At 34.7% G+C, this 57,166-nt stretch carries 67 protein-coding genes, 3 pseudogenes and 1 riboswitch (1 of these 71 cut by a window edge); of the genes and pseudogenes, 30 read left to right on the top strand and 40 right to left on the bottom strand.

What is annotated here, in order from left to right; translation table 11 throughout:
• A protein-coding gene (locus COL05_RS16200; RefSeq protein WP_098669366.1) for an alpha/beta fold hydrolase crosses the window boundary here: on the top strand, positions 1-518 show its 3' portion. Its footprint begins 292 nt before the window's first position; the window shows 518 of its 810 coding nt (coding positions 293-810); its start codon lies off the left edge, out of view; its stop codon occupies positions 516-518.
• 204 nt (positions 519-722) lie between these two features.
• Here COL05_RS16200 and COL05_RS16195 read toward each other — a convergent pair whose 3' ends face one another.
• A complete protein-coding gene (locus tag COL05_RS16195) occupies positions 723-2,792 on the bottom strand; it encodes an LTA synthase family protein (protein ID WP_098669365.1) in 2,070 nt (689 codons plus the stop codon).
• 288 nt (positions 2,793-3,080) lie between these two features.
• Here COL05_RS16195 and COL05_RS16190 point away from each other — a divergent pair, with 288 nt between their 5' ends.
• Positions 3,081-4,334, top strand: coding sequence for a glycosyltransferase family 39 protein (locus tag COL05_RS16190; RefSeq protein WP_000956217.1), 1,254 nt, complete (start codon positions 3,081-3,083; stop codon positions 4,332-4,334).
• Between the two features lie 37 nt (positions 4,335-4,371).
• Here COL05_RS16190 and COL05_RS30975 read toward each other — a convergent pair.
• The 3 genes and pseudogenes from COL05_RS30975 to COL05_RS16175 all read right to left on the bottom strand — a co-directional run.
• Positions 4,372-4,491: pseudogene (locus COL05_RS30975) on the bottom strand (DUF2196 domain-containing protein); the annotation flags it as partial.
• 106 nt (positions 4,492-4,597) lie between these two features.
• Positions 4,598-4,828: a hypothetical protein gene (locus COL05_RS16180; RefSeq protein ID WP_098669364.1), complete on the bottom strand. Its 231-nt coding sequence runs from the start codon at positions 4,826-4,828 to the stop codon at positions 4,598-4,600.
• Positions 4,829-4,838: 10 nt separating this feature from the next.
• Entirely contained in the window at positions 4,839-5,135 is a 297-nt protein-coding gene (locus tag COL05_RS16175) for a DUF3986 family protein (protein WP_098669363.1), read from the bottom strand.
• Positions 5,136-5,255: 120 nt separating this feature from the next.
• Here COL05_RS16175 and COL05_RS16170 point away from each other — a divergent pair, with 120 nt between their 5' ends.
• From COL05_RS16170 to COL05_RS16160, 3 genes are read left to right on the top strand one after another with little or no spacing between them, the layout of a single operon-like run.
• Entirely contained in the window at positions 5,256-6,263 is a 1,008-nt protein-coding gene (locus COL05_RS16170; protein ID WP_142337533.1) for an ABC transporter substrate-binding protein, read from the top strand.
• Between the two features lie 11 nt (positions 6,264-6,274).
• Entirely contained in the window at positions 6,275-7,039 is a 765-nt protein-coding gene (locus tag COL05_RS16165; protein WP_098669362.1) for an ABC transporter ATP-binding protein, read from the top strand.
• Positions 7,032-7,838, top strand: coding sequence for an ABC transporter permease (locus COL05_RS16160; protein WP_098669361.1), 807 nt, complete (start codon positions 7,032-7,034; stop codon positions 7,836-7,838). Before COL05_RS16165 ends, COL05_RS16160 begins: the two co-directional genes overlap by 8 nt.
• Positions 7,839-7,871: 33 nt before the next feature.
• Here COL05_RS16160 and COL05_RS16155 read toward each other — a convergent pair whose 3' ends face one another.
• Together COL05_RS16155 and COL05_RS16150 are read right to left on the bottom strand one after the other, a co-directional pair.
• Complete coding sequence (locus COL05_RS16155) at positions 7,872-8,099, bottom strand: hypothetical protein (RefSeq protein ID WP_000849119.1); 228 nt, start codon at positions 8,097-8,099, stop codon at positions 7,872-7,874.
• A gap of 213 nt (positions 8,100-8,312) precedes the next feature.
• Positions 8,313-9,428, bottom strand: a complete 1,116-nt coding sequence (locus COL05_RS16150; protein WP_098669360.1) for a hypothetical protein — start codon at positions 9,426-9,428, stop codon at positions 8,313-8,315.
• Between the two features lie 93 nt (positions 9,429-9,521).
• Here COL05_RS16150 and COL05_RS16145 point away from each other — a divergent pair, with 93 nt between their 5' ends.
• Positions 9,522-10,196, top strand: coding sequence for an HAD family hydrolase (locus tag COL05_RS16145; protein ID WP_098669359.1), 675 nt, complete (start codon positions 9,522-9,524; stop codon positions 10,194-10,196).
• A 38-nt stretch (positions 10,197-10,234) separates the two neighbouring features.
• Here the strand turns inward: COL05_RS16145 and COL05_RS16140 are convergent, their stop codons facing one another.
• The 3 genes from COL05_RS16140 to COL05_RS16130 all read right to left on the bottom strand — a co-directional run bounded on the left by COL05_RS16140 (position 10,235) and on the right by COL05_RS16130 (position 11,719).
• Positions 10,235-10,774 carry a DUF3267 domain-containing protein gene (locus COL05_RS16140; RefSeq protein ID WP_098669358.1) on the bottom strand — a complete coding sequence of 180 codons (540 nt, stop codon included), beginning with the start codon at positions 10,772-10,774 and terminating at the stop codon, positions 10,235-10,237.
• A 63-nt stretch (positions 10,775-10,837) separates the two neighbouring features.
• Positions 10,838-11,317: an antimutator 8-oxo-(dGTP/GTP)ase gene (gene mutTA / locus COL05_RS16135; RefSeq protein WP_000276389.1), complete on the bottom strand. Its 480-nt coding sequence runs from the start codon at positions 11,315-11,317 to the stop codon at positions 10,838-10,840.
• Positions 11,318-11,401: 84 nt separating this feature from the next.
• Positions 11,402-11,719: a hypothetical protein gene (locus COL05_RS16130; RefSeq protein WP_000435821.1), complete on the bottom strand. Its 318-nt coding sequence runs from the start codon at positions 11,717-11,719 to the stop codon at positions 11,402-11,404.
• 83 nt (positions 11,720-11,802) lie between these two features.
• On the opposite strand from COL05_RS16130, the gene ytzI reads away from it, so the two are divergent.
• The 4 genes and pseudogenes from ytzI to COL05_RS16110 all read left to right on the top strand — a co-directional run bounded on the left by ytzI (position 11,803) and on the right by COL05_RS16110 (position 12,677).
• A complete protein-coding gene (ytzI, locus tag COL05_RS16125) occupies positions 11,803-11,952 on the top strand; it encodes a YtzI protein (RefSeq protein WP_142337532.1) in 150 nt (49 codons plus the stop codon).
• Positions 11,945-12,168: pseudogene (locus tag COL05_RS16120) on the top strand (hypothetical protein); the annotation flags it as partial. The gene ytzI and the pseudogene COL05_RS16120, both read left to right, overlap by 8 nt.
• Before the next feature lie 16 nt (positions 12,169-12,184).
• Positions 12,185-12,415, top strand: coding sequence for a YczI family protein (locus tag COL05_RS16115; RefSeq protein ID WP_098669356.1), 231 nt, complete (start codon positions 12,185-12,187; stop codon positions 12,413-12,415).
• A gap of 28 nt (positions 12,416-12,443) precedes the next feature.
• Entirely contained in the window at positions 12,444-12,677 is a 234-nt protein-coding gene (locus COL05_RS16110; protein WP_098669427.1) for a DUF3953 domain-containing protein, read from the top strand.
• 304 nt (positions 12,678-12,981) lie between these two features.
• Here COL05_RS16110 and luxS read toward each other — a convergent pair whose 3' ends face one another.
• A complete protein-coding gene (gene luxS / locus COL05_RS16105; protein ID WP_001141369.1) occupies positions 12,982-13,455 on the bottom strand; it encodes an S-ribosylhomocysteine lyase LuxS in 474 nt (157 codons plus the stop codon).
• Between the two features lie 128 nt (positions 13,456-13,583).
• On the opposite strand from luxS, the gene yidD reads away from it, so the two are divergent.
• On the top strand, positions 13,584-13,820 hold the full coding sequence (gene yidD / locus COL05_RS16100; RefSeq protein ID WP_000809334.1) for a membrane protein insertion efficiency factor YidD: 237 nt from the start codon (positions 13,584-13,586) through the stop codon (positions 13,818-13,820).
• On the opposite strand, the gene COL05_RS16095 is transcribed toward yidD, so the two are convergent.
• A complete protein-coding gene (locus COL05_RS16095) occupies positions 13,817-14,380 on the bottom strand; it encodes a beta-class carbonic anhydrase (protein WP_098669355.1) in 564 nt (187 codons plus the stop codon). The two genes, yidD and COL05_RS16095, sit on opposite strands and share 4 nt — an antisense overlap.
• Positions 14,381-14,604: 224 nt before the next feature.
• On the opposite strand from COL05_RS16095, the gene cydA reads away from it, so the two are divergent.
• Both cydA and cydB read left to right on the top strand, forming a co-directional pair.
• On the top strand, positions 14,605-15,954 hold the full coding sequence (cydA, locus tag COL05_RS16090; RefSeq protein ID WP_098669354.1) for a cytochrome ubiquinol oxidase subunit I: 1,350 nt from the start codon (positions 14,605-14,607) through the stop codon (positions 15,952-15,954).
• Positions 15,944-16,972: a cytochrome d ubiquinol oxidase subunit II gene (gene cydB / locus COL05_RS16085; RefSeq protein WP_098669353.1), complete on the top strand. Its 1,029-nt coding sequence runs from the start codon at positions 15,944-15,946 to the stop codon at positions 16,970-16,972. The genes cydA and cydB overlap by 11 nt, the downstream gene beginning before the upstream one ends.
• A gap of 165 nt (positions 16,973-17,137) precedes the next feature.
• Here cydB and COL05_RS16080 read toward each other — a convergent pair whose 3' ends face one another.
• Together COL05_RS16080 and COL05_RS16070 are read right to left on the bottom strand one after the other, a co-directional pair.
• Entirely contained in the window at positions 17,138-17,371 is a 234-nt protein-coding gene (locus COL05_RS16080; RefSeq protein ID WP_142337531.1) for a spore germination protein, read from the bottom strand.
• 82 nt (positions 17,372-17,453) lie between these two features.
• Positions 17,454-18,302 (bottom strand): S-layer homology domain-containing protein, encoded by an 849-nt coding sequence (locus tag COL05_RS16070; protein WP_098669351.1) that lies wholly within the window; start codon positions 18,300-18,302, stop codon positions 17,454-17,456.
• A 709-nt stretch (positions 18,303-19,011) separates the two neighbouring features.
• Here COL05_RS16070 and COL05_RS16065 point away from each other — a divergent pair.
• Together COL05_RS16065 and COL05_RS16060 are read left to right on the top strand one after the other, a co-directional pair.
• Positions 19,012-20,046: a YdcF family protein gene (locus tag COL05_RS16065; protein ID WP_098669350.1), complete on the top strand. Its 1,035-nt coding sequence runs from the start codon at positions 19,012-19,014 to the stop codon at positions 20,044-20,046.
• A gap of 231 nt (positions 20,047-20,277) precedes the next feature.
• Complete coding sequence (locus COL05_RS16060) at positions 20,278-21,150, top strand: YitT family protein (RefSeq protein WP_000411239.1); 873 nt, start codon at positions 20,278-20,280, stop codon at positions 21,148-21,150.
• A 189-nt stretch (positions 21,151-21,339) separates the two neighbouring features.
• Here the strand turns inward: COL05_RS16060 and COL05_RS16055 are convergent, their stop codons facing one another.
• From COL05_RS16055 to COL05_RS16035, 5 genes are all read right to left on the bottom strand, one after another.
• Positions 21,340-21,558, bottom strand: a complete 219-nt coding sequence (locus tag COL05_RS16055) for a hypothetical protein (RefSeq protein WP_098669349.1) — start codon at positions 21,556-21,558, stop codon at positions 21,340-21,342.
• A 97-nt stretch (positions 21,559-21,655) separates the two neighbouring features.
• Positions 21,656-22,471 carry a DUF4247 domain-containing protein gene (locus COL05_RS16050; protein WP_098669348.1) on the bottom strand — a complete coding sequence of 272 codons (816 nt, stop codon included), beginning with the start codon at positions 22,469-22,471 and terminating at the stop codon, positions 21,656-21,658.
• A gap of 12 nt (positions 22,472-22,483) precedes the next feature.
• On the bottom strand, positions 22,484-22,990 hold the full coding sequence (locus COL05_RS16045; protein WP_000051750.1) for a DUF4178 domain-containing protein: 507 nt from the start codon (positions 22,988-22,990) through the stop codon (positions 22,484-22,486).
• Positions 22,991-23,011: 21 nt separating this feature from the next.
• Complete coding sequence (locus COL05_RS16040) at positions 23,012-23,416, bottom strand: DUF350 domain-containing protein (RefSeq protein WP_048529578.1); 405 nt, start codon at positions 23,414-23,416, stop codon at positions 23,012-23,014.
• 80 nt (positions 23,417-23,496) lie between these two features.
• Positions 23,497-24,162 (bottom strand): PspA/IM30 family protein, encoded by a 666-nt coding sequence (locus COL05_RS16035; protein WP_000110287.1) that lies wholly within the window; start codon positions 24,160-24,162, stop codon positions 23,497-23,499.
• A 402-nt stretch (positions 24,163-24,564) separates the two neighbouring features.
• On the opposite strand from COL05_RS16035, the gene COL05_RS16030 reads away from it, so the two are divergent.
• Together COL05_RS16030 and COL05_RS16025 are read left to right on the top strand one after the other, a co-directional pair.
• Positions 24,565-25,143 (top strand): lipoprotein BA_5634 family protein, encoded by a 579-nt coding sequence (locus COL05_RS16030; RefSeq protein ID WP_098669347.1) that lies wholly within the window; start codon positions 24,565-24,567, stop codon positions 25,141-25,143.
• A 115-nt stretch (positions 25,144-25,258) separates the two neighbouring features.
• A pseudogene (locus COL05_RS16025) lies at positions 25,259-25,372 on the top strand (IS3 family transposase); the annotation flags it as partial.
• Positions 25,373-25,421: 49 nt separating this feature from the next.
• On the opposite strand, the gene COL05_RS16020 reads toward COL05_RS16025, so the two are convergent.
• The 3 genes from COL05_RS16020 to COL05_RS16010 are packed head-to-tail and all read right to left on the bottom strand — an operon-like array spanning position 25,422 to position 27,818.
• A complete protein-coding gene (locus tag COL05_RS16020) occupies positions 25,422-25,589 on the bottom strand; it encodes a FeoB-associated Cys-rich membrane protein (protein WP_142313141.1) in 168 nt (55 codons plus the stop codon).
• Positions 25,590-25,605: 16 nt separating this feature from the next.
• Entirely contained in the window at positions 25,606-27,594 is a 1,989-nt protein-coding gene (feoB, locus tag COL05_RS16015) for a ferrous iron transport protein B (RefSeq protein ID WP_098669346.1), read from the bottom strand.
• Positions 27,591-27,818: a FeoA family protein gene (locus COL05_RS16010; RefSeq protein ID WP_000060521.1), complete on the bottom strand. Its 228-nt coding sequence runs from the start codon at positions 27,816-27,818 to the stop codon at positions 27,591-27,593. The genes feoB and COL05_RS16010 overlap by 4 nt, the downstream gene beginning before the upstream one ends.
• Positions 27,819-28,012: 194 nt before the next feature.
• Positions 28,013-28,114: riboswitch (TPP riboswitch) on the top strand.
• An 85-nt stretch (positions 28,115-28,199) separates the two neighbouring features.
• Here COL05_RS16010 and thiT point away from each other — a divergent pair.
• Positions 28,200-28,814 carry an energy-coupled thiamine transporter ThiT gene (gene thiT / locus COL05_RS16005; RefSeq protein WP_098669345.1) on the top strand — a complete coding sequence of 205 codons (615 nt, stop codon included), beginning with the start codon at positions 28,200-28,202 and terminating at the stop codon, positions 28,812-28,814.
• A gap of 208 nt (positions 28,815-29,022) precedes the next feature.
• Here thiT and COL05_RS16000 read toward each other — a convergent pair whose 3' ends face one another.
• From COL05_RS16000 to COL05_RS15975, 6 genes are all read right to left on the bottom strand, one after another.
• The gene (locus COL05_RS16000) at positions 29,023-30,873 is read right to left on the bottom strand and encodes a sensor histidine kinase (protein ID WP_098669344.1); all 1,851 of its coding nucleotides are present in this window, start codon (positions 30,871-30,873) and stop codon (positions 29,023-29,025) included.
• Complete coding sequence (locus COL05_RS15995; protein ID WP_000041855.1) at positions 30,870-31,559, bottom strand: response regulator transcription factor; 690 nt, start codon at positions 31,557-31,559, stop codon at positions 30,870-30,872. Before COL05_RS15995 ends, COL05_RS16000 begins: the two co-directional genes overlap by 4 nt.
• A 38-nt stretch (positions 31,560-31,597) precedes the next feature.
• Complete coding sequence (locus COL05_RS15990; protein WP_098669343.1) at positions 31,598-32,218, bottom strand: class D sortase; 621 nt, start codon at positions 32,216-32,218, stop codon at positions 31,598-31,600.
• A gap of 89 nt (positions 32,219-32,307) precedes the next feature.
• A complete protein-coding gene (locus tag COL05_RS15985; protein WP_098669342.1) occupies positions 32,308-32,736 on the bottom strand; it encodes an LPXTG cell wall anchor domain-containing protein in 429 nt (142 codons plus the stop codon).
• A gap of 179 nt (positions 32,737-32,915) precedes the next feature.
• A complete protein-coding gene (locus tag COL05_RS15980) occupies positions 32,916-33,248 on the bottom strand; it encodes a hypothetical protein (protein ID WP_098669341.1) in 333 nt (110 codons plus the stop codon).
• A gap of 183 nt (positions 33,249-33,431) precedes the next feature.
• Entirely contained in the window at positions 33,432-33,647 is a 216-nt protein-coding gene (locus tag COL05_RS15975; RefSeq protein WP_116892343.1) for a hypothetical protein, read from the bottom strand.
• 161 nt (positions 33,648-33,808) lie between these two features.
• On the opposite strand from COL05_RS15975, the gene hpt reads away from it, so the two are divergent.
• A complete protein-coding gene (gene hpt / locus COL05_RS15970) occupies positions 33,809-34,336 on the top strand; it encodes a hypoxanthine phosphoribosyltransferase (protein WP_001019305.1) in 528 nt (175 codons plus the stop codon).
• An 83-nt stretch (positions 34,337-34,419) separates the two neighbouring features.
• Positions 34,420-35,322 (top strand): diacylglycerol/lipid kinase family protein, encoded by a 903-nt coding sequence (locus tag COL05_RS15965; protein WP_098669340.1) that lies wholly within the window; start codon positions 34,420-34,422, stop codon positions 35,320-35,322.
• A 76-nt stretch (positions 35,323-35,398) separates the two neighbouring features.
• Here the strand turns inward: COL05_RS15965 and COL05_RS15960 are convergent, their stop codons facing one another.
• Complete coding sequence (locus tag COL05_RS15960; RefSeq protein WP_098669426.1) at positions 35,399-36,076, bottom strand: DUF7003 family protein; 678 nt, start codon at positions 36,074-36,076, stop codon at positions 35,399-35,401.
• Positions 36,077-36,259: 183 nt separating this feature from the next.
• On the opposite strand from COL05_RS15960, the gene COL05_RS15955 reads away from it, so the two are divergent.
• Positions 36,260-37,267, top strand: coding sequence for an Rpn family recombination-promoting nuclease/putative transposase (locus tag COL05_RS15955; RefSeq protein WP_098669339.1), 1,008 nt, complete (start codon positions 36,260-36,262; stop codon positions 37,265-37,267).
• A 38-nt stretch (positions 37,268-37,305) separates the two neighbouring features.
• On the opposite strand, the gene COL05_RS15950 is transcribed toward COL05_RS15955, so the two are convergent.
• From COL05_RS15950 to COL05_RS15940, 3 genes are all read right to left on the bottom strand, one after another.
• Entirely contained in the window at positions 37,306-37,524 is a 219-nt protein-coding gene (locus COL05_RS15950) for a hypothetical protein (protein WP_098669338.1), read from the bottom strand.
• Between the two features lie 43 nt (positions 37,525-37,567).
• Entirely contained in the window at positions 37,568-37,747 is a 180-nt protein-coding gene (locus COL05_RS15945; protein ID WP_098669337.1) for a hypothetical protein, read from the bottom strand.
• A 75-nt stretch (positions 37,748-37,822) separates the two neighbouring features.
• Positions 37,823-38,170 (bottom strand): YxeA family protein, encoded by a 348-nt coding sequence (locus COL05_RS15940; protein ID WP_098669336.1) that lies wholly within the window; start codon positions 38,168-38,170, stop codon positions 37,823-37,825.
• 217 nt (positions 38,171-38,387) lie between these two features.
• Between COL05_RS15940 and COL05_RS15935 the strand changes: the two genes are divergently transcribed.
• Together COL05_RS15935 and COL05_RS15930 are read left to right on the top strand one after the other, a co-directional pair.
• Positions 38,388-38,846 carry a helix-turn-helix transcriptional regulator gene (locus COL05_RS15935; protein WP_098669335.1) on the top strand — a complete coding sequence of 153 codons (459 nt, stop codon included), beginning with the start codon at positions 38,388-38,390 and terminating at the stop codon, positions 38,844-38,846.
• A gap of 30 nt (positions 38,847-38,876) precedes the next feature.
• Positions 38,877-39,260 (top strand): hypothetical protein, encoded by a 384-nt coding sequence (locus tag COL05_RS15930; protein WP_098669334.1) that lies wholly within the window; start codon positions 38,877-38,879, stop codon positions 39,258-39,260.
• 71 nt (positions 39,261-39,331) lie between these two features.
• Here the strand turns inward: COL05_RS15930 and COL05_RS15925 are convergent, their stop codons facing one another.
• The 4 genes from COL05_RS15925 to COL05_RS15910 all read right to left on the bottom strand — a co-directional run bounded on the left by COL05_RS15925 (position 39,332) and on the right by COL05_RS15910 (position 43,359).
• A complete protein-coding gene (locus COL05_RS15925; protein WP_098669333.1) occupies positions 39,332-39,931 on the bottom strand; it encodes a DedA family protein in 600 nt (199 codons plus the stop codon).
• Positions 39,931-40,509 (bottom strand): class I SAM-dependent methyltransferase, encoded by a 579-nt coding sequence (locus COL05_RS15920; RefSeq protein WP_098669332.1) that lies wholly within the window; start codon positions 40,507-40,509, stop codon positions 39,931-39,933. The genes COL05_RS15925 and COL05_RS15920 overlap by 1 nt, the downstream gene beginning before the upstream one ends.
• A 143-nt stretch (positions 40,510-40,652) precedes the next feature.
• Positions 40,653-42,602 (bottom strand): ABC transporter permease, encoded by a 1,950-nt coding sequence (locus COL05_RS15915; protein WP_098669331.1) that lies wholly within the window; start codon positions 42,600-42,602, stop codon positions 40,653-40,655.
• A complete protein-coding gene (locus COL05_RS15910; protein ID WP_000859654.1) occupies positions 42,589-43,359 on the bottom strand; it encodes an ABC transporter ATP-binding protein in 771 nt (256 codons plus the stop codon). The genes COL05_RS15915 and COL05_RS15910 overlap by 14 nt, the downstream gene beginning before the upstream one ends.
• A 306-nt stretch (positions 43,360-43,665) precedes the next feature.
• Between COL05_RS15910 and COL05_RS15905 the strand changes: the two genes are divergently transcribed.
• Positions 43,666-44,538 (top strand): AraC family transcriptional regulator, encoded by an 873-nt coding sequence (locus COL05_RS15905; protein ID WP_098669330.1) that lies wholly within the window; start codon positions 43,666-43,668, stop codon positions 44,536-44,538.
• A 95-nt stretch (positions 44,539-44,633) separates the two neighbouring features.
• Here the strand turns inward: COL05_RS15905 and COL05_RS15900 are convergent, their stop codons facing one another.
• Positions 44,634-45,272 (bottom strand): SdpI family protein, encoded by a 639-nt coding sequence (locus COL05_RS15900; protein WP_098669329.1) that lies wholly within the window; start codon positions 45,270-45,272, stop codon positions 44,634-44,636.
• The gene (locus tag COL05_RS15895) at positions 45,269-45,541 is read right to left on the bottom strand and encodes an autorepressor SdpR family transcription factor (RefSeq protein ID WP_001070523.1); all 273 of its coding nucleotides are present in this window, start codon (positions 45,539-45,541) and stop codon (positions 45,269-45,271) included. The genes COL05_RS15900 and COL05_RS15895 overlap by 4 nt, the downstream gene beginning before the upstream one ends.
• Before the next feature lie 207 nt (positions 45,542-45,748).
• On the opposite strand from COL05_RS15895, the gene COL05_RS15890 reads away from it, so the two are divergent.
• From COL05_RS15890 to COL05_RS15865, 6 genes are all read left to right on the top strand, one after another.
• On the top strand, positions 45,749-46,444 hold the full coding sequence (locus COL05_RS15890; protein WP_000276736.1) for a response regulator transcription factor: 696 nt from the start codon (positions 45,749-45,751) through the stop codon (positions 46,442-46,444).
• 2 nt (positions 46,445-46,446) lie between these two features.
• Positions 46,447-47,469, top strand: a complete 1,023-nt coding sequence (locus COL05_RS15885; RefSeq protein WP_098669328.1) for a sensor histidine kinase — start codon at positions 46,447-46,449, stop codon at positions 47,467-47,469.
• Between the two features lie 94 nt (positions 47,470-47,563).
• Positions 47,564-49,534, top strand: a complete 1,971-nt coding sequence (locus tag COL05_RS15880; protein ID WP_098669327.1) for an FtsX-like permease family protein — start codon at positions 47,564-47,566, stop codon at positions 49,532-49,534.
• Positions 49,535-49,613: 79 nt separating this feature from the next.
• Positions 49,614-51,569, top strand: coding sequence for an ABC transporter permease (locus COL05_RS15875; RefSeq protein WP_098669326.1), 1,956 nt, complete (start codon positions 49,614-49,616; stop codon positions 51,567-51,569).
• 20 nt (positions 51,570-51,589) lie between these two features.
• Entirely contained in the window at positions 51,590-52,342 is a 753-nt protein-coding gene (locus tag COL05_RS15870) for an ABC transporter ATP-binding protein (RefSeq protein WP_071757563.1), read from the top strand.
• A complete protein-coding gene (locus COL05_RS15865) occupies positions 52,339-54,312 on the top strand; it encodes an FtsX-like permease family protein (protein ID WP_098669325.1) in 1,974 nt (657 codons plus the stop codon). Before COL05_RS15870 ends, COL05_RS15865 begins: the two co-directional genes overlap by 4 nt.
• Before the next feature lie 53 nt (positions 54,313-54,365).
• On the opposite strand, the gene COL05_RS15860 is transcribed toward COL05_RS15865, so the two are convergent.
• The 3 genes from COL05_RS15860 to COL05_RS15850 all read right to left on the bottom strand — a co-directional run.
• Entirely contained in the window at positions 54,366-54,563 is a 198-nt protein-coding gene (locus COL05_RS15860; RefSeq protein ID WP_098669324.1) for a YjcZ family sporulation protein, read from the bottom strand.
• 168 nt (positions 54,564-54,731) lie between these two features.
• Positions 54,732-56,057 (bottom strand): gluconate permease GntP, encoded by a 1,326-nt coding sequence (gntP, locus tag COL05_RS15855; RefSeq protein WP_098669323.1) that lies wholly within the window; start codon positions 56,055-56,057, stop codon positions 54,732-54,734.
• A gap of 151 nt (positions 56,058-56,208) precedes the next feature.
• Positions 56,209-57,166, bottom strand: a 958-nt coding sequence (locus tag COL05_RS15850; RefSeq protein WP_098669322.1) for an RNA-guided endonuclease InsQ/TnpB family protein, incomplete at its 5' end; no start/stop codon positions are given.

Here is a 57,166-nt window from a genome sequence, read left to right as displayed (position 1 = left end):
TAGGTGGTGCTCTTTCTATTCGGTACATGTCTCGCTATAATGGTCATCGTATTTCTAAACTTGTATTAGTCGATGCCGTTTCCCCCTCTTTCGTTAAAAATCAAGAATCTCCCTACGGTGTCCCAAAAGAACAAGCAGATACTCTCATTAATCAAATGTATGCCAATATGCCTAAATTTTTAAATGATGTATCTTTGTCATTTTTTAATAGAAACTTAGGATCTGCTACGTTAGAATGGTTTTCTTATCTCGGTATGCAGTCTGCTTCCTATGCTCTCATCAAAATATTGCAAGCAGCTGCAAATGAAGACGTAACGAAAGATTTAAGTAAAATTAACGTGCCAACAAAAATATTCCACGGTATTCATGATCAACTTATCCCATACAAAAGCGCTGAACTTACGCAAAAACGGATTAAAAATTCTCAGTTATATCCTCTTACAAATAGCGGTCACGGCTCTCCAATCGATCAAGCGGATGAATTAAATGAAGAACTTATAAAGTTTTTGCATTCATAAAGCTGCGCCAAATCGTGTGATATGAACGCACTTTTTGAAAAGAATAAAATTCACATATTTCTCACAAATCAATTAATAAAACGATTACATTTTCGTTTATACTAAATGTACAGGTAATACCCCCTAAACCCAGCTTGTCTGGTTACCCCGTTAAATACTATAAAAAAAGAACTTGTATCGTTATACAAGTTCTTTTTATTTCTTTTACTTAAAGAGGATATCTTTGCTATATTGATTTCCAACGAGTAAATCATACTGAAGCATTTTATATTGCTCTAACATTTCTTTTTGTTTCTTTGTTAAATCATTGATTACTTCTCCATTTTTATCAACTTTTAATTCATCTCTAAGCACCGGTATTTCCTTGTAAAATCCCGATAAAAATTGATAAAATAAGGATTTATTTAATCCTGCATAATCAAAAATAAGATTAGAAAAATAAATTGGACTTACTACACCTAAATTATCATTTGGCATATCAAAGTTTGCGTACATTAATAGCGGCGTTTGGGCCATCGCTAAACGTTCGCTCGGTGTTTTTTCATTCGTTATATACCCATTCTCTTTATAAAAAGATTTATTTGTTCCTAATGATGGAAGATGATCTCCAAAGAATACTAATAATGTAGGTCTATCTAAATTATCTAGTTGCTCTATTAAATATTGAAGAGCCTCATCTGAACGTCTTAACCCTTCTGTATACGTTTCTAATTCTCCCTTTGATTCTTCATTTTCTAGACCGCTAATTTCTATTAGGTTTTCACCAAATCGGCCTTCTGTAAATGGAAAATGATTTTGCATCGTAACTGCATGAATAAATGTAGGTTGTTTTTGTTTCTCTAGCTCAGCAATTATCTCTTTACTCATCGCTAAATCACTAATATAATCTCCATCAATATCTACATTTTCCATCGTATCATCTGCATTAAACTTATCAAACCCTAACACTCTGTATACGTCATCGCGTTTGAAAAATGAGCGACCAAATGAATGAATTGCACTTGTGTAATAACCTTCTTTTTTCAACGCCGTAGGAATTGATGGAATTTCTTTTTTATTTATAACGACCTGCTGATATGGTATAGAACCTGGCTTTAACAAACTCATTGAATAACTCGTTAACGCTTCAAATTCGACGTTCGCCGTATTACCTCCAAATGTAGGAGAAATAGTTTGTCCACCAGGAAAATTTTCTATATAATGATGCAAATTTGGTACAGGATCTTCACTAAAAGAAAGTTTTGTTACTTTCGTCGGATCCCAAAACGATTCACTCATTACAAAAATAATATTCGGTTTCTCTTTTTTCTTTTGGTTCCCTATATTTCCACTATATTGTTGTTTTATATCGTTTGCTATTTGAAGCATATTTTCTTTAGAATAATTTTTTGGTTTTTCCATAACTGTTGTATCTAAATTGCTAATAAACCCAAGTACAAAACCATTTGAAGCATAGTTCTCATTTTGATTCCACAAAACAAAATCTACACCCGATTTTTGAAATACTTTATTCATAAATGTATTCGCAAAATTACCATACGCATATAGAACAAAAATAGATCCTACTACTAATAAGGCTCTTATTCCTAGATGAATCTTTACATTTTGAATATACCTTCTCATATATATACCTGCTACAATACAAGCTACAATACTTAAGATAATGACAAAAATATAACTCCAGCTAAAATAGTCCATCACCATTGGTATAACAGATTGCATATGCATAATTTGTGTGAAATCAGAAGGATATAGCGGATCGCCTCTGAAAATAAGCTTTAAATAATTCACAATACCTAAAATGACTAACGTACAGCTCGTTAAAATCATACTTAGAAAAACCTTGCCTATTAAATTATAAACAAGAATGTATATTGCATAAATTACTACAAAACTTAATATAAACTGCATGTTATAAAAGTAAATCCAATTCATTGCTTCTATGAAACTCATATTAACTTGCATTACAATATAAAATAACGCTACTGTATGAGCTAGTAAAAATAATATAAAATGCACTCGTATGGATGCCCTAAGTATAGACATCTCTTTTTTATTAAAATGTGAAATATAAAATGTTATGCCCCATATGAAAATCATCATAACAATTAAAACAAGCTTTTGATTTAAATGATCTTTCATCATGTCTAAATTAAAAACCTTTAAAATCATAAACAGCATAGTTATTACTAATAAAGTCACCATACTACTTATAATGCTAGAAATTAATATATTTCTTTTTGGAAGATGAAAAAGTGTAGAACCATACTTCAATTTATTCCCTCGTTTCTACGTCTTAATTTCCCCCGCATCGAAAAAACTATTTCTATTAAAATAACATATATTACATATTTCGTCTGCATAATTGCTTCTATTGTAAATGTATTGTCTTAATATTCCTATAATCAACAGTTATATTTGTCATACAAATTATTCATTCTTGAAAAACTTAATTTCAGCATTCCACTTTATGATATAATAACTATGTTTTGGAAATCCTTAATACTATTAAAGATTTCACATAAAAATACGAAAGAATTAATAAAAAGGAGTTGCTCATTTTTGCTTACTAAGTTTAAGAGTTTGCCTAAAGCGGTATATGCAATTTTGGCGCTTTCTTTCCTGTTGCACGTTTTTTGTTTAGTAAAACAGCCAGGATTAGATGGAGAGTTAGTCAAAGTAACATATGGTGCAAATGATGCCTTTAACTATTCGTTAACAGCTGAACAACTATTAAAACATGGTGTATTTGGTTATGTGTATTTGGAACCTAGTGAAGTTCCAGGGAAAAATGCATATATCACACCAGGTCAGCCATTACTATTAGCTGGCGCTATGATTATTTCTGATATTACATCAATTCCTTACTATTACGTAGCAACTGTTATTAACATGATCATGAATCTATGTACAGTGCTATTAGTATTCTTAATAGGAAAAGAATTGTTCGAAAAAAACATTTATGGAATTGTTGCAAGTATTTTATATGCTATTTATCCAAGTAACTACACATACTTCCGTACATTGCTAACAGAAGTTCCATCCATATTTTTATTAGCGTTATGTGTATATGTATTTGTTCTCGCATGGAAATACAATAAGGTGAAATTCCATATATGGTTTGGAATTGTCGTTTCAATTTTACTTATGTTCCGTCCAAATCCAGCTCCAATGATGCTCATTCCTGTTCTTGTCGTGTTATTTACATATGGATTTAAAGACTCCATTCGAATCGGATTGTTATGGTTTATCGGACCTTTCTTTATTATTGGCGCATGGGTGGTTCGTAACTACTTAGCACTCAACCAATTTATTTTATTCTCAACCCAAGGTGCAGATCCACTAATTGCCGGTGCAGATCCATTTAATAAAATTGGATATGAAAATATAGTAAATGAAATGAGAGCTAAAGGCTTAGATGACAAAGGTGCATACGCAAAAGAATTAATCAAGAACGGCTTTAAGACGGACTTCACTTATTGGTTCTCTTGGTTCACTGTCGGTAAAACAATTGAATTATTCAAAACAGCTCCTGCTGTAGACCAATACCGTATTCACAACTTTATGCAACTATGTCATAGAGTGTTTATCATCGGTACATTCTTGAGCAGCTTCTGCTTCATGCTAAATTCATTTAAACATAAACGCGTTATGATGCTAGTAGCAAGTTCTATTATTTACATTATCTTCTCAAACTTATTCTTAGCAATTAATCGCTATGGATTTTTCATTAATCCTCTTATGTGCTTAATTCTTGCATACGGATTAATTCACATTGTGCAGAAGCTTCCATTCTTCCGCACGAACCAAGCATAATAAGAAAGAGGTCGTCCACCGTTGGACGACCTCTTTCTTATTCCCCCACACTTTGCACACGGCCAATTTGTCCATTCTGTAATCGCACTTTAATTCCGTATGTATGTGTTTCTGTATTTGTCAAAATATCTTTCACAACACCACTCACTGTTTTACTTATAAATGCAAGTTTTTTACAACTATTACTATAACGAAAAGACCCTGCCACAAGACAGGTTCTTTTCGTTATTTTATGATAAAAGAAAAAATCATTAGTAGGTGTATTATATAAAAGGAAGCAGCCATATTTTCCAAACGATACATACGAGTACTATAATTACAAAATCAAAAAAATCTAATCTCGGGCTTTTTTTCATATTCATATGTAGCCACATATGAAACCATTTTATTTTTGTATATTTATGGATGTTTTTCTTTGCAAATCGGTAAATAAGCATTTGCATGATAAGAAATCCGGCCACAAAAATAAATAATAAAATGAGAAATCCAATCACAAAATTCCTCCTATTTTTGTAGCGTTTTTTCTACTATCCGATTTTTCAAAACCCACTCTTCAAACTGGGCACTTCCAAATTCCCAGCTAAGATCACGAGCATGTACAGAAAAAACGTAATGGCCAGCATATTCATCCATAAATTTACCTGTCTCGATCTCATCTTTCTGAAGACCATATGCTCCAAAATTAAAATACACATCCCACACGTCTTCATTCTTCCGCTTATAAGCAATCGATTCCATATCGCATTCTGTTCCGAAATAATCAAGATGTAAATGTACGCTATCATCATATTCGTACTTCATTTTATCACCCCTTATATTTGTACTTCTTTATCACCAAAAAAATTCCTGCTATCTACACTCACATATGGGCACTTACCTACATATCATGCTTGTAGAGTGACTTCTAGGAGGTGTTATATAGTGAAAAAATTAATAGCTGTTTTTTGTATCATGTTACTAGCAGTTTTCACATTTACTGCTTGCAGTAGTAAAAAAGAAGGTACAAAAGAACAAACTCAAAATGTTCGAGTCGGCGAAGTTACCCACTCTCTCTTCTATGCCCCGTTATATGTTGGGATTGAGAAAGGATTTTTTAAAGATGAAGGATTAAATGTTGACCTCCAAACAACAGCTGGCGGAGATAAAACGATGACTGCCCTATTATCTGGCGGGATTGATATCGCTCTCGTCGGTTCTGAAACGTCCATTTATGTTCATCAACAAGGCGCGAAAGATCCTATCATTAACTTCGCACAACTTACACAAACAGATGGAACATTTTTAGTTTCGCGTAAAAAATTAGACTCTTTTAATTGGAATGACATAAAGGGTGTTACGTTTTTAGGACAGCGTAAAGGCGGTATGCCACAAATGGTTGGAGAATACGTTTTAAAGAAAAATGGCATTGATCCTCACAAAGACACAAACTTAATTCAAAACATCGAATTTGCTAACATTGCAAATGCCTACGCATCTGGTACAGGGGAATTTGTACAGCTCTTTGAACCGACTGCAAGTATATTCGAAAAAGAAGGTAAAGGATATATTGTCGCTTCATTCGGAAATGAATCTGGTACTGTTCCGTATACAACGTTCATGGCAAAAGAAAGTTTCTTAAAGAAAGATAAAGCTGCTGCTGAAAAATTCACACGTGCTCTCTATAAAGCGCAACAATGGGTTGATACTCATAGTCCAGAAGAGATTGCTGATGCCGTTTCTCCGTTATTTAAAGACACGTCAAAGGACATTACAATAAAAGTAATTGAACGGTATAAAAAACAACACTCTTATGCAACAAATCCGCTATTAGATGCGGAAGAATGGAAACAGCTCCAAACGATAATGAGAGGAGCTGGCGAATTACAAAAAGAAGTTCCACATGAAGCGCTCGTCAATACAAAAATTGCCGAAAGCGTTATTAAGAAATAGAGGCGAAGTGTATGAGCTTTTTACAAATACGTAACGTTTCTCACTGCTTTTTCGCAAAAGAGAATGCCAAACTGATTCTCGAAGATATGAGCTTACAAGTGGAAGAAGGCGAATTCATTTCTATACTCGGTCCAAGTGGCTGCGGCAAAACGACACTTCTCTCCATTATTGCTGGGCTACTTGATCCAATTGAAGGTATCGTCTTTTTAGATGGTGAGCCCATTACAACGAAAACTTCATCCATGGGATATATGTTGCAGCAAGATTACTTGTTCCCTTGGAAAACAATTGAAGAAAATATTATGCTTGGACTTCACACCCGAAAAATTTACAATGAACAGACGAAAGAACATACTTTACAACTTTTAAAGCAAGTCGGCCTACATGATGTAGAGGATCAATACCCTCGTGAACTGTCCGGCGGTATGCGTCAACGTGCCGCTCTCGTTCGAACGTTAGCGACCGATCCGAAAATTTTATTGCTAGATGAACCATTCTCGGCGCTCGATTATCAAACGAAATTGAAACTAGAAGATCTCGTTTTCAGCTTACTACGCAAATATAAGAAAACGTCACTACTCGTGACACATGATATTGAAGAAGCAATTGCGATGAGTGATCGTATTTATTTACTACAAGCAAACCCTGGAAAAATTGCAAAAACATTTATCGTCCCAGAAAGAATCCGCTCCTTATCACCGTTAGAATCACGTCACCACCATGACTTCCCATCTCTCTTCCAAGATATATGGAAGGAGTTGGAGCGCCTTGGATAACATAAAACAACTACATGAACAGTTTCGGAAGAAAGAACGGAAACGCGCATGGTTAGCACGCTCACTACAGCTTTTACTACTCATTCTTTTCTTTGCACTATGGGAGATAGCTAGCAAAAAAGAGTGGATTGATCCTTTACTCTTTAGCTCTCCTTCAAGCATTTGGGATCTCTTCCTTAGTAAATGGATTGACGGTTCACTTTGGGTTCACATATGGACGACATTACTTGAAACTGGAGTAGGCTTCATTCTTGGAACAGTACTCGGCGCTATTATCGCTACTTTCCTTTGGTGGATCCCACTTCTCGCCCGCGTACTCGATCCCTATCTCGTCGTCCTAAACGCCATGCCAAAAGTGGCACTTGGTCCGATTATCATTGTAATCTTCGGCCCAAATATTTCTTCGTCGATTGCGATGGGAGTAATCATTTCCATCATCATTACCATTCTCGTTATTTACAGCGCATTTCAAGAAGTCGATTCTAACTATATAAAAGTGATGGACACATTTGGCGCAAATAAATGGCAATGTTATAAGCAAGTCGTTCTCCCTGCATCCTTCCCAGCCATTATTTCAACGTTAAAAGTGAACGTTGGATTAGCTTGGGTCGGTGTTATATTCGGCGAACTTCTCGTCTCCAAGCAAGGTCTTGGCTACTTAATTAGCTACGGATTCCAAGTATTTAATTTCACACTCGTCTTACTAAGCGTACTACTCACCTGCGTCCTCGCAACACTTATGTATGTGTTTGTTGAGGCATTTGAAAAACTTCTAATTGGAAAACGAAAAAGAAGCTGACTTAGGGTGATAGACTATAGTCAGCTTCTTTCTTTACCTTTTATCACACATCTTTGTTTCATTTGTAACGTTGCCATTCGCAACTGTAACTGTATGGAAACAATCTTTCACACGTACTGTAACGACATTTTCTTTTCGATCTATTACATGATAATCATCATACTTTTTATTTAATGCACTACGAATTTGCTCCCCTTCAAAAATCGGAAAACCGTGAGACATTACCCAAATGAGACCAGCAACCGCAAGAATCGTTTTCATACGTTTCATTACCTCCTCGAGAGTAAACTTTTAGTCCCTACAATATGCGCATTATAATTGTGTCTAAATTGTGACATTTTTATACTAATTCTCTTTTAAAGCTTCAGTTCCTTCTTCTTTTTATAAAAATACAGAATTTTCAATTTCACCAACATAAAAAACGCAAAGGACTAAATTTCTTTACGTTTTCCTAGCCACAATATATAGTTCGCATTAGTTTCCACTATGTTGTTCTATCGTTTTCGAAACATCATATAATCCCGATAACACTTCCGCTCTCATTTTGACAAGCTCAGGGAACTGATAGAAGAACGCAATCTTTTTATACTTTAACTCCGATCCTTCTTTCACCTTTTTTGAATCTTGTAAAATAAATGCTGTAAACGTATCTGCAATATCTTCCGCTACATTTGTCGTTCCATACTGTGATACAAATTCATCATGCTTTTCTTTAAAAAATTCAATTTGAGTCTCTTCGCTTTCTTCTACTTTCTTTTCTGTCCACTCCTGCTCAATTGGTTTCCAAAAAGAGTTATAAAATTGATTAATATAAGATTTTTCTTTCGCACATCCCTCTTGTAAGAAAAGAGTTTCACATTTATTTCTGTACTTTGAAATATCTTTATCTTCTTCAAAATCCTTTACATACTTTTCATCCACTGGTATTTGCTTATGTCCTAGCGTCAACACGTGAGCCGTCTCATGAATTAATGTTTTCATCACTTCATCGATATTTACCGCAGAATCAAGCGTATCTAAGCTAAGAACCCAATCTTTTGGATTCTCCATACTCGGCATAACGTGGGCAACAACACCGTCATAACCATCCGTTATTAAATCAAATTCTGTTATATTCCCGCGATATGTAGCTGGGATGAGAGTGCGGTACATATCCCATAGATCTTTATGATACTCTCTATCTTGACGTTGCTGTAGCACCTCTTCCTTCGCTTCTTTATCTTCAGCGAATACTTTATTTAAACGTTTCCGTTCTATTTTTTCAAAATAAGGATCTACAATTTCATCACCATCAATATAATAAGAAGCTAAAAAGAAATAATTTTCATCATCATCTTCTTTTTTCTGCTCTGCCTCTTTCATATCCGCACTTTCCTGCTCTTCTATATCATAATCTTCTACTGCTTCAAGCTCAGATAATCCATCTATTTTTTCATATACTTTTTGAAGTTTCTTATCTCCTATTTCCACGCATTCTTCTTCTGTTTTACAAATTTCTTTTTCTTTCACACTCTTCATAGAACTATCGCACCCTGCCATTAAACCCATTGCGACGATAACCCCTACTAACTTACCATACAGTCTCTTCATACAATCCTCCATTATTCCATTCTACAAAAATATCATAATCATTTTTTAACGAATATGCGATAATTAATTATAAAAACTGTAAGGAGGTTTCTCATGATTCGAGCAGTCTTATTCGACTTAGATGGAACACTATTAGATCGGCGCCAATCTCTAGAACAATTTATTCCTGATCAATATAATCGCTTTACCTCTCACTTAATGAACATAGAAAAATCCGAGTATTGTTCTCGGTTTCTTGAGCTCGATAATAATGGCTATACGTGGAAAGACAAAGTATATGCTACTCTCCTTTCCGAATACAACATTACTACTTTAACGCCAGAGCGACTTTTGAACGACTACATTACTAACTTTCAACATCATTGTATTCCTTTCCAAAACATGCATGAATTACTTCAGCATTTAACACAACAAAATATGAAAATTGGTATTATCACAAACGGCTTTACTGACTTTCAAATGAACAATCTCCGCGCACTAAACATACATACGTATACAAATATAATTCTCGTTTCCGAAGCGGAAGGAATTAAGAAACCACATCCCGAGATTTTCGAACGAGCTTTACAAAAGCTAGATGTTAAGGCCACAGAATGTCTTTATGTTGGAGATCATCCTGAAAACGATGTGCTTGGTTGTGAACGAGTAGGGATTCTTGGTGTGTGGAAGAGAGATTCATTTTGGGGTGACTTTAATCATTTACGTGTGGTGGATGATTTATTGGAGGTGCTTTCGTTTTTAGATGTAGACATACAAACAAGACAATAGTAAAAGGAGGTTTCGTTTCCCGAACGCCTCCTCTTCCCTTATGATTCATATACTGTAAACTGCGGTTTACTCGGATGATCTTTCACTAGCGCAGCATCTGGAAAGTTTGAAACTTTTCGATATAGGGCTATATCACCGATACAATCTGCTGTTAGTAGAATTCCTAAAAATGAGAGTGGCTCCAGATTCATAGCTAATCCTAATACAATTGGCAAAATGCCAGTTGGTAAAAACGGCAGCATTAACACTTTCTTCATTTGCTTTACTGTAATCGCCTGTTTAGAATGCGCATATGCAACACCTAACTTCCAATTGACGCCCCATTTTAGTTCACTCCATGGAACACCTCCGATATAACGAAATCCTATTAGATGTATCGCTTCATGAATACAAACAAGAACAATCATTCCAATAATCAAAAGAAACATAACGGGCAATGTAAAGTCAAATTGAACCCCGCCTGAAAGAAATATATGCAAATAACCAATTCCAAACGCCAACGCAAATATTATAAGTAATGAATAGATATTTAACTTAACCATCGAAATAGTAACAGTCGTTTCTGCTCTTTTATCCATCTTCCCCCTCCTAAAATGTAAATATATCTTTACATTTAGACACAAAAAAAGAAACCGGCCACTTTACTTCGTAAAACAGCCGATTTCTTCTATATGTTTCATCGTACGCGCCAATACATCGTCGCGCATTATAAAGCTAAATTTTCTATCCGTTTTAATGTTGTCAGGAATGTCTGTTAATAAAACAGATCCTTTCGTTTCTTCGTAATGCGTATGTTGTTCTACTGCACTAATTGTTGCAAAATAAATGTTTTTAATGATTATTTTGTCTTTTCCAGATACTTTATATTGTCCTAAGTAAGTTAAATCAGAAACTATGCCGCCGGTTTCTTCATGAACCTCTCGAACTGCCGCTTCTTCCGGTGTTTCCCCTAGTTCTACTTTACCACCTGGAAATTCAAGACCGCGACGTAAATGATGCGTTAATAACCATTGATCCCCGTACCGGCATACAACCCAAACATGCTTTGGCTCAGGAGAAAATGGATAACGTTCAAACGATAATTGTACAGTGTTGTGGTAATAATCTTTAAATTTGTACATGCCATTACTCCCCTATTGATGGTTACAAGTTTTTCCTACCACAAATTGTAGCATATTCTCGCTTTTCTGCATAATATTATCCAATTATAATCCATTGATTATTCCCATTTGCGCGACTAATTCTTTCGTCTCATGATTTCCTAAATCGTAAATCATTTTATATGCTTTTTGTAGTTGTTCATCATATCGGTCATTATTTGAATCGTGATGATACTCAACAAATGGAACGTGAGAACGTACAAATGAACCTAAATCCTCTACATATGCTTGATCAAAGTACTCTCTTAACTCCGTAATTTCCTCATCACTTGCGGAAATCTCAAAATTATAAGTATCCGCCGTCTTCACTTGTGAAATTTGACCGTTTCCTATTGATATATAGTATGTTTTTTTCTGCTCCATGTAACACCCTTCTTTCATCCTTTTTATTTCTATTGTTTTCATCAATTACAAAATTATGTAAAATAAAGAAAAGGAGGGATTTCATGTTTAAAATATTAATTATCGGTATTATCATCGTACTAGTCATATTAGTACTCTCCGTCATGACGATTAACAAAGGCTACGCTTATAAACATTCTGTTAATAAACCAGAAGATAATCCTTATACAAAAAACAGCAAGAAAAATTCATAATACGCTTCATCTACTACTTATTTTAGCCCACATCATATGCAGTATTCATTTACTGACAGGTCAACATAACTTTCTACTACTTTCACAATTTCTATTAAAAGCTTACTCTTTTACATTGTTATTGAACAAATAAAGAAAAAAGATTCAGGAACAGGCTTGATTTGTATTGCCACTAGAGCTTTCTCTTGGATTGTTCTTATCATTACCTACATAAAAGAAAAGGAGGGTTTTTATGTTAAATGGCGTTCGAATTACTTTTGCATTTATCGCTTTATGTATAGCAATCTATGGATTTATTAGCGGTAACAGAGACATTATGCCTTATATGTTCTTTTTCTTAGGATTAATGGCCTTCACTGTAGCGCTAGGAGAAATAAAACAACATAGAAAATCTAGCGGTATACTCGCTTTCATGGCTGGCTCTGGTGCTTTATTTCTTAGCTTCTCAGAACTATTTCGGTAAATAGTTTATTTAAAAGTTGGAGATTTGTATTTTAAAAACATTACGAATGATATCGGCTCTTATCGTCATCGCTCTCGCTCTATCAGGAATGTTTACAAACGCACTTGTTACATTGCCTTATATGCTCATCGCCTTATCTATTATGACTTTCATCATGAGTGCAGAAGAAAAACAGAAACAAAAGAAAGTACATAGTATACTCTCCTTCTTTTCTGGCATATTCACTTTCATTGTTGCTATTATAATTTTTGTCTCTCGGTAATTACCTTTCTACTAGGAGGTTCAAATGCATATAAGAAAGTTACAGCTAACCATCGTTTTTATTACTTTGATTCTATGTTTATACAGCACATTTACAATGAACTTTCAAATCTTTTCACCTATCATTTTGTTCCTCATATTGTCAGTTTTTTCGGTAAGTCGATATTCATTATCGAAGCGTCGATATATAAAAAAATCGTTGATATATTTCAAGTTGTGTCCGATATATTCAAAAAATCGTCGATATAATTTCATTTATCATCGTACTACAAAAAAAACTGCCCTTTCACAGGCAGTTTTTCTTTCTATCCAAATACTTTCTCAAGTTCATCTTTATCTTGGCTTAACCAGAAGTTCATTAAGCGTTTTGCCCCTTCTAAATCGTGAAGCTTCGCTTGCCCACACTGCGTTTCATTTGCAGCTGGAATTTCTGTAATTTGAACCGCATCTTTTAATGTTAGTTCTAATAAATCAATGATTTCTCGAACTGTCGGTGTTCCGCTTACTACAAGATAATATCCTGTTTGGCAGCCCATTGGTGAAATATCGATAATATCAAAATGCGGATAACGATCAATATATTTACGTAAATTAAATGCTAATAAATGTTCTAACGTATGAATAACATCTGGTTTCATTGCTTGTTTATTCGGTTGGCAAAAACGAATATCAAATTTATTTACAATACCGTCACTACCTACGTTGTGAACTCCGCAATGTCTTACATAAGGCGCCTTTACAATCGTATGATCTAATTCAAAGCTTTCTACTGATGGCATACAACATCTCTCCCGCTTTTAATTTAATTCCGTTATATCCAATATGATATAACGGAAATGCACATTAGTAAAGCATTATGTACAGTCGTGCTATAATACTTTAAGAATATGCTGAAAAGGAGACCGTTATGAAACAGATTTTTATTGGGATTATACGCTTTTATCAAAAGTTCATATCTCCGATGACACCACCAACTTGTCGCTTTTACCCAACTTGCTCTCATTATGGATTAGAAGCGTTTCAAAAACATGGTGCCCTGAAAGGGTTTTGGCTTACTTGTAAGCGTATATTAAAATGTCACCCTTTCCACCCAGGAGGATTTGATCCTGTCCCAGATAAAAAGGATGACAAAGTAAATTCTTAATTGTCGTAACCATTCACAACTAAATCTAATTTTCCTGTATCAGGATCGATAACAAGACCGTGAACAGGTACTTCTTCTGGAAGTAATGGGTGGTTGCGAAGTACTGATACGCTATGTTCTACACTTTCTTCCACACTAGAGAAACCGCGCAAGAAATGTTCTAAATCGATTCCAGAATAACGAAGCATATCTAATTTCTCTTCTGTTATACCGCGCTCTTTCATTTTCTCAATTGTACTGCTTGCTTGAATTTTTGCCATACCGCAATCATGGTGACCAACTACACATACTTCATCAGCGCCAAGTTCATATACAGCAACTAAAATACTACGCATAATACTTCCAAACGGATGTGAAATAACAGCACCTGCTACTTTAATAATTTTCACATCGCCGTTACGCATATTCATCGCTTTCGGCAATAGTTCAACAAGTCTTGTATCCATACAAGAAATAATGACCATCTTTTTGTTTGGAAATTTCCCCGCTACAAACTCTTCATACTTTTTCTCTTCAACAAATTTCTCATTGTACTGCAAAATCTCTTCTAATGACTTCATAGTAAAGAATCCTCTTTTCTCTCATTTACACTACATAAACAGTGTACCAAAATATGAAAAACACAAAAAGGATATCGCTTTATAGTAAAAATAGGATATTTTCAGATAATCGACATAATTCTTTCAAAATATACACACAGCTTTGTAACAAGTTTCACATACTTAAAACATATTTTCACTATAAACTGATTGTAGATAATGTAAAAAAGGAGTGAATATTTATTATGTCCGACGTTCTGTTACTGAGTCGTTTTCAATTTGCAATTACTGTTTTTTATCATTTTTTATTTGTGCCTTTGACAATCGGACTTGTTATTTTAGTAGCGTGTATGGAGACTCAATACGCCCGCACATTGAATCCAACATACCGCAAAATGGCAAATTTCTGGGGTAAATTATTTACAATTAACTTCGTAATGGGGATTATAACCGGGATTACGATGGAATTCCAATTTGGTACAAACTGGTCTGAGTACTCCAAATATATGGGAGATATTTTCGGATCCCCTCTCGCAATCGAAGCACTCGTTGCATTCTTCTTAGAATCTACTTTCATGGGAATATGGTTATTCGGTAAAGACAAAATTTCACCAAAGTTCCGTGCTTTCTGTATGTGGATGGTTGCACTTGGAACAAATATTTCCGCACTTTGGATTATTACAGCAAACGGCTTTATGCAAAATCCGGTTGGCTACGTCGTACGTAACGGTCGCGCTGAATTAAATGATTTCTGGGCACTCGTTACGAATCCATATGCTTGGAATATGTTCTTCCATACTGTAGTTGGTTGTTATATCGTTGGAGCTTTCTTCGTTATGGCAATTAGTGCCTATCATTTATTACGCAAAAACGAAGTGGAATTCTTCAAAAAATCATTTAAGTTTGGTTTAATGCTAGGCTTATTCGCCGCAACAATTACACCGTTTATGGGACATCAATCTGGTGTATCAGCAGCTAAATATCAACCAGCTAAAGGTGCTGCGATGGAAGCTGTTTGGGAAACTGGAAAAGGACAAGGCTTCTCGATTGTTCAAATTCCTGATGTGAAAAACGAAAAGAACTTTGAATTCCTTACGATTCCGAAACTAGGAAGTTTCTTCTATACAAATTCATTTGATGGCGAAATTGTTGGTTTAAAAGATATCCCGAAAGAAGATCGTCCAAACGTTAACCTCGTGTACTATAGCTTCCGCTTAATGGTTGCACTTGGTATGTTCTTTATGGCATTAACTTGGTATGGCTTCTATTTAAACCGAAAAGGAAAACTAGAAAGCTCAAAACGTTATTTAAAAGTTACAATATGGTCTGTTTTACTACCATATATCGCAATTAACGCTGGTTGGATTGTTGCCGAAGTAGGTCGTCAACCATGGACAGTTTATAAACTAATGCGTACAGCAGAATCTGTATCACCTATATCTGTTCCGCAGATTTGGTTCTCTTTAATTAGTTTAATCTTATTCTACACTTTACTTTTAATCGCAGACGTATACTTAATGCTCAAGTTCGCGAAAAAAGGACCTGCAGCGCTAGAAGAGCCTGCTACTGAAGGAGGTACAGCACATGTCTCATGATATGCTCGCAATTATCTGGTTCGGTTTATGGGGCGTGATTTGGACAGTTTACTTCATTCTTGATGGGTATGCACTTGGTAACGGAATGATTTTTCCTTTCGTTACGAAAGATCGACAAGAACGAAATCAATTACAAGAAGCAATTGGCCCATTCTGGGGTGGTAATGAAGTGTGGTTAATTACAGCTGGTGGTGCAACATTTGCTGCCTTCCCAGTCACATATGCAAATATGTTTAGTTATCTATATACACCGTTATTCTTAGTATTACTTGCACTATTTGCTCGTGCTGCTGGACTGGAGTTCATGCATAAAGATGATTCACCAATTTGGCAAAAAACTTATAAATGGGCATTTGCAATTGGTAGTTTCTTAATCGCCTTCTTATTCGGTGTTACGTTCGCTAACCTTTATTACGGACTACAAATCGGAAAAAATGGCTATGAAGGAAATTTACTTAGCTTATTAAACCATTACGGTATATTAGGTGGTCTTTTCTTCACTGCTATATTTGTCGTATCCGGTGCCCTTTGGGTAATGATTAAAACGACTGGTGAAGTATCTGATCGTGCTTATAAAATTGCAAGACCATTTTCAATGGCAGCTGCTATCATTTTAGCTATTTTCTATGTAGCAACTGCCAATCGCACAAATTTATTCCAAAACTTTACAGAATATCCGGTACTATTCATTCTTCCAGTACTTGCAATGTTAATGAGTGTACTCGCACTTATTATGGTGTACAAACATAAAATCGGCCTTGCATTCACATTCGTTTGCTTAACAATCGCAATGTTTATGACAACTGGCTTTGCGGGCATGTTCCCAAGAATGTTACCATCTCGTATTAATGATGCTTATAGTACAACGTTATACAACGCAGCTGGTAGTCAATTAAACTTAAAAATTATGTTCTTCGTTGCAATGGTTATGGTACCAATTGTTATTGGATATCAACTTTGGAGCTACAGTATCTTTAAAAATAAAATTCATAAAGACTCTGCTAAAGGGTATCACTAAAATGAAAAAAGACACTTCGGTTGAAGTGTCTTTTTTTACGTATGATTTTCGATAGGATGTTATATTTCTAATCTAACAACTACAATATAGAAGAATCATTAACAGCTCACAGCTAAATTGTAGCACAGAGCAAGTTCATCATTTTATGCAATTTTACATATTTCTTTATAAAGTAAATTGTATTCCCTGATCATTCACATCGCTATCCCCTACATCTGCTGTACTAACGCCATTAAATGTGTGTACTTTTATTGCTGTATTCGATGATCCCGATCCATTATAAGCTTTCGTTTTTTCAATCGGCTGCACGTTATATTTGTCTCCTAAATTAATCGTCCCGTTACAGTTTTCAATAATAACACCTTCCACAATTGACGGCATTTTGTCACCTACTTTCATTTCATTACTTTTAGTTTATGAGAATCGCCTACAAAAATAGCTTGTTTCCATAAGAAAAAGCACTCAGCCTGAGTGCTTTTTCTTATTTACCTTTTTTGTTTTTCTCACAAGCAATTCCATCGCCATCACGGTCTAAATGCTTACCATAATACGGGCTGTCTCTTGTAATATCATAATATCCAGCATCATTTGCTTCTTTACAGTTAGCAAAACGTTTTGGATCAGGTTTCACTTCTGGTTTTACTTCTGGCTTTACTTCTGGCTTTACTTCTGGTCTCACTTCTGGTTTCGGTTGTGGTTGTTTTGCTCCTGGTCTTTGTTCAAGTGGTAATGTTGCATTATATAAGAACTGAACGTATTGCTCACGACTTACATGCATTTTAGGTACAAATGTACCATCACCAGTTCCGGCCGTAATATAATTTGATTTAATTGCAGTAATCGCAGGATTCGCCCATCCATTTCTATCTACATCCGGGAAATTATGATCCCCTCTTATTTGCAATTGGAATCCCTTTGTCAAAATTTGTGCCATTTCTTCACGAGTTAACGAATCTTTCGGTCTAAATTTTCCGGTGTTATCGCCAACGAATACACCCATCTCTGTTAAAGCAAGGATCTCTTTTTTAAACATAGTTGAACGATCCGTAATATCTTTATACGGATTGTTATACTGTTCTTTTACTGTCGGTTTTAAATGACGGAACATAAGAGCTGCAACTTGCTCACGTGTTACATCATCACCAAATCCAAAAATCCCATTTCCGTATCCAGAAACAACGTTTTTATTTGCTAATTCCATGATCGCTTTATAAGACCAATGATTGTTTGGAACATCTTTAAAACCTGCACTTGCCTGTACTGTTCCAATTGAAGTAAATGCTGTAGTTGCAACAAGTGCACCTGTTAACATTAGTTTTTTAAATCCCATACTTAAGTCTCCTTCTCTTTCCACAATAATCATTTAACAATATAACATATTATACAAATATAATTTGTCATATTCTGTCGAACACAAAAAAGAATCCAGCAGGATTCTTTTTTGCTAAGCATGAATGGCAATTTTGGAGACAGTTGACTTCTTCAAAAATTTATTAGGGGTAATATTTTGAAAAAGAAAGCCTTTCATATGTAGGTTAACACTACTGGAATATATAGTAAATTGATAATATTTATACGGAAGATTGCTAATGTTTAGTATAGATAGTTTCCACTATGCAAACAGTAAAAACATTCTATAATAAACAAAAAAAAAGGTGCCTTCAAAGAAGGCACTTTTATAAACAGACACTATAAAACAGAATTATTTATTGTTATACGATTGTTAGATACAAAAAGTAGAGGGAAATGTTTGTATTAAATTCTGCTTTATAAAGTATGTCTATCACTTATATTTTAATCCTCTTCACTTGAAAATAAATATAATATGCATAATTACATACAAAAAAGAAAAGACACTCCATAGAGTGCCTCTTCAACCATTTTACTTTTAATATATCGCTTTACATACATTGTAACATATGTATCTATATATTTTATTGAGAAAATTCTAAATCATTTTTCCTTTCATTTTCAATTATAAAATCATGTAATATAAAGGGTATGTCAAATTCTTATGAAAATTGAGGTGTACTATATTTATGTATTTAGGAATTATTCCCCTTATATTTTTTATTATTTTCCTTATCTCTTATTTAAAGGATCCGCGAAAAATAATAAATGGCTTTTTATTTAATGCCTTTTTCTGTTCATTTCTATTATTTTGCGCTATAGCCTCATATGAGTCTGGTAGTAATTCTTTACATTTTATCGTTATTATTCCGATGTTAGCGCTCATTGTAATGATACCTTTTGCTATAGTCGCTTTAATGTTTGGGTTATTTCTTAATGCAAAAATTTTAATGCAACGTGAAGGAAGACGCTTCACAAACTCTTTAACTTTAATTGCTGCTTTAGGGATTTTATTCTTTATAATGCTCCCAATTATAAATCCAGCAAGCTTATTCTCAGAGCATTTTCAATTTATTTTTGCTGCTATCTCTCTTATAACTATGTATTTCTTTGTACATTTATCTAACTTCTTAAGCGCGTATTTTTTATACCAATTCAACAGACCAAGACGTAATCAAGATTTCATTATCGTTCTTGGTAGTGGCTTAATTAATGATAAAGTACCACCTTTACTTGCAAGTCGTATTCATAAAGCAATCGACTTTTACTGGAAACAAGCCGCTGTAAATACGCCACCAACAATTATTTTCTCTGGTGGACAAGGTCCAGATGAAGGTCTTCCAGAGGCAGAAGCGATGCAAAAGTACGCTGTTGAAAAAGGAATTCCGCTTGAACATACAGTGCAAGAAAATCGCTCTGTAAACACATATCAAAATATGTTATTCTCTAAAGAAATTATGGATTCTTTAAAGCCTGAAGGTAAGTATAATAGTATCTTTACAACGAACAACTTCCACCTATTCCGCGCTGGTATATATGCAAAACAAGCAGGTCTTAATAGCCAAGGAATCGGATCAAAAACTGCATTTTATTACTGGCCTAATGCAATGATTCGTGAGTATGTTGCAATCGTTGTGATGGGACGTAAGCGCCATATGAAAATATGTGGAACTATTTTATGCTTCGCTTTATTCCTAACAGTCCTTAGTTTTATTATTTCTTAATAGCTATCAAGTAAAAAGTCCCCTGAACGCTTTATATACAAAGGGGACTTTTTTATATCAACATTATGACCACCATCTAACCTTCTACAGTTGTATTTAAAATAATAATATGGTCATAATATTCCCTGCATACATCCATTAAAGGAGAATTTTTTCAAATTAAATGTTAAAATAAAATTTAGGTGTGAATGATGTAACAAACAAGAAACTAGTTTGAAACGAGGAAATTACATGGAGAAAATTATCAAAAACAAGCCCAATAAGCTAAAAATTGCTTCAAAAGCTTTGATGATTATTATTGGGGCATTTATCACAGCGTACGGATTAGAAGCAGTATTAATTCCAAATAACGTATCAGACGGTGGTGTAACTGGTTTAAGTATCGTTAGTTCAAGATTATTTGGATTGCCATTAGGAGCTCTAATCGCAATTATTAACATTCCTTTCGTTTGGTTAGGATATAAGCAAATCGGTAAAAGTTTTGCGATTTATTCCATTATCGGGATCGCTTCATTAGCAATAGGTACCGTTGTCATGCATGGTATACCAGCTATTATTGAAGGCGATACATTATTAGTTACAGTTGTTGGTGGTATTATCATCGGTTTTGGTATGGGACTAGCATTACGTAACGGCGGGGCATTAGATGGAATCGATATGCTAGCTGTATTGCTTTCTCGTAAGTTACCATTTGGAACGAGTGACCTTATTTTATTCTTAAACATGTTCGTATTTATTTTCGTATCAACAGTATTCGGTCTTCAAGGAGCTATCCTTTCAGCAATTGCTTACTTTATTGCTTCGAAAGTGATTCATATCGTTGAAGTTGGTTTAAGTGGTTCGAAAGCATTTAAAATCATTACGAAAGAGCCTGAATTGATGGTAGAAACCATTCGCGATCGTTTAGGCCGAAGTGCAACATATAACGAAGTATACGGTGGTTATTCTAGAGAGAAATTCAAAGAAATTTCTTGTGTAATTAACCGTTTAGAAGAAAGTAAAATGAAAGAACTTATTAATGAAATCGATCCACACGCCTTTATTACAGTTTATGACGTAGCAGAAGTAAAAGGCGGTAACTTTAAGAAACGTGATATTCATTAATCATTATGAATAAAGAGGGTGTGCCAATATGCTGGCACACCCTCTTCTGTTATTGTTGTCAGTTTTTGTCGGTAAGTCGATATATTCTAATAATCGCTGATATATTTGGAGTTGCGGTCGATATATTTCGATAATCGCTGATATATTTGGAGTTGTGGTCGATATATTTCGATAATCGCTGATATATTTTTACTCCCCCCATCTTCCCCCGCTCTTAATCCATGCCACGTATTTTTGAAAGGCTGGCACTTCTTGTTGGAAACGAAGCGGAACATACAGAAAAAGAGTACATGTACATATTATCCATAGAATACCTACTACAAAGTGAAATTTCATCGTTGTGCCGATAAACAAACTTAAGAATAAGACGAGGAACATCATTACACTAAATCTTTTATACATAGTCATACTAATCCCTCCTTATACATGAATTGTACCAGCCACAAGTAATTAATTTCCATAACAAAAAGACCGAAAAGCAACTTCTCCTTTTCGACCTCTATACCTATCTTCTCTTCGTAATCTTTCCTGAACCACCGACCCTCGTTTTCGGAGGCGATGTATTCCTTGGCGGCGTTTTAATAGATGATTTCGGCTTCACATCTGATCCGCTCGAGCCACTTGGTGTTTTTGTAATTTTCCCTTTGCTTCCAGTAGAAGGCGGAGGCGTACTACTTCCTTTTTTCGTAATACTTCCTGTATCTCCTACGGAAGGTTTTGAATCTACATTATCGCCTCGCTTAATGATAGATCCTTTCCCTTCCTTCGTAATTGGAGGCGGGGTTTTCTTTTCTTCTTTCGTAGGCGGTCTCTCTGGAATAACCGGTTTATGATTTTGTCTGTCATTATATCCGCGATAATCACCGTATGATGATTTTCGTGAACCGAATATATCGTTTAAAATACTCCCCATAATATATCCCTGCAAGAAGGATGGTTGGTAATTTTGACGGACAAATTCTTTATTACTTATTTCAATTAACGTATCAGATGGTTTCTCTTTATCCTTTTGCAGGTTATAAATCTTATCAGAATAAACGAGGAACATTTGATTTTCGTCTTCTTTAGATGCTTGCTTCGGTTCTCTTTCATTCATGAGTTCCTTTGCGACTTCAGGAACTGACCGATTGGCGGCCCTATACACGTAAGATTCTTGTTTACCTTCCTTTGCGACAGATTCTAGTGGATAACGGTCTTGAATCGACTTTGTCTGTCCGCCTTGACAACCTGATAAGGCATATCCAGCAACAACAAGTAACGTAACGATAGCAAGTATAGGGATCACGAACGATTTAATCATGGTAAACAATCGGTTTGACATGATTACGCCCCCTTACGTTGCTCTTATAATTTGTACATCAGCAGGAATAATTGCTTCTCCCTCATACATCATTGTGCGACCATTTTGCCATTCAATACGTAATAATTTTCGGTTATCTGATTGGAATTCCCATACATACTGTTCCTCTGAAGCAGAGAATGGTGTTTTTCCCATCACAACAACACGTCCGTTATATTGCTCTTCCATATGGTATTCTGTATCATCCATTTCAATTGTCGTCGGAATTTCATCAATCGAATCTAAGCGACCATCAATTGGTGTATATAATTTATAATATGTATTTTCACGGTCTTCAATTTTTAAATAACGAATATCTTTCCCGTCTTGCAGTGTCAAAACAATTTCTTTACGAGAATGCATACTCGTTTTCCCGGTCAATTCGTACATAACTAATGAAACTTCAATCATATCGCCAGGAGCTAACGTCAACAAACTTTTCTCCGGCTTTGGCGGCTCTGGGCTCTTCATTATATTTTTAATTCGTTTGAACAAACTCATGATTTACCCCTCCTTCTCTCTTTATAAACAAGCACCTAAAATAAGTGCACCAACGATATGCAATGATCCAGCTAACATCGCATGCGCAATACTGCCTTCTTTCGTACCTTCTTCTAAATCTAAACCAGCCATTTTCTTTAAAACAAACTCAATAAACATTTCTACTACTAACAAAATAACGAAAGAAACTGCTGATGCAAGTAGTGCTTGCCATAAGTCATTTGCTTTCGTAATCGATTGAGATAAAATGTACCCTTGCGCGAATAATTTCATGACGAAACGAGTTGTTACAGCTGTATTCCCATTTTTTATTTCTTTTAAATCATTGTATTTTGTAAAAATTGAATCAACCCACATAATTGCAAATAAAAGTACTGCACTTGCTCCAGTCCATACAAGCATGGCTACTACATTTGTCCATGTCATTGCAAAACCTCCTCTAAAAAGTAATAGAAAACCGACATGAATTTATTTAGACATGTCGGTTCATTTGTCTCTATTCTATATTATTTCTCATACTGCTTCATAATACGAGCTAATTCATCGTCAACAGCAGAATTTTTGTTTAAGCTTGCGAATTCATCATCTAATGACTTTTCTTTCTTGTACACTTCGCCGCTTGCTTCTGCTTCAGCTTCTAATTGAAGAGCTTTCTCTTCCATACGGCTTAAACCAGCTTTTGCTGAGTTTGAATCAAATCCAGACATCGCCTGATTAATATTCTTTTGTGCTTTCGCCGCATTTACACGTGCTACAAGTGTTTCACGTTTATTTTTCAGCTCTGTTAATTGCTTACGCATTTCTTCTAACTTTAGGCGAAGATTATCAGCAGCAGCTTTGTTTTGCTCATAGCTTGCTTTATACTCATTCATCTTTTGCTCTGCATTTTGTTTTTCTTCAAGAGCACGACGCGCAAGGTCAAGGTTGCTTGCTTGAACAGCCATATGAGCTTGCTCTTCACGTTTTTTCACAAGTGCTTCTTGTTCTTCAAATAATATTTTGAATTTCTTCTCAAGTGCAATTTGAGCCGCTACACTTTTCTCAGCTTCTTGTACATCAGCTTGCATATCGCGTAAATATTGATCCGTCATCTTAACTGGATCTTCCGCTTTTTCAATTAATGAATATACATTCGACATTGTTAAATCTCGTAATCGTTTAAATACAGACATCCAAATTCCTCCTATGATATACCTCATATTTCAAATTCACTACTTGGAAAACTGAAAAATCTCCCTTAACAGTAAAGAATATTCATTTTTACAGCCTATGTGTTTATTATAACAAAACTAATATGTCCTTACATGTTATTTCCAAAATACATCCAATATAATATGACATTCTATATAAAATATTGTATTCCTAATATATTCTCATTAACCCTCTTCAGAATTAACTTATTTTTATGCACTTTCACTAAATTACGTTATTGTAATGTTAATGTAAGCTAACTCGATAGTTACGTTGCAATATTTCTTATACACTAATAGCAGAAGCAACGAACAAGCTTCTCATCATTTCGGAACTAATACAAAAATGTATTGACTATAAAACATATAAAAGGAGAAATCATTATGAAAAAATTAGTAGGAATCGGATTAGCAGCAGCAATTTCACTTGGAGCATTATCAGGTTGTTCTTTATTAGGAGAGAAAGCAAACGGTTTTGTACTGTACGGATCAGAAGAACAAGTTCAACAAATTACAGATAAAAACAAAAAAGAAGTGAAAGAAAAAGACTTCTATAAAATGAAAATGACAACATTAGAGGGTAAAAAAGTTCTTGTTATGGATAAGAAAACTGGTGAAGAGCTAGTGAAGAAAGAGTTACTTAGCAAAGTTGATGAAAAAGACGACACGAAACCACTTGATAAATTACCAGCTGTAACAGCAGAGCAAGGTGTATTATTCGCAAAAAACAAAGTAGAAAATGCTACACTTGATGGGGCAAAATTAAAATACGAAGGTAACACAATTATCGGAAGTGGCCGTGCATATACAGATATGTATGCAATTGTTGATGACGCAACTTACAACAATGTAAAAGGTGATGAAAAATCTGTAGGTGTATTAAAATTTTATAAAGACCCAAGTAAAGAATTCCCTGGCTACAACGGCGTAGAAGCTTCTCAACTTGTAAAAATTAAAAAGTAAAACAAAAAAAGCTGAAGTGCACCCCAATTGTTAGACACATAATTAACAATTGGAGGTGCATTTTTTATGGATAAATTTTCTTCAAAAGATAAAATACAAGCAGTAAATGGAACAATTTAAGCAAGAACTAGAAACTTATATTCATTACTACAATCACAAAAGAATTAAAACAAAACTAAAAGGATTGTCCCCTGTGCAATACAGAGTTCAATCCTTAGTAGCTGCTTAATATATTTGTCTAACTTTTTAGGTTCAATTCAAATTTGCAAAGCTTTTCTCTATTTATGAACAATTTGCTCCATATCCGGACTACAAGTTTGCGACTGACATGATTTATTTAAAGAACATGCAGCGCATTTTCCCTTTTTACTTCTCTTTACAAAATTCACTAACGTGTATGCTGCATAACCAAAAATGATAGCTCCAATTATAATATTGACCATCACCCTAATACATCTCCTTCTAGAATCCGAGTAAGGATCCAACTTGGTATATAATAAGCGTTAATACATAAGCAACTACAAGCGGATACACGACAGAGAAAATCGTCCACTTCGCTGATCCTGTTTCACGTTTAATAACAGCTACTGTCGCTAAACACGGAACATATAATAAAATAAAGAACATAAATGCATATGCTGATAGCGCCGTATAATGTGCTCCCATTACATTTCCCAGCACATCTTCTTTCACCGCATAAATAATTGCCATTGTAGAAACGACAACTTCTTTCGCTAAAAATCCTGTTAAAAGGGATGCTGCAGCTTGCCACGTTCCAAATCCAAGTGGTGCAAATAGTGGTGCGATAAATCCACCAATCATCGCTAAGTAACTGTCTCCCATATCAACACCAAATCCTGATGGACCTGCGTAGTTTAATAACCAAATGACAACAGAACCACCGAAGATGAATGTACCTGCTTTACGAACAAATCCTTTTCCTTTCTCCCACGTACTTAACCATAACGTTTTCGCTTGTGGTACGCGATAAGGAGGTAGTTCGATAACGAAAATAGATTTTTCCGCTTTTAAAATGGTAAGAGACATAATTTTTGTAACGAGTAACGCTAGAACAATACCTGCAACATATAAAGAAAACACAACAGTTGCCTGACTTTGAGGGAAGAATACTCCCGCAAATAATGCATATACAGGTAAACGTGCCGAACAAGACATAAACGGTGTTACAAGAACTGTAAGTAAACGTTCTTTTTCTTGTTCAATCGTTCTCGCTGCCATAATACCTGGAACATTACATCCAAAACCGATAATCATCGGAATAAACGCTTTTCCGTTTAAGCCGAAAAACTCCATAATTCTATCCATAACAACTGCAATTCGCGCCATATACCCTGAGTCTTCTAATAATGAAATGAAAAAGAATAGTGCAAAGATTTGTGGAACAAATACTAATACAGCACCAACGCCGGCAATAATCCCTTCCGTAACCAGTGCTTGAATAAAGTCAGAAGCTCCGACACTTGTAAGTCCAGCTGTCACCCAATCCGTAAGCTTTCCACCAAAAAACTCATCTAACATATCAGATAATGGTGTACCAATCCACGTAAACGTAACCTGAAAAATAAAAAACATAACTGCTAAAAAGATTGGAAGTCCTAAAATTTTATGTGTAATTAATCTATCAATTTTTTCTGAAAAAGGAATTTTTCCTTCTTTCTCATGCTTCATAACATTTGTTTTTAACTTTTCAATATACGCTTCACGAGTTTTATAAATATGCTCTTCCAACGTACAATCAAGTTTTTCTTCTAAGCGAGATCGAATGGCTACAAGTTCCTTATAAATTGGTAATGCCTTCATTTCTTTTTCTACTACCTCGTTATTGCTTAAAAATTGAAGAGCTAACCATCTCGGATGCTTGTAATTCGCTTTCTCTAAAAGAGAAATTACCTCTCCGATTCCTCCATCCATTTGTACACCATATGAAATTATGAATGGCTTTTTCTCGTTTTTGTCATTTTCTTTAAGAGTCGCAAGTAGTTCTTCACAACCTTTTCCGCTTCTTGCAACGACAGGAACGACTGTTACACCTAATAGTTCTGATAATCGTTTTACATCAATTATAATTCCTCTTTGCTTCGCCACATCAATCATATTTAAACCAATTGAAACTGGCTTACCAAATTCAAGTAATTGCAACGTTAAATGCATATTTCGTTCAAACTGCGAGGAATCTACAATATTTAACATATGCTGAAATTCTTCTGTTAATAGAAAGTTTGTTACAACACCTTCATCACGCGAAACTGGATTTAAATCATAAACACCTGGTAAATCAATTAATGTCCCTTGCTTATCTTTTAATTTACCAACCTTCTTTTCTACTGTTACACCGCTCCAGTTTCCTACGTATTCATAAGAACCAGTAAGTGCATTAAATAATGATGTCTTTCCTGTATTCGGATTCCCTAGCAAAGCTACCTTATTCACGCTAATTCCACCTTTATCATTTTCGCGTCACAATGACGAATACTAATTAACTGTCCACGACACTCCAATGTACAAGGACCTTTGAACATCGCTTTCTGCTTCATACGAAGTTCGCTTCCTTCAGAAAGACCAAAAGCAGCCAATCTTCTCTTTAGTAAATAATCTAAAGATTGAACACTTTTCACCAGCACTTTCTCACCGATTTTAATATCTACTAAGCTCATAACCTTCCCCCTCAGAAGAGAATGATAATTATTTTCAGACAAATTATAGCACACTCTATTTCTCTTGTACTATACCCTTTTGCTTCATATTTATTAACATTTCGCTACAATTCTATTTCAATAATTGTCATACCGTATTCATTTGCCATTCTCATCCATTTCGCTTACAATAAACAATAGCAAATAAAGAATCTCGTTATCACAGGGGGAGCCATGCCGCTGAGAGGGAACACTTCGTTCCGACCCTTCGAACCTGTTAGTTAATGCTAACGCAGGGATTGTGCAAACGTCCGAAATACATACCTCTTTTTATTTACGTATTTCGTATCCTCCTATGATATCTATTCTTTTTTGTACAACTTGGATTTAGGGGGAGACAACATGCGTAACACCAATTTACAAGCGATGATCGAATCTGCTATTCTTGCAGCCTTCGCCATGATCATCGATATTTTACCATTATCAATTAAACTTCCAACAGGCGGTTCCATTTCATTTGCTATGATTCCTATTTTTATTATTGCATACCGCTGGGGCTTTAAATCAGCTTTCTTAGGTGGTTTAGTTTGGGGACTATTACAAATTGTCGTGGGAGATGCTTACATTTTAACACCTATTCAAGCATTCATTGAGTACTTCATTGCCTTTGCTTTTATCGGATTTGCTGGCTTATTCTATCGTCCAATTCAAAAAACACTTTTAGCTTCCAATGAAAATAACGAAGGAAAGAAAGTTCTTGGTTACATTATTCTTGCTACATTTGTTGGTAGCTTTGCTCGCTACTTCTGTCACTTTATCGCCGGTATTATTTTCTGGGGACAATATGCACCGAAAGGTCAATCAGCAGTTCTATATTCATTAATTGTAAACGGCAGTACAATGCTCGGTTCTTTTATTTTATGTACCGTTTTACTTATATTTTTATTTCTTACTTCACCACGCTTATTCAAGAGCATCAATGCTTATCAACTGAATTCGAAGAAAAAGGGCGCTTAATGAGCGCTCTTTTTTTCATATCGCAATATCAATTAAAAATACAATAAATGCACAAAAGAAAATAAATACCATTATACTTAGCCAATTGCTATGCACGGTTGATCGACTCCTTACATAACCTCATTTTCTAACCAGATTATATCGCTTAAAAATAAAGATTAGGTAAAGATAATATGAAAATAAATTAAAAAAGCGTAGCATATATCATCTACGCTTTTTTCGATAAGTAAAAGTAAAATAATACACCGTCTTCTGTATTCTTTACTCCATATTCAGCTTCGTGTAATTCTAAAATATTTTTAGAAATAGCTAGCCCAAGCCCCGTCCCACCTTGCGAACGCTTGCGAGCTGCATCCACGCGATAAAAACGATCCCAAATTTTATCTAATTGCTCTTCTTCAATGTGAGTACCTTTATTTTCAATACACACTTTTATACGATCCTTCTCATCTATTGTAGAAATAATAATATCTTCTTTATTTGGTGTGTAACGTATCGCATTCGTAATGAAGTTCACGATGACTTGTTCAATCCGACTTTGATTTGCAACTACTTCAAATGAACATATATTTTTATGCACATGAAGTTCTTTTTTCTCTATTTCCACAGAAAGATGTTCACATATATCTTCAATTACAGCATCAATATAAAATGCTCCCTTTTTCATTTTATATGTACCTGACTCAAATTTAGCTAACTCAAGCATATCCAAAATTAACGTATCCATTTTATCTACTTCTCGTTCCATTGCTTGAAAATAGTATTCTTTTTTATGCTCAGCTACTCCATCTTTTAAAATAGAAATACAGCTTTTCATAATACTCAGTGGCGTTTTTAATTCATGCGAAACACCAGAAATGAATTCTTTCCTCGTATTTTCTAACTTTCTTTCTTTTTCAATGTCTTGTTCTAGCTGTCCAATATGCGAATGGAGCTTATTAGATAATACATTAATATTTTTCGATAAATCACCAATTTCATCTTTTGAAGTAATCGGTATTTGTTCTGTGAAATCTAAGTGCGCTATTTTCTTCGTTGTATCATTTATTTTTAATAACGGTTTTGCAATTTGTTTAGAGTAATAAAACGAAGCTAGAAAAATGAGAACGACTACAAACGCAATGATGTAAATGTAGTAATCTTGCACCATTTGTACAGCTTCATCTACAGGCTGTAAAGAAGCCATCGCATATATATAAGTTACTGATCCATCTTTTTCTTTTATTGGCTTGATTAATAATTTATATTTAATATCATTTTTTTCATAGTCCATTGTTTGTATTGCATATTGTATGTGCTTGCTCTCTTTTAATAATAAATTAGTTTGAAATTCTTTTATGTTATCTAAGAAGATGCTATTTTTATAAATTGGATTTATAGGACCTGTTACATCAGGAAGCTGAACTTTCGTAACACGCCCACCTATGTAAGCATCTAATTCCTGAGCAAATTCTTTCTGAACAGCTGGTTTCTTTTCCTTAGCAAGTTGTTCCTCGGCTGCTCTCTTTTTCTCCTCATTTAATTTCATTTTCTCCTGAAACGCTTTTTCTAACGGTTTATTAGATCCACTTAAATTTTGCTTGCCTAACGTGAAAGAGAATGGAATATAACTATCATCTTTTTTCACGCCAGAAAAATAAATTTCTTGTCCTAAAAATGCATTTGATGATTTATTATCAATCTCCTCTATATTGATGAGATTGTATAAAGGAATTTTGAATATTTGTTGTCCAAAGCTCTTTTGTTGCCTACGATCTATCGTTACCTCAAAATAAAAATCATCCGCATGTTTTAAATTCCCATTCTGATCTAATGTCGTAATCCACGTATTATTTTCTCTTAAAAAGTCTTGCTCCAGTCGCTTAATTTCTTCTGCATTTCCTACATAATTCAAATAGCCCTTCTCAAAGGAATTTAAGTTCACTTTAATATCTTCTACTTTTCGATTCGCATAATATTGTTTGAAAAATATCGTTTGTCCAATAAATATCGTCGCTAAAATTAACATGCATAATGCTGTTGTGAGGGTAAATAATTTTAGTACAATCCCTTTTCTCATACATTCCCCTCAAATTTATAACCTGTTCGTACTACAGTTGTAATGTACTTTGCTTTCTCTCCTAATTTATTTCGCAAATTGCGAATATGGCTATTAACGGTTCGGTCATCACCGGCAAATTCGTATCCCCAAATTCTTGAAATGAGTTGCTCCCGTGTTAAAACAATCCCTTGATTTTTCATAAAATACGCTAATATTTCAAATTCTGTATGTGTTAAATTAATGTCTGTTCTATCTATCGTAACAGTGCGCGACGGGAAGTGAACGTGAATACCGTGGATTGATAAGGTATCATCTTCATTCTCTAAAAGTTGCTTTGTTACTTTTCTACTTTCTAACAATCTTTTCGCTCTTGCTAATAAAATTGGTGGACTATACGGCTTCGTCACATAGTCATCCGCCCCAAGTTCAAATCCAAGTAGCGTATCGTCTTCATCTACGCGCGCCGTCAGCATAATAATAGGCACCTCGGACGTCTTTCGAATTCTTCTACAAACGGACCACCCGTCAAGTTCCGGCAACATAATGTCTAAAATAACTAAATCAACCTCTTCTTCCTCGAATACAACTAAAGCTTCCTTCCCATCTCTTGCTTCAAACACTACATATTGCTCACTCAAAAAATAATCTTTTAATATTTCACGTAATATATCTTCATCTTCTACAATTAAAATATTTTTTGACATAACTTATATATCCCCTCCTGCTTTCAAAAACTATCACTTCATTTTGAATAACTACCAGTTAACTTCGCCTCGATAATATATCTATCTGGTGCATCTCCTATATAATCAAATGGATAGCAAGTCGTCAGTGTTAATATCGGTTCTTCTTTTTTTATAATAACAGTACGATCATCCGCATGGGTAATCCATATCTTTTGAATTTCATATGTGTAAGTTTTATTATCATACTCTAAAACAAGCGTATCTTTTTCTTTTAACTCTCCTAAATCTGTAAATACAGTATCCCGGTGCCCACTTAGTACCGTATGTCCACCTCCAGATGGCGTTGTCGTTACATCACTAACAAACATTCCAACGCCTTTCTTCAAAGTTGCAGCATCCGCTCCCCAATATATAGAAAACTTCTTCTTTATTTTTGGTATATGTAACATCGCTACCTTTTCTCCTTCTTTATGTTCTGTTTGAGAAGAAGGCACTTGGGAAGTTACAGGTGTTTCGGAAGAAAGTTCATTATCTTGTATATTTTCAAGGCTCTTTAGTTCTTTTTTTGTTAATTGTTGAGCAGAGCTTTTTCCTTTATACCATTCGACAGCGTAATATGCTCCCATAAATAGCCCTATAGCCATCAATATGATACCGATATAATTGAGTATCTTCATGTTTCATCCCTCCATGCAAAAAATGGTAGGCATAACCTACCATTTTTAATATATGAAATTATGCCATTCTTTATAGGACAATATTTGATTTATGCCTTAACTTTATTCCGACGATTCAAACCAAATAATGTACCTAGTGCTACAAGACATGCGCTTAGTCCCATCATTGCTACATTATTAGATGCTGTGTTTGGTAATTTCTCTCCAGCTTCTTTTTTTGCAATAGCTTCCTTTTCTTTCACTTGTGGCGCTACTACTTCTTTAGCCATATTACTTTTTTCTTGTACTTGTGCCGCTTGCTTTTTCGCTACTTCATTCTTCTCTTGCGCTTGCGCCGCTTGTTTTTTCTCTGTATCATTTTTTTGCTGCGCCTGAATCGCTGCTTCTTTTTTTGCTATATCTTGCTGTATTTGCGCTGCTTCTTCCTTTGTCAATGTTCCAGTTGAAGCACTTGCCACTGAAGAATATCCTACTGTTAAAAGTGCCATCGCACAAATTGGTAATAGTTTCTTTTTCATTTTATTTCTCTCCTTTTATACGTTTTACATCACTTCGCATCGGATGTATCACTAGAATAAACAAGAGATATAAATTTAAGGTGCAGATGAAATATATTTCATTTAAAGATTTCATTGTAAAAAAATAAAAAAACATCGCCATATATGTACGATGTTTTTTCGGGTGTGTGTCTCAATATTTACATGTTACTTTCGCGTGATGTAGAAGTAGAATGGGCCGGAGCGATAACTAATTGTCTCGGCTCAGTTTTCTTTAAGTGATTTTTGACGTTACACTTACGACGTTGAACAACCCACGCTTTAATAGGGTTTGTCAAAATAATCTTTTGCTCTTCGTTAGGGGCCTCTTCTTCAAACTTACAACTCTCGCTCCATTTATTCCATTTCATTGTAAATTTAGAAGAAGAATGATCGTCTTCTCGATCAAACAAGTGCAAAAAATCCATCTCGCCAGCTAGCATTACGGTGTTGCTAGTTGCTAAAAAAGAAAAGGTCGTCCAACGTTTCTCCATGCCCTCCTACTCCTTTTTCACATATAGAGTGCCTAAAACTTAATTTACCTAAAATATGCTTGCCTTTTACCTTACACCTATAGTTTATCCAAAGCACTACTATGCAACTATCGATTTCCCTTACAACTACCTTACATTTTTGTAAGAAACAAAAAACCTTCACTCTCTATATGTGAAGGTTTCTCATTTCTCATCTATATGATCTTTCATATGATCGACTCCAGCTTCTTTCAACTGTGACATCATACCATGGGAAATTGCGCCTAATACTAAAGTCATTCCAATTAGTGAAATTCGAATCGCTGGTACATCAATTATGTAAGCCAAACTACCAAGAACAATTGTTAAAAGTAATGCTTTTATAAATGTTGCACTTGTATACTCTTTCTTTTTCATCATAATCACCCTTTATGGAAGCGTTTTCTTAATACAATCAGTATATCATATCATCTGACTATTTTGTGGGTATTTATGTAAAAAACTTATATCTCCTTTGACTTTTTGCTTTCTTTCCTATACAGTCGAAATGTTCGCAAGTTTTACACTGTAGGAGGACTCCAATGAATATTGAAATAAAAGACACTTTAATTTCTGAAGAACAATTACAAGAAAAAGTAAAAGAACTAGCACTTCAAATCGAACGTGATTTTGAAGGAGAAGAAATCGTAGTAATCGCTGTATTAAAAGGATCTTTCGTATTCGCTGCTGATTTAATTCGTCACATTAAAAACGATGTGACAATCGACTTTATTTCTGCATCTAGCTACGGAAATCAAACAGAAACAACTGGCAAAGTAAAACTATTAAAAGATATCGATGTAAACATTACTGGAAAAAATGTAATTGTTGTAGAAGACATTATCGATTCTGGTTTAACACTTCACTTCTTAAAAGATCACTTCTTTATGCATAAACCGAAAGCATTGAAATTCTGTACATTACTTGATAAACCTGAGCGTCGTAAAGTGGATTTAAAAGCTGAATATGTTGGCTTCCAAATTCCAGACGAATTTATCGTTGGCTACGGTATCGACTGCGCAGAAAAATATCGTAACTTACCATTTATCGCTTCAGTTGTAACGAAGTAATATAAATAGAATAAACTTCTATCAATTATTGATGGAAGTTTATTTTCTATCACGATTCGTAAAAGACAAAGGGAGAGAATAAAATGACAAAAACAAAATTTGAAAAAGTACTCCTCATCGTAAATCCGAAAGCAGGACAAGGTGATTTACATACGAACTTAACGAAAATCGTACCACCTCTTGCGGCAGCTTTTCCTGATTTACATATCCTTCATACGAAAGAGCAAGGCGATGCAACAAAATATTGCCAAGAGTTTGCTAGTAAAGTAGATTTAATTATCGTCTTTGGTGGCGACGGTACTGTATTCGAATGCACAAATGGCTTAGCACCTCTTGAAACTAGACCTACACTTGCAATCATTCCAGGCGGCACTTGCAACGACTTCTCTCGCACACTCGGTGTTCCGCAAAACATCGCAGAAGCAGCAAAACTTATTACACAAGAACATGTAAAACCAGTTGACGTCGCAAAAGCAAACGAACAATACTTCTTAAACTTCTGGGGTATTGGACTTGTTTCTGAGGTATCAAACAATATTGATGCAGAAGAGAAAGCAAAACTTGGTAAAATCGGTTACTACTTAAGCACTATTCGAACTGTAAAAAATGCTGAAACATTCCCAGTAAAAATTACGTACGATGGACAAGTATATGAAGACGAAGCTGTCCTTGTTATGGTTGGAAACGGTGAATACCTTGGCGGGATCACGTCCTTTATCCCGAACGTAAAATGCGACGACGGAACACTTGATATTTTCGTCGTAAAATCGACAGGCATTCAAGCGTTTAAAGATTATATCGGAAAGAAACTATTTGAAGACTCAAATGAAAATGATATCTTCCACGTAAAAGCGAAATCCATTCATATTGAAACAGAAGAAGAAAAAGAAGTAGATACAGATGGAGAAAGCTCGCTTCATACACCTTGTCAAATTGAATTATTACAAGGACACTTTACGATGATTTATAATCCTGTGGTTGTGTAATACAAAAAGGCGAGCTAAAGTTTCAACACTTTGGCTCGTCTTTTTTTATAAAAAAGGCATTTTGCTTTACTTATAATTACAAGTTTTCGTAATCAAACTCCATCCAATTTTTCCAGTGCGTATTAGAATCCTTATTCACAATAATGCTTGGATCTTTCTCCTCTATAGCAGCGGCTACTGATCGGAAGAATTCATTTTCACTTACTTTCTCGTCTTCAACATGTTGCCATTCTTCCGTTTCATACGCTACTTCCCAATCACCTTCTAAACCGAACTCTTCTAAAATTTCTTCTTTTTCCCACCATAATAATTTTCTAGCTTCTTCATTGGTCGCAAGCATACGCATAAAATCTCTTGGGTAAGACTCTGTCGTTTGTACTTCTATTCCATGATTCATATAATCTTCTTCTGTAAATTGATATTCAAATTGATGCTCTCGAATTTTCAAACTACCGTTATGAATATCGGGTATAAATTCACCTTCATTATCAAATAATTCATAATCTCCATCATTTAATTGCAAAATACCATCATCACCAATTGAATGATTCACTCTATCACCATATACGTGAATATCATTACATACCCCTAATGAACCTACACCAACAATTTGAAACACCATTAACCAATCCTTATTATCTTTAAAGAAAAGAGAGAATTTCACTTGTGAAATATCAATATATTCATTATCAAAGGTAGGAAATTCATAGTTACTTTGCTTTTTATCTAATAGTTTTAAAATATCTTTTTGCATATGTATCATCTTCACCTCTATATAAGTTTTTTCAATTTCACTAGAGTATAACATAGACATAATTGCCTTTCACTTTCTAATAATACTCCTAATAAAATAGCAGAATGGTCTATTTGCATGCCCTATTTATTTTTAGGTACAATGAAGGAAAGAAGCACCTTAATATAAGGGAGAGGACAAACTTTGTTCAACCAACAGTTAGTTAATTTACGCATTGATTTTGCATTTAAACAATTGTTTGGTACGAATGGTAGTGAAGATATTCTAATTGCATTTTTAAACGCTATGTTACAAGAGTCTTTAGAATCACCCATTGCTTCTCTACAACTAGAAGATCCACATTTATATCGGGAATATGAAGAGGATAAGTTATCTATTTTAGATATTTCAGCGACATTAAACACAGGAACAAAAGTAAATGTAGAAATACAGCTCAATAATAATCACGATATGATGAAACGTAGTTTATATTATTGGGGAAAATTATACACATCTCAATTACAAAAAGGTATGCCTTACAGTTCGCTTCATAAAACCATCACCATTAATTTATTGAACTTTATAATGTTCTCAGACCACAAAGAATTTCATACAACGGGCACATTATGGAATTCACAACAACAGAAACTCTTGAGTGATGACATAGAAATTCACATTGTAGAAATTCCAAAGTTAACAAAACAATGGCATGAAGAAAAAGTAAATCCGTGGAAAGATCCATTTGTTCGTTGGCTTTTATTGCTTTCAGCAAATGAGGATGAACACTTAACTAAAACATTGGAGGATATTGCTATGAACCGAGATCCTATTTTACAAAAAGCAATAAACAAGTGGGAACGTATGAGTCAAGATTCTTCTTTCCGACAAGCCTATGACGCGAGGGAGAAAGTTTTAATGGATGAAGCAGCAAAATTCGCCCATGCTGAGGCAGAAGGTATGAAAAGAGGCTTGGAAAAGGGTATGGAAAAGGGCTTAGCAAAGGGCTTGGAAAAGGGCTTGGAAAAAGGTATGGAAAACGGCTTAGCAAAGGGCTTAGCACAAGGTATAGAAAAAGGGCGAAAAGAAGGCGTTCAACAAGGAAAAATTCAAATGATTAAAAATATGCATGATCTTGGTATACCACTTGAAACAATTGCTAAGGCAAGTAAATTGAGTGTACATGAGGTTGAGCATATTTTAGGACATAAATAGTAATAAAAAAAGGCTTGAATTATTTCAAGCCTTTTTTATCAACTTCCCTCGATATCATCCAACTGGGTCTTATAACATTCATCACACTCTAGCATAGTAGGAAGAATCCTTCTTTCATCAGGTAGTAACACCCTCAAAACTTCTCTATCAATCTCTACGACATACTTCATAATAATGGGATATCCTTCACTAACATTCGTATACTCAATCCCTTGTTCAAACTTTTTTCCACTCTTTATTTCTTCTATTTTCAACATAAAAAATCCGAAACCATACAAAATGATTTCGGATTTACTTTCGTTAAAATATTACATTACATCTCGAACAAAACGGAGCAAAATTCCCTCTTCTAATTTTCGCATTACATTTTGGACAATATACATATCGCTCTTCTATTTTGTCTCGTTCTACCATATGTAAGGATACTATTCTCATACTACACATAATCCCGATTAATATAAGACTAACGATGAGTAACATAACTCTCACTCCTCCCTTTTACATTTTACCATAAAATAACAAAACCGATTCCCACATTGAGGATCGGTTTTATACTTAAAATCCTAACTTCATCTTTGCTCCATCAGGAATTTTATCTATCGTTACTTTCACTTTATCATATAAGAACTTACCTCTCGTAAACACATGCCAGTATGAACCTTTTGATAATTCATCTACTCCGTCAATTGTAACTTCTTTTTCCTTACCATTTTCATCATAAGCTTTCACTTTATATTCACGAGCTTTATTTCCACCTAACTCTTTACCATCGTTATCAATTATTGCATAATGGTGCTCTATATCAAGAAATGGATTCATTTGATCTACTAACTTACTCCCATTTAATAAATATGCCGCTCCTGCGACGATAACAAGTAATGATCCAAAAATAAATCTTTTCATCTATATGCCACCTTTCATTCTGTTTTCTTTAAGATGTTTCTAAGTATAGGACCCATTTCTTAATAAAAACTCGTACTGTTTCTTAACATTTTCTTAAACTAAAAGTGAAATATTAATTAGAAAGATCAAAATAGTAAAAAGGAACTTTCCACACTACCGTTGACAAAATTACACTTATAGTGTAATTTTACACCATAAACAAAAAAGGAGCTGCATAATGGATAAACAATCATTTATTGAACTCGTTAATTCAAAATTAAAACTCATCCGTGTTGAAAATAATCTATCCCAAGATAAAATGTCAGAAATTATCGGTTTATCGAAGAAAACATTAGTAGAAATTGAAAAAGGAAGACGCACGCTAACATGGTCAGGTGCAGTTTGTGTCGTAACACTCTTCGAACAGTGTGATACAGTCCAAATGACATTTGGGGATGATGTGAATGAAATTATAAAAACAATCGCTTTTACACATTACAATACGAACTTCCCGAAGACTTTAGGAGGAAAAGTGTGGTGGCGACAAATAAAAGAATCAAATGGCTATCAAATACAACAAAATATTTTATCTCAGCACTATCGAATTTTAGATAAAGAAGACCGCAGAATATGCCATTCATTCGATTTGGATGAAATTGAGCAAAGATTTATAGAAATGGCAAAAGCATCCCAGTAAAGTCTAAAAAAATTCCGGAGTGTAATTCAAATGAAAAAACAGAAGAATATTACCATTTTAAACACGCTAATCATTAGCACGTTAGTATTAAATCTATTTATTTTCACATCACGAATGAGCTTTTTACCTTGGTATATTGAAGATGGTTGGGGATATTTAGGATTATTATTTACATCCTTTATTTTCTTACTTTGCTTCTTTCAATCTTCGAGGCTTCATAAAAATGGAAAGTTAACTACACTACAAAAGTTTATTCCTCTTGCTTCTGCCATACTTTCAATCTTCGTTCTTGTCACTCCATCAAGTGATTTTATGACTGTATTAGCTAATTTAATTAATACAACTATATTAACAATTTATATAACTGTATTTCAGACAACACCTAATGAAAGTAATAAGGAGCTATTACATTAAAAGGGAGAGTTATTTTACAAAATAACTCTCCCTTTTATACTACTCTCAATAAACATAAACCTATCTTCTATTTACTTACTCATCACCGTACTTCTTCTTTGCTTGTACAAATATACACCGCTCGCAACAACAAAAACAATCCCACCAAAATACACGCCATACTCTATCGCAATCGCTACAATTCTGTTAATGTGTTTTCCAAATAAAGAACCGAGCACAAAGTAAACGAGTGTCCAAACAAATCCTGTCGTATAGGAATACAAGACATACGTCTTAAATGACATGTTATTCATTCCAACTACATACGGTACGATATGTCTTACAACTGGTATAAAATAACTTGTGACTAACGCATAATGACCATACTTCTCTACCATTTGTTGAGATTCCAAAAGATATTTCGCTTTTTTCTTTTTCATTAACTTATCCAGTACTTTCCTACCAAATATTTTCCCTACTATATAACCTAAAGATAGGCCAGATACAACGCCTAAATATGTTAGTAAAAATGCTGGAATGACATTTAATATCCCTAGTGAAGAGACAAAACCACCACTCATTACGATCATTTCGTCTGGAATTGGCATACCGATAATACCTAACCATAAGCAGAAAAATAATGCCCAATAACCGTACTGTTCAATATAAGATAATAATTCATGTAATTCCATTAGGCATATGCTCTCCTTAACTCTTTTTTACAACTAAAGACGTACGCTGGCGGGAAATTGAGCCACACTTTTTCGAGCGTAATTTCAGGAAAGAAATGTTGTATAAATCCTTTTTTCACAAGTGAATATTGAAATGTAATAAATTCACCATTCTCATGTATCGCTTCCATTACATTGTTTAAAATACGCCTTGAAACTTCTTCTGGTAAAGAAGTAAACGGTAATCCTGATAAGATATAGTCAATGCATTCTATATTGAACTCTTCCATATACTTCTGTATATTTTCAGCTGAGCCGTGTACAACAATGACGTTCTGCTCATTTTTAAACTTTCTCTGCAACTCTTTACAAAACACTTCATTAATTTCAATAAGAAGAAATATTGTTTCCTTCCTCTTTCTCTTCATAATTTCTTTCGTGAAAACACCTGTACCAGGACCTAGCTCTACGATGCATTTCGCTCTATGAAAATCAATTACATCTACCATTTTTCTTGCTAATATTTTTGAACTTGGCGCAATCGCACCAGTATGTTTCGGATGTTTTATAAATTCATGTAAGAATGTTATGAGTTGCATGTAAACCTCTCCCCATTCGCTCGATAGTTTTTAACTTGTTTCTAAGTATAACTATCGTTTCTTAACAAAAATTGAGGAGATTTCTTAAGATTTTATGAAGAATGAAAAAACAGCTATCGCATATAGCGATAGCTGCTCATTTATTATTTCGCACTCACAATCTTATAATAAGAACGAACTGTTAGGAAGTAATATCCGATATAAATGATGCCATATACTCCAATACTAATTAGGAGCGGGATCATAATTTCGAATGGTAATATATTTGACAAACCTTTTAGTGCAAATAAACTGTGTAAAATACCAATAATTAACGGAATAGCAAAGATAAAGCTTACTTGTTTTGCAATAGCTTTCTTCATCTCTTGTTTCGTTACACCAACTTTATGAAGGACAATGTAACGATCACGGTCAGCACTTGCTTCTGTAAGCTGCTTGAAGTAAATAATGGAGCCTGTCGCTAATAGGAAGACTAAGCCTAAGAATAGTCCGATGAACATCATTAGTCCAGTTGCTTCAAGTCCCATATGGAAACCAGTGTAGAAGTCTCTAAATGGTGGTACCATTTCTGATTCACCAGCTGGCATCACTTTTGTTAATTTTTCTGTTAATACTTTACTGTTTCTTTCATCTTTTACATCAATATTTTTTACAACACGTGTTCCAAATGCTTGCTTCGCTTGTGCATACATTTCATCTGGAACGATAACAAATAATTCACCTAAGTTCGTAATTGCAGTATTATTTACACCTTGGATCGTCAATGTCTTCGTTTCATTTCCAATTTGGAATACCGCTTTATTTCCTTTATATTCAGGGCTAAACTCATACCCTTCCATATAAGAACTATCATATATAAATGCTTCGCCAGTAGCTACATTCACTGTTTCCGCATCGATTTTTTTCGCAATTTTGTTGAATTCAGATTGAGATATAAACTGATATTTCTCTGAAATCGTGTAATTCATATTAAGAATGAAATCAACTTTATCTCCTTCGAACTTCCCTTTGACAGGAACCGTTTCAATTTCAAATTGATCTTTAACAGGGTGATCCTGCTTCTCCTCCACAAGAATTGCATTTACTTTCTTATCCAATTCTGCATCTTTTTTCTCATAAGAGTAACTGTATGGCATGGATGTTTTTGATTGCGTAAATGTGTTGTAATACATCGTAACTGACGTACCAACCGCTGTTAATGTCACTGCACTTAAAATAGATATTGTCGCAAGTGACTTTGCATTTCCTTTAATACGGTATAGTAACTGTGACGTCGTTATCATATTCATACCATTATAAAACGCTGACTTATTATTTCTTGCACGTTTCAATACGAATACTGTAAAGAACATAAATAGTAAATACGTACCTAACACTGTTGCAAGTAATATATAAAGTGCAACTACCATAAAGTTTGCATACATAACTGCCTTCATAAACATTAACGCTAAGAAATAACCTGAGCCGATTAAGAAAACTGAAATTAACGCCATAATGACAGATCCTTTTGGCATTGCTTCTCCTTCACGTTCTGCTCGGAAAAGTTCAATTAGCTTAAATCGATAAATTAAACGATATCCTTGAAGTGATGTATACAAAATAATCACAAAGAAAATAAGTACTGTATCAATAACTGCAGCCATCGGTACTTCAAAATGAACGTTTAAGTTTATTCCCATCATACTTATTAGTAGTTCAAGGAATAGTTTTGAAAGAACGCTACCGATCGCAATACCGATTACTAATGACATTAATCCCATTAACATATTTTCATAAAAGAGCATTTTACCAATCTGTCTTTTACGAATACCTAATAAGGAATATAGTCCAACTTCTTTTTTACGCTTCCTTGTAAAGAAACCGTTCGAATATATAATGAACACCGCTACGAAAATAATTAGCATGACACTGGAAACTTGGAACGCTCCGCTAATTTTTTTAGAAGCTTCCGCCGCTTTTTCCATTTGTGAATTATACTGCAACGCCTTAAATGTAAAATAAATGACGATGCTAAAGATCATAGATGCAAAATATACAAAGTAGTCTTTAAAGTTCCGCTGTATGTTGCGGAGGGCAATGCTAGATAAGGTCATCAGCCATACCTCCGGAAATGGAAGACATTACGTCAACGACTTGTTGGAAGAACTGTTTACGTGTTAGTTCACCACGGTGCAATTCTTTATATAACTCTCCATCTTTAATGAAAATAACCCGTTTACAGTAACTCGCCGCAAACGCATCATGTGTTACCATTAAAATTGTAGAGTTATCATATTCATTTAACGACTTCATACTTTCAAGTAAATCTGTCGCTGATTTAGAATCAAGCGCTCCTGTCGGCTCGTCCCCGAAAATCATACTAGGATTCGTAACAATTGCACGCGATGCTGCGCAGCGCTGCTTCTGTCCGCCTGACACTTGATATGGGAACTGACTTAAAATATGATCAATACCGAATTTCTTTGAGATTTCAAGAACGCGGCGATCAATCTCACTCGCTTTCACCTTTGATAACGCAAGAGGTAACGCAATGTTCTCTTTTACCGTTAACGTATCTAATAAATTATAATCTTGGAAAATGAACCCTAAATGGTCGCGGCGGAATAACGCTAACTTATCATCGTTCATCTTCACGATATCTTTTCCATCAATTAAAATTTCACCGTTCGTCGCATTATCAATTGTAGAAAGAACGTTTAGTAAAGTCGTCTTACCAGAACCAGAAGGTCCCATAATTCCAACGAACTCACCTTCTTTTACTTGTAAGTTAATACCTTTTAACGCTGCAAATTTATTACCACCCGTGTCATACACTTTTTCAATATTTTTTGCTTCTAACACTGTTTTCATCTCGACATCCCTCATTTCTTCTATTCTCTATTTTCAACTATATACACTCTCTACTCTTGCCACTATCGATGTTTCTTACACAAACATGACAGTTATGTAAGACGCATAAGTAAAGATATAAAAATTTAACCTACTGAACGAAAGTACTTTGTTACTATAGCATTGGGATATCATACCATCCATTCATTCTCCTTACAGGAACATTACAATTTTGTAAGGTTAAAAATGTACCCTACAAAGTTGTGCATGAAATGTCGGATGGACTTCGTTTGTTCCTGCTATTCTATTTAACAAGGAGGTCATCGTATGGATTCACTTAAAAACATGAATGCGGCCATGCAATATATTGAACACAACTTAACAGATGAAATTGATTTTAAAGAAGTCGCAAAAATAGCTTACTGCTCTGAATATCATTTCAAAAGAATGTTTTCTTTCCTAGCTGGCGTATCACTATCAGAATATATTCGCTGTAGACGTCTTACTCTTGCTGCCTTTGAACTAAAAGATAGCGATACAAAAGTCATTGATGTCGCTATAAAATATGGGTACAACTCACCGGATTCTTTTGCACGTGCCTTTCAAAACTTGCATGGCATAACACCTTCAGAGGCCCGAAATGGTAGTCATTCTTTGAAAGCTTATTCACCAATGACCTTCCAGTTATCGATTCAAGGAGGAAATGAAATGAATTATCGAATTGAAGAAAAAGAACCATTTCGAATCATTGGTATTACAAAACGTGTACCGATTGTGTTTAACGGTGTAAATGAAGAAATTGCTTCTATGTGGAAAAGTTTAAATCCAAAGTCCATTCAAACGTTAAAGTCACTCTCAAACATGGAACCGAATGGAATCATTAGTGCTTCTACTAACTTTTCTGAAGGAAGAATGGAGGAAAAAGGAGAACTTGATCACTACATTGGAGTAGCCACAACGAAAGATTGTCCAGCACAATTCGCGCAACTTGAAGTCGCAGCTTCAACATGGGCTATCTTTGAAGCTGTCGGCCCATTTCCTGAAACATTACAAAATGTATGGGGACGCATTTACTCCGAATGGTTTCCTTCCTCAAACTATGAACTAGCGGAAGGACCGGAAATATTGTGGAATGAACAGAAAGATATATCTTCTCCAAACTTTAAAAGTGAAATTTGGATACCAGTTTTGAGGAAATAAAGTGAAACTTTNNATTTTGAGGTGGGGGTCTTACTGCCCATTAAAGTGGGATAAAAATAAAGCTGCTTTTCCTTAGAAGGAAAAGCAGCTTTTATTTACATTTTTAGTTCTTTTTTATAAGCGACATATGAATATCCCATCGTTAATCCTACTGCACCAATAATAATGCCAATGATTAGGAAAGCTTTCCACGCTACCGGTGCAAAAATACTTAAAATCATAATAACTCCTAATACAACAAACACCTTCCCACTAAAACGGTGTGTCTTTCTCCACACTTCCTCGTTACTTAACGTCCACGGTGTTTTTATACCGACAAAGTAGTTTGGTTTGCACTGCGGTAAATAGTTTCCGATGACTATAAATAAAAGGCCAACAAGAATATGCGGTGTACTATTCATTGGAATGTCATAACCTAATCCAGCCCCAATTCCAATGATACTTACTAAAAATAATAGGAATAATACGCTATAATTCATTACATTATATCCTTTAGAAAATTTCTCATAATTCCCATGCTTCGGATCTATCTTAGGCAATAAAGTCAATAAAGCATATATAAAAACCATAATTGATACATCAAAAATCATCATTCCCATTTTTGACATATGTCCATCTACCTCACCAGCAAGGTTCCAATGGCTCGGAACTTCGCCTGGTAAATATGGCCACGCGGCACACCATGCAATAATCGTTAAAGCAATTAATAATAACGGAAATATATGCTTCCTCATTTCCCCTCTTCCCCCTTATTCGTAAATGTAAACACCCAAGTCAACAAATCTTGAAATACAGTTGTGTTTAAAGAGTACATAACGAATTGACCTTTCTTTTCATCTTGAATAAGTTCAGCATTTTTAAGTGCGTTTAAGTGATGTGAAATACTTGGCTTTGTCATATTGAAATGTTCAGCAATCTCACCAGCAGTTAAATCACCTTCTTTTAATAAGTCCAAAATTTTTCGCCTTGTTGGATCTGCTAATGCTTTGAATGCTTGATTCAATGTCTTTCTTCCTTTCACTAATTAGACATTTAGATATTTATCTAAATGTTAAAACGTTTTCAATTCATTGTCAATTATACATACGCCCTTTTTACTTTTCTCACTTTTAACCCATACTGTTTACTAGCTCATCATTCAACATAATGAAAAGACTTGAAACACATGATACACTATAGCTACAATTGTTTTTTTAGGAGGAATATACATATGTATAAAATTTTAATCGTTGAAGACGATCCAAATATTTCATCATTACTACAATCTCACATTCAAAAATACGGCTATGAAGCTGTTGTTGCGGAGAACTTCGATGATATTATGGAATCGTTTAACGCTGTAAAGCCACATCTTGTTTTACTTGATGTAAACTTACCGAAATTCGATGGGTTCTACTGGTGCCGTCAAATTCGCCATGAATCTACTTGTCCAATTATTTTCATTTCAGCGCGTGCTGGTGAAATGGAACAAATTATGGCGATTGAAAGCGGTGCGGATGATTATATTACAAAACCGTTCCACTACGACGTTGTAATGGCGAAAATTAAAGGTCAATTACGCCGTATTTACGGTGATTATGCACCAAACATTTCTGAACGTATCGTTGAAGTAGAAGGTTTAAAACTATTCCCAGAACGCCCAGAAATTCATTTCGGTGCTGAACAAGTTCTTTTAACGAAGAAAGAGGCAATTTTAGCAGAAATGTTATTATCTAAATTCCCTCGTACAGCGAGCCGTGAAGATTTACTAGCCGCTCTTTGGGACGACGAAAGCTTCGTTGAGGAAAATACATTAAACGTAAACATTACGCGTCTTCGTAAAAAGTTCAACGAGCTTGGTATTGAAAATGCTATTGAAACCGTACGTGGACTTGGGTATCGTTTTAACGCAACTTGGAGTGAATAAGCATGAAGCTATTTTTACGTGATCATTTTGCATTTTTTCTACTATACGTATTAAACTTCGGTATCATTTTCGTTCTGTATGATGCAGTAGATGGATTTCAAAATAATAAATTTTACTTCATCGTTTTAAGTTTATATTTATTCATTTGTTTCCTCGCTTATCGTTACGTCCGCAACCGTAGAATGTACCATAGATTAAGTGAGCAACCAGAGAAAATGGAAGATGCGTTTATTGAAAGAGCAACTGCTCCGATGCCTCACGGTGTAAATGAACTCGTACGCACGCAATACCGTCTATTCCAAAAAGAACTACAATCGTATGAAGTAAAACAACAAGAACATCAATTATTCATTAACCACTGGGTGCATCAAATGAAGACACCTGTGTCCGTTATGCAGCTTATGGTGCTCGAAATGGAAGATGAGCATTTGATTCCGAAATTCAAAAAAGAATTAGAGCGATTAAATCAAGGACTGGATATGGCTTTATATATGGCAAGGCTAAATAACTTCCATGAAGATTTCCATGTTGAGACTATTTCATTAAAAGATACGGTAACAAAAAATATTAATGGCTTAAAAGAATTATTCATTCGAAACGGAGTCTTCCCTGTTTTAGAAGTTCATTCTGATTTAAAGGTTGCTTCTGATGCGAAATGGCTAAAATTTATCATCTATCAGTTAATGACAAATGCTGTTCGTTACTCTGGTGAGCGCGGAAAGAAAGTATTCTTATCTGCTTACCGAAACGGAAAAGATATTATTTTAGAAGTTCGCGATGAAGGTGTTGGTATTCCGCAAGAAGATATTCGAAGAGTATTTGAACCGTTTTACACTGGGAAAAATGGTCGCGCATTCGGAGAATCTACTGGTATGGGACTTTATATTGTAAGTAAAATTTGTGATTATTTAGGTCACTCTGTCAAACTAGATTCTGAAGTTGGTAAAGGAACAACGATTAAAATCATCTTCCACAACGCTGTAAATAATCAAGCAGAACATGCAGAGAAGGTGACTGAAGCATGATCGAAACATATGCTAGCAAAATGTATGAGAACGCACTCTCATACATTTTTTGCAATAAAACTACATGTGTACCTTCTAGCGGGAGGTACATATTATGACATTTTGGCAGTTTGCCTTTAAAAATGTAACGCGTAATTCAAGAGCTTATTTTGCTTATTTCGTTAGCAGTTCTTTTTCCATTGCTGTTTTCTTTTCGTTTGCAGTTTACTTATTTCATCCAAAACTACAAAACTTTGGCATGGTCTCTGAAATTTCAGGATTAATGATATTTTCAGAAGTAGTAATTGTATTTTTTTCTTTCTTCTTTTTACTATATTCCATTGGCACTTTTTTAAAAGTTAGAAAAAAACAATTCGGCGTTTTAACCGTTTTAGGAATATCGAGAAAACAATTACATCGTCTTGTTTTTATGGAGAATATGTTAATCGGTATTTTATCTATCTTTTTCGGTATGCAGTTTGGACTTGTCTTCTCGCAGTTTTTCTTATTAGTGACAGCGAAAATTACACATCTACCAGGGATATATTTATATATCCCTACGAATGCTTTCATTTTAACAATGATTGTGTTTCTTGGTCTCTTTATCGCTGTATCTTCATTTACACCTATGCTAATTCGTACGAAAAAGACGGTAAACCTTTTAAAAACTAATGGTAGGAAACAAAAGGAAAGAAAACCATCCATATTAATCTCTCTATTTGGTGCTATCTGTTTATTAAGTGGTTATATTTTAGCTGGAAATCCTAAATATTTCTTCTCAATAAACTCGCAAGTAGGCGTTATATATATGGTTTCAAGTATTTTTGTGATTCCAACGCTCGTTACAATCGGAACATATTTTTTCTTTTCTCAAATTAGTTTCTTACTTATTTATATTTTAAAGAAAAGAAGAAAATTTTATATGAAACGGATTAATATGCTTTGGATTTCTGATTTAGCAAGCCGCATCCGAACGAATATTAATATGCTGTTTATTGTAGCAATGCTCTCTACAATTGCTTTCACAATGATTACGTTCCTATATGGAGTCGGAAAGTTTACAAAGCTAGAAGTTACGCGAAGTTCACCTTTTTCATTCTCTTATTTTTCTTATGACGCAAATCCTTTTGTGAATGATCATTTAAATTGGCTTGAACAACAATTACGAAAAGAGCATTTCTCTTATAAAAAAATAAAAGCTGATTTATATGAAACACCATTGAAAGAAGATGAAGGCATAACAGCTTATAATGACATATATGCAATAAAACAAAGTGACTATAATAAACTCGCAGCTTCCCTGCGAATGAAACAACTATTCATGAACGATAATGAAGCATATGTCTTAACAGGTAGCGCTTATGTAACCTTATTTAGTGAATTTGAGCCAAGTTACAATAGAAAGTCTATTACACTTTCTAGCACAAATACGCAATTACAAGTAAAGGGCTATGAACAAGCAGGGGCCATTCCATCTAACTTTTCATACCAAACTTTAATTTTACCTGACACTGTTATAAATAACTTACCAAATACAACAAAGCATGTAGCAGCGTACAATTATAAAGTACAAAACTGGGAAAAGACGTATAAAATTGCTGATGATTTTATGAAAAAAATACAAAGAGATCGGCAGGCATTCCAATACAAAGGCCCCCTTATACGCTCCTATGAATCAGCAGGTTCATTATACAGAATCACATCTGGTAGCGCCGCGTACTTCCTAATCGGAACATTTTTAGGAGTTATTTTCTTCATCGGAGCTGGTAGCGTTCTTTACTTTAGAATGTATACAGATTTGACGAACGAACAAGAGAAATATATAACAATTTCTAAGATCGGTGTGACAGATAAAGAGATGAAACGATCTGCAACTATTCAGCTTAGTATTTTATTTTTCGTCCCTTACATTATGGCATCCATTCATACAATGTTTGCCACAAAAATGCTCCAAGATGTAATTGATCTATCACTATTCAAAGAAATTTCAGCTGTTCTTATTATTTTTGGCGTAGTTGAAATCGTCTTTTTCTTATTCATTCGTTCCTTTTACATGCAAAAGTTATCAGAGTATACGAATGGTTAAATTTTATGAATGTATTTAGTAGAGGAAAAGGGTATCTCTTATAGCCTTTTCCTCTTCATCCTACTAGGAGGCTAGGCAAATGACATTTTGGCAGTTTGCATTTAAAAACGTGACCCGGAACGCCAGAGCTTATTTCGCCTATTTTGTAAGCAGTGCGTTTTCCATCGCAATTTTTTTCTCGTTTGCAGTTTATTTATTTCATCCTAAATTGCATATGACAGACGTGAATGTTGCTCTGAACATATTAATGACAATTTCAGAAGTTGTCATTGTATTCTTTTCGTTTTTCTTTTTACTATATTCAATCGGTACCTTCTTAAAAGTACGAAAAAAGCAATTTGGGATTTTAACAGTACTTGGCATATCTCAAAAACAATTAAAGAGACTCGTATTTCTAGAAAACATGCTAATTGGTGTTCTTTCCATCTTTTTCGGCGTTCAACTTGGACTTGTCTTCTCGCAGTTCTTTTTATTAGTTACCGCCAAAATTACACATGTTCCTGGTTTATATTTATATTGGCCAACAGCTGCCATTATTTTAACTATGATCATTTTTCTAGGACTCTTCATTCTCGTCTCATCGTTTACGCCGATGCTCATTCGAACGAGAAAGGCTGTACGCCTTTTAAAAGAAGGAACAAAACAAAAAGAAAGAAAAGCATCTGTGCTCATCTCTCTATTTGGTGCGACATGTTTAATATCTGGATACGTACTAGCAGCAAATCCGCTATATTTCATGTCGCTCGGCGAAGTAGTTGGGCTTTTGTACGCCGCCACCAGTATATTTCTCATTCCGTCACTTGTTGCAGCTGGAACATACTTTTTCTTTTCACAAATCAGTTTTTTACTCATTCGTATATTAAAAACGCGAAGAACATTTTATATGAAGCGAATTAATATGCTTTGGATTTCTGATTTAGCAGCACGCATTCGGACAAACATTAACATGCTCTTTATTGTAGCGATGCTATCAACACTTGCTTTTACTATGATTACATTCTTATATGGTTTTGGTAAATTTATGAAGTTCGATACAGTAAGAGAAAACCCTTTTCCTTTTACATATTTATCACATACTGAAAATACGTTAGCGGATGAACATTTAAATTGGTTAAAACAAAAGTTTAACGAAGAGCAATTTACTTATAAACAATTTAAAACGGATATATATGAAGTATCTTCAGCGGAAGAAAATTCGCAGCTCTATTATGCAATTAAACAAAGTGACTATAATGTACTTGCTAAGGCTTTAAATTGGGAAACGCTCACGGTAAATAAGAATGAATCTTATATTCTTATAAAAGACTTAGATGATCAGGTTATTGGAACGCTTCATAATAAAGACAAGAAAAATACTCTTACACTTACTCAAAACAATTTACAACTACAAGTGAAAGAATATAAAAGTTATAACCCATTCCCAAACCGCTTAATATACCAATTGCTCATACTATCTGATGAAAATGTAGAAGCGTTATCATCCGTTTCAAAACAGATGAGTGTATATAGCTTTAAAGTTAAGGACTGGGAAAAAGCTAATAACATCGGCTCGTTATTCATAGACAAAATTAATACCGACGGGAACAACATTCAAGCAGAGCACACGCCTTTCCATGCAAGTGAAGCGAGCGATTCTCTATACACAACAAAACAAAATGTCGCTTCGTTCTTCTTAATCGGTACTTTCTTAGGTGTTATTTTCTTTATTGGTGCTGGTAGTGTCCTTTACTTCAGGATGTATACCGATTTAACAAATGAGCAAGAAAAGTATGTAACGATTACAAAAATCGGTTTAACAGAAGCTGAGATGAAGCGATCTGCTACAATTCAACTTGCGATTCTTTTCTTTGTTCCATACATTATGGCATCGATTCATACGATGTTTGCGACAAAGATGCTACAAGAAGTATTACATCTCTCATTCTTCGCTGAGATTACAGTCGTACTGATGATTTTTGGAACGGTTGAAATTTTATTTTTCCTTTTAATTCGTTCCTTTTATATGCAAAAATTATCACAACACATTAAGTTTTAAAGGATAGAAAGGTGATTACTATGGAAGAAGTTTTACACATAAAAAACGTCTCAAAAGTGTATGAAGGAAAAGTCCCTCACACTGCTTTAAAAAATATAAATTTACATGTAGATAAAGGTGAATTTGTCGCTATCATGGGACCATCTGGTAGTGGTAAATCTACATTTTTAAACGTTATCTCTACAATTGATTCCCCTACTTCTGGTGATGTCGTGATTAACGGAAAAAAACCGCACACATTTCGTAGAGAGAAGTTAGCTATTTTCCGCCGCCAAGAGTTAGGGTTTGTTTTCCAAAACTTTAACTTACTAGATACACTAACAATCGGTGAAAATATCGTACTACCTTTAACATTAGATAATGTTCCATTAAAAGAAATGGACGAAAAGCTTAATAACATTTCCAAAAAGCTTGGCATTGATCATATTTTAGACAAACGTATTTTTGAAGTTTCTGGGGGACAAGCACAACGTACCGCAGTAGCACGTGCTGTTATTCATCATCCGTCACTTCTACTTGCCGATGAACCGACAGGAAATTTAGATTCAAAAGCGGCAATTGACGTGATGGAGTTATTTACGAAATTAAATAAAGAAGAAGACGCAACAATTTTAATGGTTACGCACGATCCATTTGCAGCAAGTTACTGTAACCGCGTCATTTTCATTAAAGATGGCGAGCTTTACAACGAATTACACCGCGGATTATACCGCGAGAAGTTTTATCAAGAAATATTAGATGTTTTAGCATTATTAGGAGGAAGACGTGGATGACATTTTGGCAATTTGCATTTAAAAATGTCTCGCGTAATTCTAAAGCATATTTCGCTTATTTTGTAAGTAGTGCTTTTTCTATCATGGTTTTCTTTTCATTTACTGTGTATGCGTATCATCCACGCTTACAAAATGTACAAAGCTTTCAAGAACGTAATCCTCTAATGAACTTAGCTAGTACAGCACAGCTTGTTATTGTTATGTTCTCGTTCTTCTTTCTCTTATATTCAATTGGAACATTTTTAAATGTACGGAAGCAGCAATTCGGGATACTCACGATTCTCGGTATTTCACAGAGACAATTAAAAAGACTGCTATTTACCGAAAACATGATAATTGGGATATTATCTATCTTTATCGGCATTCAAGGTGGCCTAGTATTTTCTAACTTTTTCTTATTAGTCACTTCGAAATTAACAAGTGCGAAAGGTCTCTATTTATATTGGCCAACAGAGGCAATTATCGTTACAACCGTAACGTTTATCATTTTATTTTTAATCGTTTCTACGTTTACGCCACTGTTCATTCGTACTCGTAAAACAGCGCAACTCATTAAAGGTAACAAAAAAATGAAAGCTGAAAAACGGCCATCTATACTCATCTCTTTATTCGCTTTAATTTGTTTAGGGCTATGCTATTATATTGCTGGTTACCCGCGAGGCTATGTAACAGAAAAAAATGTACAAAATGGATCTGTCTTTTTCATTATGTTATCTATTTTACCGCTCGTAGTAGTCGGGACATATTTATTCTTTTCACAAACAATTCTTCTTTTTATCTATATTTTAAAAAAGCGCAGAAAGTTTTATTTAAAACAAATAAATATGTTATGGATTTCAGACTTAGTTGCTCGTACTCGTAGTAATATTAATGTACTCTTTATCGTTTCTATGCTATCTGCACTTGCATTTACAATTATTATTGGATTATTTGCTGCTAATAATAATACGAAAGCATCGGTACTAGAGCGGTACCCTGTCCCCTTCACTTATACATCAGAAGGTGACAATTCCCTTGAACAAAAACATATTACTACAATTGAAACTGAGCTTACAAATAGCAATTTCGATTACAAAAAATATAAGTTTACAGTATTAAAAGATACAGCTTCAAAAGAAGATATTATGCTTATGAAGATGAGTGATTATAACGCAATTGCTAAACAATTGAAAAGACCGGAAATAACACTTGATTCTACACAAGTTTATATTATTTCTCGCCACTCACCAGAACTTCTCAATCTCGTATCTAATCCATTTGCGAAACAAAATACGATTACACTTGGATCTAATAAAAAAGAATTTCATATTAAAGGGTTTATTAATAAGGGGGTCGAGCCATCCTTTGCATTCCCACATTTAGTTGTCGTACAAGATTATGTATTTAATAATATGATTCCTCATATTGAAACGACTATAATTTATAACTATTTCGTAGAGAATTGGGAAAATGCAATTGTTCCGACGAAAAACATTTTACGTACGATTAGTGCTGATGCAAGTGATTTCTTTGAAAAAACCAAAGAAGAACATGCTCAAATTCCTTTTTACATTCATACAGCTACGGATGAACTCATTTACGGTAAAGGAAATGCAGTTGCTCAATTCTTTATTTGGGCATTTCTCGGGTTTATTTTCTTTATCGGTGCGGCTAGTGTTTTATATTTCCGTATGTATAATGACTTAACAACTGAGAGACAAAAGTATATTACGATTACAAAACTTGGCTTAACTGAATCAGAAATGTTTCGCTCTGCAACGATTCAATTAGGAATTTTATTTTTCGTTCCTTACATCGTCGCTGGTGTTCACACGTTATTTGCGGTTAAGTTTTTACAAAGCATGTTTTCTTTCTCATTACTAAAAGAAACATGTATCGTACTCACCTTTTTCGGGATTATCGAGATCATTTTCTTCTTCTTAATCCGCTCTCTGTACATTAATAAATTATCACAGCATATAAAAATGTGAATAAAATGGCCTTGTGCATATTGCACAAGGCCATTTTCAATAGTTTTTAATAATTAGCAGCAATATCCGCCATAGCCACCATATCCGTAGCCGCCGTAACCGCCATAACCACAACCGCCTCCACCGCCGAAGCAGCTAGCACCGATGATGATTAATAAAATAAACAATACGATTAGAAGCGCAAAACCGCCTCCGCAACCATGGTGTCTGCGGTTACAATCATCATGTCTGTGTTCACACTTTTCGCTCATTACTCTATTCCTCCTTTAGTATCATTCATAACAAGTTCACCTTGCTCTAAATGAGGGGATTCCATTTATAGTATGTTTTCAGGGCGAATAGGAAGCTTGGCTTTCTTAAAAACGGGCTTGTTTTCGGAAATGGGCTTCATCAAAAAAAGATACCTATTCAGGTATCTTTTAAAGAAACATATTCAACACAAGGGCAAAACCGAATGCAATAAATGATAACAATGTCTCCAGCACCGTCCACGTTTTAAACGTTTCTTTTACTGTCAAACCTAAATACTCTTTTACAAGCCAGAATCCTGCATCATTTACGTGAGAAAACATTAATGATCCCGCACCTGTTGCTATAACGAGCAATTCTAAATTCACACCAGACATGTGCTGAATAACTGGTGAAACAATTCCTGCTGCTGTCGTTAACGCTACTGTTGCTGAACCTGTTGCAATTCGAATTAATCCAGCTACCATGAAAGCTAATACAATTGGTGATAACGATATATGTTCTGCCATTTGCGCAATCGCCGTTCCAACGCCGCTTTCAATTAATATTTGTTTAAATCCGCCGCCTGCACCGATAATTAAAATAATGGAACCGACTGGTAATAAACTTTCATCCGTTAATTTTTTAATCATCTTTTTATTAATTCCTTGTCTTATCCCAAGTAAATAAAATGCTGCGAAACATGAAATAAGTAAAGCAATTACTGGGCTTCCAATAAATACAAAAAATTCAGTTATCTTTTTCGGTAATGAAATATATGGTGCAACGACCGATAAAATCATCAATACAACTGGTAATAAAATAATAAAGAATGAAACTTTACGACTCGGTAAATCAGTTGAGACAGTCGTAACTCGAATAAGCTCTGGTTCATTTTCAGGTATAACCCTTTTATGTACCCACTTTGCAAATATCGGTCCTGCGATAATAGCTGCTGGTAACGCGATAAGTAATGAATATAAAAGTACCTTTCCTAAGTTCGCGTTATAAATACCGATTGCTGTCATCGCCCCTGGATGTGGTGGTACGAGCCCGTGCACAATAGATAATCCAGCAATAACAGGTAACGCAATTAATAATATATTTTGCTTCGTCGTTTTTCGAATGGAAATAACAAGTGGTAATAAAATGACGATCCCCACTTCAAAAAATACTGGAATCCCTATAACAAATCCTGCAAATAACATAGCCCAAGGTAGTTTCTTCACACCGAAAAATCGAATAAAGAAGTCTGCCACTTGCATGCCGGCCCCTGAATCGGACATCATTTTTCCTAAAATTGTTCCGAGGGCTAAAATACCAACTAAATGCCCTAGTACACTACCGACACCAGTTTCATAGGCAATCACTATTTTTGTCAAATTCAATCCAGACATGATAGCTAAAAATAAACTCGCAACTGTTAAACTAATAAATGCATGCCATTTCCACCATGATACCCCTAAAATAACAATCGCAATTGCAAGTAACGTGACGATTAATAAGTATATAGCCATCTCTCATTCCGATACGATAAACTTAACTAAATCTATACAATTCAATCAAATTTATACAAGTTAGTGCTTCATCGTGTTCTCGCAGCCCCAAAGGGACGAGGGGTATAACACTCCACACGAGGCAGTATCGTTACCTCCTATTATCAAGCATTTATTTTACCCATCTTGATAATTTTATCGACGCATTTACATCCCTATCGTGATAGCTATTGCATGAAGCACAACGCCATTCACGAATCTTTAAACTCCACTGTCCTTCTGTTTGAACTGAATGGTCGTATTTAACGCCGCAACATGAGCAAATCTTGCTTGAAGCGAACCATTTATCAGCTTTTACATACGCAATGCCGTACTTCTCGCACTTGTATGATAAACATTGAAAGAAGAAGTGTAATTTTTGAAAGGAAAATGCTTTCGATAGTTTTTTGTTTTTTAACAGGTTTGAGATAGATAAGTCTTCCACAACAATCCTCATTGGTTTGGTTTTCACCAATTTAGCTGTTGCTTGATGGATATGGTTATTTCGGATATTCGTAATTTTCCTAGCTAACCGCAGGTGCTCAGCTTTCGCTTTTTCATATCCGGCAGATTGAATTTTCATACCTTTTTTAAATCTCCTAGACATATCTCTTTGCGCTGACTTTTTCCTTTTCAAAAGTTTTTTAACCTTGGCATCTTTGTTTATATTTCGTTCTTTCATACCATTAGAAGCTACAAACAGCTCTTTTAACCCAACATCCACACCAATCGACTCATTGGTTAGTTCTTGGAATACAAAATCTTCTTGGAACCCTACACTAATCCACCAGTGACGACCATCAAAGGTAACTCTTGGATTGGATGGCTTTTTGTTTCTTGTTAGTTGTTGACTTGTTTTCACTTCACCAATGGACTGAATATGAACTACTTTCTTTCCTATAATCAGTCTTTCATAATTGGCATAAAATCCTTGGATTACATCTTTTTTTGATTTATAAGAAGTGTGATAATCATTTTTATACTTTTTGAACGAATGTTTTCTCGCCGTATCAAAATCTTTTGAAGCCTGTTTGGGAACTTGTGCATTAATGTCTTTTAACCACTCATATCTCTTTCGCTTCTTGATCTTT

This window comes from Bacillus sp. AFS059628, from assembly GCF_002571225.1.
Classification (GTDB): Bacteria; Bacillota; Bacilli; order Bacillales; family Bacillaceae_G; genus Bacillus_A.
This window is presented reverse-complemented; position numbering and strand designations above follow the sequence as displayed.

Bases quoted from the DNA above. Each gene is read 5' to 3' on its own strand.
- COL05_RS16175 (WP_098669363.1), bottom strand. From the start codon at position 5,135: ATGAAGTACGAATATGATGATAGCGTACATTTACATCTTGATTATTTC.
- COL05_RS15980 (WP_098669341.1), bottom strand. From the start codon at position 33,248: ATGGAGAAACGTTGGACGACCTTTTCTTTTTTAGCAACTAGCAACACC.
- COL05_RS16080 (WP_142337531.1), bottom strand. From the start codon at position 17,371: ATGAAAGTAGGTGACAAAATGCCGTCAATTGTGGAAGGTGTTATTATT.
- COL05_RS15985 (WP_098669342.1), bottom strand. From the start codon at position 32,736: ATGAAAAAGAAACTATTACCAATTTGTGCGATGGCACTTTTAACAGTA.
- COL05_RS15960 (WP_098669426.1), bottom strand. From the start codon at position 36,076: ATGCAAAAAGATATTTTAAAACTATTAGATAAAAAGCAAAGTAACTAT.
- COL05_RS15920 (WP_098669332.1), bottom strand. From the start codon at position 40,509: ATGCAACTCATAACATTCTTACATGAATTTATAAAACATCCGAAACAT.
- COL05_RS16060 (WP_000411239.1), top strand. From the start codon at position 20,278: ATGGAGAAAATTATCAAAAACAAGCCCAATAAGCTAAAAATTGCTTCA.
- cydB (WP_098669353.1), top strand. From the start codon at position 15,944: ATGTCTCATGATATGCTCGCAATTATCTGGTTCGGTTTATGGGGCGTG.
- COL05_RS15925 (WP_098669333.1), bottom strand. From the start codon at position 39,931: ATGGAATTACATGAATTATTATCTTATATTGAACAGTACGGTTATTGG.
- thiT (WP_098669345.1), top strand. From the start codon at position 28,200: ATGCGTAACACCAATTTACAAGCGATGATCGAATCTGCTATTCTTGCA.
- COL05_RS16070 (WP_098669351.1), bottom strand. From the start codon at position 18,302: ATGGGATTTAAAAAACTAATGTTAACAGGTGCACTTGTTGCAACTACA.
- COL05_RS16165 (WP_098669362.1), top strand. From the start codon at position 6,275: ATGAGCTTTTTACAAATACGTAACGTTTCTCACTGCTTTTTCGCAAAA.
- COL05_RS16155 (WP_000849119.1), bottom strand. From the start codon at position 8,099: ATGAAAACGATTCTTGCGGTTGCTGGTCTCATTTGGGTAATGTCTCAC.
- COL05_RS16000 (WP_098669344.1), bottom strand. From the start codon at position 30,873: ATGAGAAAAGGGATTGTACTAAAATTATTTACCCTCACAACAGCATTA.
- ytzI (WP_142337532.1), top strand. From the start codon at position 11,803: ATGTTTAAAATATTAATTATCGGTATTATCATCGTACTAGTCATATTA.
- COL05_RS16095 (WP_098669355.1), bottom strand. From the start codon at position 14,380: ATGAAGTCATTAGAAGAGATTTTGCAGTACAATGAGAAATTTGTTGAA.
- COL05_RS15930 (WP_098669334.1), top strand. From the start codon at position 38,877: ATGAAAAAACAGAAGAATATTACCATTTTAAACACGCTAATCATTAGC.
- COL05_RS16050 (WP_098669348.1), bottom strand. From the start codon at position 22,471: ATGTCAAACCGATTGTTTACCATGATTAAATCGTTCGTGATCCCTATA.
- COL05_RS15860 (WP_098669324.1), bottom strand. From the start codon at position 54,563: ATGAGCGAAAAGTGTGAACACAGACATGATGATTGTAACCGCAGACAC.
- COL05_RS16055 (WP_098669349.1), bottom strand. From the start codon at position 21,558: ATGACTATGTATAAAAGATTTAGTGTAATGATGTTCCTCGTCTTATTC.
- COL05_RS16150 (WP_098669360.1), bottom strand. From the start codon at position 9,428: ATGAAGAGACTGTATGGTAAGTTAGTAGGGGTTATCGTCGCAATGGGT.
- COL05_RS15875 (WP_098669326.1), top strand. From the start codon at position 49,614: ATGACATTTTGGCAGTTTGCATTTAAAAACGTGACCCGGAACGCCAGA.
- COL05_RS15890 (WP_000276736.1), top strand. From the start codon at position 45,749: ATGTATAAAATTTTAATCGTTGAAGACGATCCAAATATTTCATCATTA.
- COL05_RS16035 (WP_000110287.1), bottom strand. From the start codon at position 24,162: ATGTCTGTATTTAAACGATTACGAGATTTAACAATGTCGAATGTATAT.
- COL05_RS16030 (WP_098669347.1), top strand. From the start codon at position 24,565: ATGAAAAAATTAGTAGGAATCGGATTAGCAGCAGCAATTTCACTTGGA.
- COL05_RS15945 (WP_098669337.1), bottom strand. From the start codon at position 37,747: ATGTTACTCATCGTTAGTCTTATATTAATCGGGATTATGTGTAGTATG.
- COL05_RS15870 (WP_071757563.1), top strand. From the start codon at position 51,590: ATGGAAGAAGTTTTACACATAAAAAACGTCTCAAAAGTGTATGAAGGA.
- COL05_RS16145 (WP_098669359.1), top strand. From the start codon at position 9,522: ATGATTCGAGCAGTCTTATTCGACTTAGATGGAACACTATTAGATCGG.
- luxS (WP_001141369.1), bottom strand. From the start codon at position 13,455: ATGCCATCAGTAGAAAGCTTTGAATTAGATCATACGATTGTAAAGGCG.
- COL05_RS15990 (WP_098669343.1), bottom strand. From the start codon at position 32,218: ATGAAGATACTCAATTATATCGGTATCATATTGATGGCTATAGGGCTA.
- COL05_RS15880 (WP_098669327.1), top strand. From the start codon at position 47,564: ATGACATTTTGGCAGTTTGCCTTTAAAAATGTAACGCGTAATTCAAGA.
- COL05_RS15995 (WP_000041855.1), bottom strand. From the start codon at position 31,559: ATGTCAAAAAATATTTTAATTGTAGAAGATGAAGATATATTACGTGAA.
- hpt (WP_001019305.1), top strand. From the start codon at position 33,809: ATGAATATTGAAATAAAAGACACTTTAATTTCTGAAGAACAATTACAA.
- COL05_RS16130 (WP_000435821.1), bottom strand. From the start codon at position 11,719: ATGGAGCAGAAAAAAACATACTATATATCAATAGGAAACGGTCAAATT.
- COL05_RS16140 (WP_098669358.1), bottom strand. From the start codon at position 10,774: ATGGATAAAAGAGCAGAAACGACTGTTACTATTTCGATGGTTAAGTTA.
- COL05_RS16045 (WP_000051750.1), bottom strand. From the start codon at position 22,990: ATGAGTTTGTTCAAACGAATTAAAAATATAATGAAGAGCCCAGAGCCG.
- mutTA (WP_000276389.1), bottom strand. From the start codon at position 11,317: ATGTACAAATTTAAAGATTATTACCACAACACTGTACAATTATCGTTT.
- cydA (WP_098669354.1), top strand. From the start codon at position 14,605: ATGTCCGACGTTCTGTTACTGAGTCGTTTTCAATTTGCAATTACTGTT.
- COL05_RS15885 (WP_098669328.1), top strand. From the start codon at position 46,447: ATGAAGCTATTTTTACGTGATCATTTTGCATTTTTTCTACTATACGTA.
- COL05_RS16040 (WP_048529578.1), bottom strand. From the start codon at position 23,416: ATGACATGGACAAATGTAGTAGCCATGCTTGTATGGACTGGAGCAAGT.
- COL05_RS15865 (WP_098669325.1), top strand. From the start codon at position 52,339: ATGACATTTTGGCAATTTGCATTTAAAAATGTCTCGCGTAATTCTAAA.
- COL05_RS15900 (WP_098669329.1), bottom strand. From the start codon at position 45,272: ATGAGGAAGCATATATTTCCGTTATTATTAATTGCTTTAACGATTATT.
- COL05_RS16065 (WP_098669350.1), top strand. From the start codon at position 19,012: ATGTATTTAGGAATTATTCCCCTTATATTTTTTATTATTTTCCTTATC.
- COL05_RS15935 (WP_098669335.1), top strand. From the start codon at position 38,388: ATGGATAAACAATCATTTATTGAACTCGTTAATTCAAAATTAAAACTC.
- COL05_RS15940 (WP_098669336.1), bottom strand. From the start codon at position 38,170: ATGAAAAGATTTATTTTTGGATCATTACTTGTTATCGTCGCAGGAGCG.
- COL05_RS15905 (WP_098669330.1), top strand. From the start codon at position 43,666: ATGGATTCACTTAAAAACATGAATGCGGCCATGCAATATATTGAACAC.
- COL05_RS15950 (WP_098669338.1), bottom strand. From the start codon at position 37,524: ATGTTGAAAATAGAAGAAATAAAGAGTGGAAAAAAGTTTGAACAAGGG.
- COL05_RS15975 (WP_116892343.1), bottom strand. From the start codon at position 33,647: ATGATGAAAAAGAAAGAGTATACAAGTGCAACATTTATAAAAGCATTA.
- COL05_RS15965 (WP_098669340.1), top strand. From the start codon at position 34,420: ATGACAAAAACAAAATTTGAAAAAGTACTCCTCATCGTAAATCCGAAA.
- COL05_RS15910 (WP_000859654.1), bottom strand. From the start codon at position 43,359: ATGAAAACAGTGTTAGAAGCAAAAAATATTGAAAAAGTGTATGACACG.
- yidD (WP_000809334.1), top strand. From the start codon at position 13,584: ATGAAACAGATTTTTATTGGGATTATACGCTTTTATCAAAAGTTCATA.
- COL05_RS15915 (WP_098669331.1), bottom strand. From the start codon at position 42,602: ATGACCTTATCTAGCATTGCCCTCCGCAACATACAGCGGAACTTTAAA.
- gntP (WP_098669323.1), bottom strand. From the start codon at position 56,057: ATGGCTATATACTTATTAATCGTCACGTTACTTGCAATTGCGATTGTT.
- COL05_RS16115 (WP_098669356.1), top strand. From the start codon at position 12,185: ATGTTAAATGGCGTTCGAATTACTTTTGCATTTATCGCTTTATGTATA.
- COL05_RS16010 (WP_000060521.1), bottom strand. From the start codon at position 27,818: ATGAGCTTAGTAGATATTAAAATCGGTGAGAAAGTGCTGGTGAAAAGT.